The sequence below is a fragment of the Paraburkholderia ferrariae NBRC 106233 genome, from assembly GCF_000685035.1.
In the GTDB taxonomy this organism is placed as follows: Bacteria; Pseudomonadota; Gammaproteobacteria; order Burkholderiales; family Burkholderiaceae; genus Paraburkholderia; species Paraburkholderia ferrariae.
Map to the genome: position 1 here is coordinate 1 of NZ_BAYB01000014.1, position 55778 is coordinate 55778.

Sequence of the window (55778 nt, forward strand, 5' to 3'; positions counted from 1 at the left end):
CCGCGCGCAGGCAGGCGTCAGGCCGCCGGCCGCAGGCACGGCACGCCGACCCGGCTGAGCGCGGCGGGCTGAGCGCGACGGGCTCGCCGGTGCCGGCCGCAGGTGCCGGTTTCGGCCCTGCCGCACGATACGTTGCGCCTCGTCCGGCCCGCGTGCGAGCCTGACGCTGTGCCTCCAGGCCGGCCAGGCAGACCTCGCGCGCTGGCTTTACAATCGTTTTTCCCGCGTGTTTTCCCGCGCATTTGCCCGGCAATCGGGCATTCGCGCGCCGGGCGCGCCGCATCACACAAGACACCATGATGGATATCGACCAGTACATGACCGATCTCGGCCGCCGCGCCCGTCAAGCCTCGCGCGCGATGGCACGGGCCTCCACGGCCGCGAAGAACGCCGCGCTGGAAGCGGTGGCGAAGGCCATCGAGCGCGAGGCGCAGGCGCTCAAGGACGCGAATGCGCGCGACCTCGCCCGCGCGAAGGACAAGGGCCACGACGCCGCCTTCATCGACCGCCTCACGCTTTCGGACAAGGCGCTCAGGACGATGGTGGACGGCCTGCGCCAGGTGGCGGCGCTGCCGGACCCCATCGGCGAAATCAGCAACATGAAGTACCGCCCGACCGGCATCCAGGTGGGCCAGATGCGCGTGCCGCTCGGCGTGATCGGCATCATCTACGAGTCGCGGCCGAACGTGACCATCGACGCCGCGGCGCTGTGCCTGAAGTCGGGCAACGCGACGATCCTGCGCGGCGGTTCCGAAGCGCTCGAATGCAACACGGCGCTCGCGAAGCTGATCGGCGAAGGGCTCGCAGCGGCGGGGCTGCCGCAGGAAGCGGTGCAGGTGGTCGAAACCGCCGACCGCGCGGCGGTGGGCAAGCTCATCACGATGACCGAATACGTGGACGTGATCGTGCCGCGCGGCGGCAAGAGCCTGATCGAGCGCCTGATGGCCGAGGCGCGCGTGCCGATGATCAAGCACCTGGACGGCATCTGCCACGTCTACGTGGACGACCGCGCGGACATCGCCCGGGCTCTGACCGTGTGCGACAACGCCAAGACGCACCGCTACGGCACCTGCAACACGATGGAGACGCTGCTCGTTGCGCGCGGCATTGCGCATGAAGTGCTGCCGCCGCTCGGCCGGCTCTATCGCGACAAGGACGTGGAGCTGCGCGTGGATGCGGCCGCGCGCGCGATCCTGGCCGACGCGGGCGTGAGCCCGCTCGTCGATGCAACCGAAGAAGACTGGCGCACCGAATACCTCGCGCCTGTGCTGGCGATCAAGGTGGTGGACCACCTCGACGACGCCATCGAGCACATCAACACCTACGGCTCGCACCATACCGACGCGATCGTTACGGAAGACCACGACCGCGCCATGCGCTTCCTGCGCGAAGTGGATTCGGCGAGCGTGATGGTGAACGCCTCCACGCGTTTCGCGGACGGCTTCGAATTCGGTCTGGGCGCGGAAATCGGCATTTCGAACGACAAGCTGCACGCACGCGGCCCGGTTGGCCTCGAAGGGCTGACTTCGCTGAAGTACGTCGTGCTCGGCCACGGCGAAGGCCGGCAGTAACGGTCTGCTTCAACGGTCCGCTTCAACAGTTCGTTTAGCGGGGCGGTGCGCGCGCCGCCTCATTGCTCAATCGCTCATCGAGAAGAACAAAGATGTCGATGCTTTGGGTCAAGACGTTTCACATCGTGCTGATCGCCTCGTGGTTCGCGGGCCTGTTCTACCTGCCGCGCATTTTCGTGAATCTGGCGATGGAAACCGAACCCGCCGCGATCAAGCGCCTGCTCATCATGGCGCGCAAGCTGTATCGCTTCATGACGATGATCGCCGTGCCGGCGCTGCTGTGCGGGCTGTGGCTGTGGCTCGTGGTGGGGATCGGCCGCGGCCAGGGCTGGATTCACGCGAAGGTGGGCGTGGTGATCCTGCTCATTGCCTATCACGCGTATTGCGGGCGGCTGCTGCGCACCTTCGAGCGCGGCGAGAACCGCCGCTCGGACAAGTGGTATCGGATGTTCAACGAACTGCCGGTGCTCGGCATGCTGGCGGCGGTGGCGCTCGCCGTCATCAAGCCTTTCTGATTCTTTCTGCCCGATTCGCGACTTAAGCGGCACCTACACGCCGCCCGCCTCTTTGTGGCGCATGCGTGCCGTCACGATACGCCATCCCGCCTCGCGTTTCAGGAACACGTCGGTGAAGCGATATTCGATCGGCGTGTAGCCGGCCGCCGGCGTATACCGATTGATGCCGGTTACGACGGCGACATTGCCGAGGATCTGCACGTGCACGTCTTCGAGCACCTGCGAACCGCCCGCCGGCAGCGGCGGAGCCGTCAGCAGGTCGTGTCGGGTACGCCGGACGTTGCCCGGCAATATTTCGAAGAACTGATCGTCCAGCAGGTCGTCGAGCACCGGGCGGTTAGCCGAGGCGGCGGCCTGGGTCCACTGGTGTTCGAGCCATGCGATCTGAAGCTTTTCGGAGATCGGGTTGGCGATATGGGGTTGAGGGGCGGCGAGTGCCGCCATGGCCAGCATGCCGGCCGCAGCGAGTATCAACAGGCGTTTCATGAGGTTTCCTTCTGCGAGTTCCCCGAGGCCGCGTTTAAGGGCATGGGTGGTCACTGGCAGGTGGGTGCGCGCCGCGCGGATGCACGGCCGGCGCAAAGTGCGCTTCGTGCTGACCCGGCCCGGGAGGGGGCGTGGGCTCGAAAAGCGGCAACTTTAGCGGCTGCGGTACGACGCGCACATAGGAATAGTCTCAATCTGTCAACGGTTTGCCTGAGGTTTGCCTGAGGTTTGCCTGAGGTTTGCCTGAGGTTTGCCTGAGGTTTGCCTGAGGTTTGTCCGAAGGCAGGCGCGATCGAACGGCAAGCGCGGCTGCGTCAGCCGACCGGATCGAGCCGTCGCCGCGCGATGATCTCCTTGGCGTCCGCGAGCTTTTCGGCCAACTCGGGTCCGCGCTGCAACGCCACCCCCACGGCGAGAATGTCGCCGATCGCCAGATGGGAGGTGCGCGAAGTCATCGGCGAAAACACGTCGGTGTCTTCGTCCACGTTCGCGTGCAGGCCGACCGTCGCGATCCGCGCGAGCGGCGAGGTGCCGTGCGTGATCGCAATCACCCTGGCGCCGCGTTCGAGCGCCGTGTGGGCCGCATCGACCACGTCGCGCGTGCGTCCGGTGTTCGAGATGGTGACTACCACATCGCCCGGCCCGAGCAGCGCAGCCGACATCAGGAAGGTTTGCGGGTCCGAATAGGCCACGCTCGGCATGCCGAGGCGAAAGAACTTGTGCTGCATGTCCTGCGCCGCGATGCCCGATCCGCCCGCCCCGTAGAACTCGATGCGCGAGGCATGGGCGAGCAGCGTGATGGCCGCCGCCAGCGCGTCCGTCGAGAGATTGTTGCGCACCTGGAGCAGCGCGCCGATGGTGCGGTCGAGCACCTTGGCGGCCACGCCCGGCACGGGTTCGTCGGGGCGCACGTCGCGATAGACGGCCGGATGCTCCGAGGGCAGGTCGCCGGCCACGGCCTGGGCGAGCCGGATCTTGAACTCCCGGAAACCCGAAAACCCAAGCGCGTGGCAGAAACGCGCAATGGTGGGCTGGCTCACGCCGGCGCGCTGCGCCACCTCGGTCATCGAAAGGTCGAGCACCTCGCGGGGCGCTTCGAGGACGTAATCGGCCAGCTTGCGCTCGGAAGGGCGCAATTGCTCGCGCATGGCTTTCACCTGGGACAACAGCATCGGGAAACTCGCACTATGCTGAAAGATCCGGGCACTATAGCGGATCTGGCGATATGTACAAAAACTACATAACAAATGACGAGGGTGCAAGCGCTCTTTGCGGGATCGGCTGGATATGCCTAGATTTATGAGGAAAATGCACGAAGGGCCGGCAAGCTACCCAGGGCTAACCGGTATTGCGATCGTGTAGTTTTTCTACTAAACTCGGCTCGCACTGACCGGAGCGCCCGGCGGGCCCCCAATGCGGGCCGCCGCGGCCCGAATCCGGCCCCCACCGTCCGTCGAGACAAACAAGGAAGGAGATTCGATAGTGTCCCCGCATTCCCAGTTGATGAAGGTGACGCGGCGCGTCATCGAGCGCAGCAAGCCGACGCGCGAGGCCTATGTGGCCCGCGTCGCCGCGGCCCAGGACCGCTTTCCGGCGCGCGGCGCGCTTTCCTGCGCGAATCTCGCCCACGGCTTCGCCGCCATCGAGGGGCGCGACAAGATCGCCATCAAGTCGATTCGCGAGCCCAATATCGGCATTGTCTCGTCCTACAACGAGATGCTCTCGGCGCACGCGCCCTACAAGAATTATCCGGACCTCATTAAAGAGGCGGCGCGCGAGAACGGCGGCGTGGCCCAGTTCGCGGGCGGCGTGCCGGCGATGTGCGACGGCGTCACCCAGGGCAATGCCGGCATGGAGCTCTCGCTCTTCTCGCGCGAAGTGATCGCGATGAGCACGGCCGTTGCGCTCACGCACAACATGTTCGACGCGGCGCTGTGCCTCGGCATCTGCGACAAGATCGTGCCGGGCCTCGTGATCGGCGCGCTGCAGTTCGGCCACCTGCCCACGATCTTCGTGCCGGCGGGCCCGATGACGAGCGGCATTTCGAACGATGCCAAGGCCAAGGTGCGCCAGCAGTTCGCCACCGGCCAGTGCGGCCGTGACGCGCTGCTCGAATCCGAGGCTGCGGCCTATCACGGCCAGGGCACCTGCACGTTCTACGGCACGGCCAACAGCAACCAGATGCTGATGGAGGTGATGGGCCTGCATCTGCCGGGCGCGGCGTTCATCCATCCGCATACGCCGCTGCGCGACGAGCTCACGGCTGCCGCTGCGCGCCGCGTGCTGGACCTTACCGTCGAGCGCGGCAACTACACGCCGATCGGCCACGTGATCGACGAGAAGGCGATCATCAACGGCATCGTCGCGCTGCTCGCGACGGGCGGCTCCACCAATCACACCATGCACCTCGTCGCCATGGCGCGCGCGGCCGGCGTGATCATCGACTGGGACGACTTCGATACGCTCTCGCAAACGGTGCCGCTGCTCGCGCGCGTTTATCCGAACGGCAAGGCCGACGTGAACCACTTCCACGCCGCGGGCGGCGTGGCGTTCCTCGTGCGCGAGCTGCTGGACGGCGGCCTGCTGCACGAAGACGTGAAGACCGTGGCGGGCGAGGGCCTGCGCCACTACACGAAGGAGCCGAAGCTGCTGGACGGCAAGCTCGCGTGGGTCGATGCGGTCGAACAGAGCGCCGATACCGGCGTGCTGCGCGGCGTGGCCGAGCCGTTCCAGCCGGACGGCGGCCTGCGCCTCATGCAGGGGCGTCTCGGTCGCGGCGTCATCAAGGTTTCGGCGGTCGCGCCGGAGCGCCGCCGTGTGCGCGCGCCTGCCATCGTGTTCGATTCGCAGGAAGCCGTGCAGGAAGCGTTCGATGCCGGCAAGCTGGAGCGCGACTTCGTGGCCGTGGTGCGCTTCCAGGGCGCCCGGGCCAACGGCATGCCGGAGCTGCACCGCCTCACGCCGCTTCTGGGCGTGCTGCAGGACAAGGGCTTCCACGTTGCGCTCGTGACCGACGGGCGCATGTCGGGCGCGTCGGGCAAAGTGCCGGCCGTGATCCACGTTTCGCCCGAGACGCTGCTGCACGGTCCCATCGGCAAGGTGCGCGACGGCGATATGATCGTGATCGATGCCGTGGAAGGCGTGCTCGACGTCGAAGTCGATGCCGCCGGGTGGGAGGCGCGCCCGGTCGCGCAGCCCACGCATCAGGAAAGCAACAAGGTCGGTTTCGGCCGCGAACTCTTCGGCGTGTTCCGCGCCGCCGCAGCGCCCGCGGAGCTGGGCGCCGGCGTTTTCGGGCCGCTCGTGGGCGAAACCGGCCATGCGCCGGCCGCCGCACAAGTCACGCAACATCAAGGAGCATGAACATGGCAACACCAACGGTAGCCGATATCGTCCGTCTGGGCCCGGTCATTCCGGTGCTGGCATTCGAGAGCGGGGAGCAGGGCGAGCACGTTTCGCGCGCGCTGCACGCGGGCGGCGTCAAGGTACTGGAAATCACGCTGCGCACGGCGGCCGGTCTCGAAGCGATCGAGCGGGCTGCGAAGATCGCGCCGGATATCGTCGTGGGTGTGGGCACGATCACGAAGCCCGAGCACTGCGCCCTCGCGAAGAAGGCGGGCGCCCAGTTCGGCGTGTCGCCGGGTCTCACGCGCGAGATGCACGACGCGGCAGTCGAGGCGGGCCTGCCGCTCCTGCCGGGCGTGATGACGCCGAGCGACATCATCGCGGCGCTGGAACTGGGCTACGAGATCGTCAAGTTCTTCCCGGCCGTGCCGGCGGGCGGCATCGCCATGCTGCAGGCGTTCCACGGCCCGTTCCCGGGGCTCAGGTTTTGCCCGACGGGCGGCATCACCCCGGAATCCGCGCCGAACTTCCTCGCGCTGCCGAACGTGGTGTGCGTGGGCGGTTCCTGGCTCACGCCGAAGGCCGCCGTTGCCGCGCAGGACTGGGCGGAAGTGACGCGCCTTGCGCGCGCGGCAAGCGAACTGTCGCGTCCGGCGCGGTAAAGACGGCACGGCGGCGCGCGCGCCAGGAGGCCCGCGGGCGATATCGCATCGCAGCATCGCAGCATCGCAGCATCGCCGCATCCGGTGCATCCGGTGCATCCGGCCGCAGGCCAATGACCCAAGCCGCGCGAGGTTCACGCCTCGCGCGGCTCATTTTTTGCGCACACGCGAGCGAAAGCCGCTATAACCTCATTACAATCACGGCCCCGGCGACTGCCGTCGTCTTCCGCCTGTGCCGCGGCGGATACGTTTCGAACAAAATCATCCGGAGAAAAGCCCCATGGGAGTGGCCCACGGCAGCATGCTGCTGGTTTATGCGCTCATCGCGATCGCCGCGCTGATTCTGCTGATCACGCGCTTCAAGGTTTATCCCTTCCTCGTTCTGATCATCGTTTCGCTGCTGCTCGGCCTCGCCGTCGGCATGCCGATGGATCAGATCGTCAAGTCCTTCGAAACCGGCAACGGCAACACGCTTGGCCACATTGCCATCGTGGTGGGCCTCGGCACCATGCTCGGCAAGATGATGGCCGAGTCGGGCGGCGCCGAGCGCATCGCCACCACGCTGATCCGCTGGTTCGGCGAGAAGAACATCCACTGGGCGATGATGTGCGTCGCGATCATCGTGGGCTTGCCGGTGTTCTTCGAAGTGGGTTTCGTGCTGCTCATTCCGATCGCGTTCAACGTCGCCAAACGCACCGGCAAGTCGCTCCTGCTGATCGGCCTGCCGATGGTGGCGGGCCTGTCCGTCGTGCACGGCCTGATTCCGCCGCACCCGGCCGCGCTGCTGGCGGTGCAGGCGTATCACGCCGACATCGGCAAGACCATCGCCTACGGGCTGATCGTGGGCGTGCCCACGGCGATCGTCGCCGGCCCGCTCTTCGCGCTCTTCATCCATCGCCATGTCAAGCTGCCGGAGAACAACCCGCTCGCCGCGCAGTTCGTGAGCGCCGCCGAGCCGAAGCCCGATAGCGAACTGCCCGGCTTCGGCGTCACGCTCTTCACGATCCTGCTGCCGGTGATCCTGATGCTGATCGGCAGCTGGGCCGATCTCGTGTTCGCGCCGAAGACGCTGCCGAACAGCCTGCTGCACTTTATCGGCAACTCCGACGTCGCGCTCCTGATCGCCGTGCTGGTGAGCTTCTGGACCTTCGGCGCGCAGCGCGGCTACACCCGTGCGCAGATCCAGAAGTTCTGCGGCGACTGCCTCGCGCCCATCGCCGGCATCACGCTGATCGTCGGCGCCGGCGGCGGCTTCGGCCGCGTGCTGATGGACAGCGGCGTGTCGAAGCAGATCGTCGAGCTCGCGCAGACGGCGCATCTTTCGCCGCTCCTGCTCGGCTGGCTGGTCGCCGCGCTGATCCGTCTGGCGACGGGGTCGGCCACGGTGGCGATGACCACGGCCTGCGGCATCGTCGCGCCGATTGCAACGGCGAGCGGCATATCGGTGCAGCCCGAGCTGCTCGTGCTCGCGACGGGTTCGGGCTCGCTGATCTTCTCGCACGTCAACGACGGCGGGTTCTGGCTCATCAAGGAATACTTCGGCATGACGGTCGGTCAGACGTTCAAGACCTGGTCGCTGCTGGAAACCATCATTTCGCTGCTAGGTCTCGGGCTGACGTTCGCCCTGGCGGCAGTGGTGTAGTCGTCGTAGAACAAGAGGAGCGGTAGATGATTCTGATTGCAATGGGCGTCTCGGGTGCGGGCAAGACCCGCATCGGCGAGCTGCTGGCCGAGCGCCTGCGCTGCACCTTCACCGACGGCGACGTTTTCCATAGCGAAGCCAGCAAGAAGAAGATGCACGACGGCATTGCGCTGACCGACGAGGACCGCTGGCCCTGGCTGCGCACGATCCGCGAGGCGATCGAGGCGAAGCAGCGCGCGCACGAGACGGCCGTGTTCACGTGTTCGTCGCTCAAGCGCGCGTATCGCGATGTCCTGCGCGGCAACGACCGCGACGTGTGCTTCGTCTATCTCAAGGGCACCTTCGCGATGCTGCACGAGCGTCTCGCGTCCCGCACCGGGCACTTCTTCGATCCTTCGCTGCTGCAGAGCCAGCTCGATACGCTCGAAGAACCGGGCCCCGACGAGGCGATCGTCGTGAGCATCGAGCTCGCGCCCGAACAGATCGTCGATGAAGTGCTGAAGCAGCTGGAGGCGCGCCGCGCGCCGTGACGCCGTCGCTGTCTGAAACGACAAAGGCGCTCGAAAACCATCGAGCGCCTTTTTTCATGGGTGCGAGCGGCGTATGCAACGGTATGCAACGGCGGCCGCTCGCCGGCTGCGGTAATCCGGTAATCAGGAAATCCGCTTCGCCAGTTCCGCGGCCAGGCCGACATACGACGCGGGCGTCATGTCGAGCAGACGCTGCTTCGCGTCGTCGGGAATCGCGAGACCCGAGACGAACGTCTGCAGCGCTTCGCGCGTGATGCCCTTGCCGCGCGTGAGCTCCTTCAACTGCTCGTACGGGTTTTCGATGCCGTAGCGGCGCATGACCGTCTGCACCGGCTCGGCCAGCACTTCCCACGTGGCGTCGAGGTCTTCGTTCAGGCGCTGCGGGTTCACTTCGAGCTTGTCGAGACCGCGGATCAGCGCGTCGTAGGCGAGCAGCGAATAGCCGAACGCGACGCCGATATTGCGCAGCACCGTCGAGTCGGTCAGGTCGCGCTGCCAGCGCGAGACCGGCAGCTTGTCGGCGAGGTGGCGCAGCGTGGCGTTCGCGAGGCCGAGGTTGCCTTCCGAATTCTCGAAGTCGATCGGGTTGACCTTGTGCGGCATCGTCGACGAACCGATCTCGCCGGCCCGGGTCTTCTGCTTGAAGTACCCGATCGAGATGTAGCCCCACACGTCGCGGTCGAGGTCGAGCAGGATCGTGTTCGCGCGCGCGACGGCGTCGAACAGTTCCGCCATGTAGTCGTGCGGCTCGATCTGGATCGTGTACGGGTTGAAGGTGAGCTTCAGGCGCTTTTCGACGACTTCCTTCGAGAACGCTTCCCAGTCGAATTCCGGGTAGGCCGAGAGGTGCGCGTTGAAGTTGCCGACCGCGCCGTTCATCTTGCCGAGCAGTTCCACCTTCTCGATGCGCTGGATCGCGCGTGCGAGGCGCGCCGCGACGTTGGCGATTTCCTTGCCGAGCGTGGTGGGGCTGGCGGGCTGGCCGTGCGTGCGCGAGAGCATCGGCTGGTCGGCCTGGGCGTGGGCCAGCGCGACGAGGCGCTGATGCACCGAGCGCAGCGCCGGCAGGATCACGTGTTCGCGCGCGCCCGCGAGCATCAGGCCGTGCGAGGTGTTGTTGATGTCTTCCGAGGTGCAGGCGAAGTGGATGAATTCGCTCGCACGCTCCAGTTCGGGCTGCCCCTTCACCGATTCCTTGAGCCAGTACTCCACGGCCTTCACGTCGTGGTTCGTCACGCGCTCGATGTCCTTGATGCGCGCGGCGTCGTGCGCCGTGAAGTTCTCGGCGAGCTTGAGCAGGAACTGCTCCGACGCAGCGGAAAAGCGCGGCACTTCCGCGAAGCCGGCCTGCGAAAGCGCGATCAGCCAGTGGATTTCCACGCTCACGCGGTGGCGCATGAAGGCGGCTTCCGAAAGCCAGTCGCGCAGGGCTTCGGTCTTCGAGGCGTAGCGGCCGTCGAGCGGGGAGAGGGCGGTGAGCGCGAAGAGGGTATCGGGACGGGTGTCGGACATGATGGGGACGTAACGTGCGGCGTTACGCTCGGTTGCGATGCTCGGTTGCGTTGAGGACGGTCTGCATGGAGACGGCGGGAGGCCCATATTTTATCACCTCGCCGGGAGGCGCCCGCCCGGGGCGAAGGGCGCGGGCGCACGGCGGTCCGGGAGGCCGCCGCGGGCGGTTTGCGCGCCGCTTCCCCGCGCGGGCGGCAGCCGCTCTAGAATGCGGACTTCACACGTCACCGCCCGCCGCCCAGCATGGAACTCAAATGGCTCGAAGACTTCGTTTCGCTCGCGGAAACGCATAGTTTCAGCCGCTCCGCCGAATTGCGCCACGTCACGCAGCCGGCGTTCTCGCGTCGCATCCAGGCGCTCGAAGCGTGGCTCGGCACCGAGCTCATCGACCGGTCGGTCTATCCCACCCGCCTCACGGCCGCGGGCCAGGTGTTCTACGAGCAGGCGCTCGCCATGCTTTCGCAGTTTCACGAGGCGCGCACGGTGCTGCGCGGCCATACGGCCACGCCGGCGGCCACCATCGAGTTCGCGGTGCCGCACACGCTCTCGCTCACCTATTTCCCGCGCTGGCTGCAGCGCGTGGAGGCGAAGCTCGGCCGCATCCACACGCGCCTGCGCGCGCTCAACGTGCACGATGCGGTGCTCTCGCTCGTCGAAGGCGGCTGCGATCTGGTGATGGGGTATCACCATCCGAGCCACCCGGTCACGCTCGATCCCGCGCGCTACGACACGCTCACGCTCGGCATCGAATCGATCAGCCCGTATTCGGCGGTGCAGCGCGCCGGCCGGCCCCGCTACACGCTGCCCGGCACGGCCGACGCCCCCACGCCCTACCTCTCCTATACCCCCAACGCCTATCTCGGCCGCATGACCGAGGTGATCATCGGCAATGCGCCGGCGCGTCTTTACCTTGACCGCGTCTATGAAACCGACATGGCCGAGGGGCTCAAGGCGATGGCGCTCGCCGGGCACGGCATTGCGTTCCTGCCGCGCAGCGCGGTGGAGGATGCCGTGGCGCAAGGCCGCCTGATCCGGCTCGACCGCGGCACGCGCGGCGCGCCGGAAGGCCAGTTCACGCTCGACATGGAAATCCGCCTCTATCGCGACAAGCTCGCGGCGCAGGGCGACGACGCGCGCCAGGCGCTCGTGCGCGAGCTGTGGAGCGCGGTGAGCGCGGAGCTTGCCCGGGGCGGCGAGGGGCAGCCGGCGAGCAAGCTGACGAAGCTGTAACCTGGACGCACTATAACGATCGAACGCGAACACTGCGGCCCGGCGCCGTTGCGCCGGGCCGTGTCGTTTCTGCGCGCGGGATTGGCGTTGCTCCTTGCATTTGTGCGTTGCGGCCGCAGGAACAATCGGCGGCAAGGGGCGACAAGCGACGGCAAGCGGCCGTTTTGCCGCCGCAAACCGGCGTTGGCACGGACTCGCGACACGTTTTTTCGGTTTTTGTAACGTTATGCACGAAAAGCATAACGGGATAATCAAACGGCATTGGATTTCAGATGGGCGTTTTCTGACAATTGCACCACTCATTCGATCGCTGGAGCGTTCATGTCTTCCCAACTGCAGTCGGTTCCTTCCTACCTTAACGCCGACAATCTCGGTCCGTGGGGTAACTACCTTCGTCAGGTCGATCGCGTCGCGCCGTACCTCGGCTCGCTGTCGCGCTGGCTCGAGACGCTCAAGCGTCCGAAGCGGATCCTGATCGTCGATGTGCCCATCGAACTCGACAACGGCACCGTCGCGCACTTCGAAGGCTACCGTGTGCAGCACAACGTTTCGCGCGGTCCCGGCAAGGGCGGCGTGCGTTACCACCAGGACGTTACGCTCTCCGAAGTGATGGCGCTCTCCGCGTGGATGTCGGTGAAGAACGCCGCCGTGAACGTGCCGTACGGCGGCGCGAAGGGCGGCATCCGCGTCGATCCGCGCACGCTTTCGCGTGGCGAACTCGAGCGCGTGACGCGCCGCTACACCAGCGAAATCGGCATCATCATCGGACCGAACACCGACATTCCTGCGCCGGACGTCAACACGAACGAGCAGATCATGGCGTGGATGATGGACACCTACTCGATGAACCAGGGCCAGACGGCCACGGGCGTCGTGACGGGCAAGCCCATCACGCTCGGCGGCTCGCTCGGCCGCCGCGAGGCAACGGGCCGCGGCGTGTTCGTGGTCGGCTGCGAAGCCGCGCGCCGCACGGGTCTGCCGATCGAAGGCGCACGCATTGCGGTGCAGGGCTTCGGCAACGTGGGCGGCATCGCCGCGCGTCTGTTCCAGGAAGCCGGCTCGAAAGTCGTGGCCGTGCAGGATCACACCGGCTCGCTCTACAACGCGAACGGCATGGACGCCGCAGCGCTGCTCGAACACGTGGCGAAGACAGGTGGCGTGGCAGGTTTTGCCGGCGCCGACGTGCTCGCGAACGACGAGTTCTGGACGATCGAAACCGACATCCTGATCCCGGCCGCGCTGGAAAACCAGATCACCGAGAAGAACGCCGGCAAGATCCGCACGAAGATCATTGTGGAAGGCGCGAACGGCCCGACCACGACGGCGGCCGACGACATCCTCCACGACAAGGGCATCCTCGTGATTCCCGACGTGGTGGCGAACGCGGGCGGCGTGACCGTTTCGTACTTCGAGTGGGTGCAGGACTTCTCGAGCTTCTTCTGGACCGAAAACGAAATCAACGAACGTCTCGAGCGCGTGATGCGCGAAGCGTTCACGGCGGTCTGGCAGGTGGCGAGCGAAAACAAGGTGTCGATGCGCACCGCGGCCTTCATCGTGGCCTGCAAGCGCATCCTGATGGCGCGCGAAATGCGCGGCCTCTACCCCTGATCGACAGACGGCATGCGGGCGCGGTTGCGCCCGCACCTGGGCAGTAGCAGCAAGCGGACGGGACCTTGGCGGGGCCGTCCGCTTTTTTGCATTTCTCGCGCGGGCGCAACCCGGTGAAACCGCGCGAGGAAAAAGGCGCCGGATGAGTACAACCCCTGGGGCGAATCGTATTCTTTCAAAATAATTACTTTGCTACACTGGCGGCGATTCTTGCCAAGGAGATCACAGATGAATATTAAAAAGGCCGCGCTCGTTCTTGCCACCCTCGGTCTGGTTGCCGCCGGCGCCCACGCGCAGGATGCGGGCACGCTCAAGAAGATCAAGGACACGGGTGTCATCTCGCTCGGCCACCGCGAGTCGTCGATTCCGTTCTCGTACTACGACGACAAGCAGAATGTGATCGGCTACTCGCAGGACTTCGCGCTCAAGATCGTGGAGGCCGTGAAGGAGAAGCTGAACATGCCGAACCTGAAGGTCAAGATGGTGCCCATCACCTCGCAGAACCGCATCCCGCTCGTGCAGAACGGCACGGTGGACATCGAGTGCGGCTCCACCACGAACAATGCCGAGCGTCAGCAGCAGGCCGCCTTCTCGAACACGATCTTCGTGATCGGCACGCGCCTCATGACGAAGAAAGATTCGGGCATCAAGGACTTCGCCGACCTCAAGGGCAAGACCGTCGTGACGACGGCGGGCACGACGTCCGAGCGTCTTCTGCGCAAGATGAACCAGGACAAGAACATGGGCATGAACATCATCAGCGCGAAGGACCACGGCGAGTCGTTCTTGACGCTCTCGACGGGCCGCGCGGCAGCGTTCATGATGGACGACGCGCTGCTGGCGGGCGAGCGCGCGAAGTCGAACAACCCGGGCGATTTCGTGATCGTGGGCACGCCGCAGTCGCATGAAGCGTACGGCTGCATGATGCGCAAGAACGATCCGGAGTTCAAGAAGGTGGTGGACGACGCCATTGCGAAGGTCGAGACCTCGGGCGAAGGCGACACGATCTACAAGAAGTGGTTCGAATCGCCGATTCCGCCGAAGGGCCTCAACCTGAACTTCCCGGAAAGCGACGACATGAAGACGCTGTTCAAGAGCCCGAACGACAAGGCGATCGACTAGGCGTCGGCGCCTGTCGCTTGCGACAGTAGTTCTCAATCGCCCTGACCGGATCGCTGCATGAGATCGCTGCATTGAGATCGACGCAGCGGATCGACGCAGTGGATCAAATCAGGCACGGAACGGAAGAAGCCACGCTTCTTCCGTTCTTTTTGCTGGAGTCTCTTCATGTCCTACCACTGGAACTGGGGCATCCTGTTCAGCCCGGTCTCGACCGGCGAGCCCACCACCTATCTCGGCTGGCTGATCTCCGGCTTCTGGGTGACGATCACGGTCTCGCTCGCCGCGTGGGTGATCGCGTTCGTCGTGGGCTCGTTCTTCGGCGTGCTGCGCACGGTGCCGAACAAGTGGGCCCAGGGAGCGGGCACCGTCTACGTGGCCGTGTTCCGCAACATTCCGCTGATCGTGCAGTTCTTCGTCTGGTATCTGGTGATACCGGAGCTCGTGCCGCCGGCGCTCGGCAACTGGTTCAAGCAGTTGCCGCCGAACGTGCAGTTCTTCTCCTCGTCGATCCTCTGTCTCGGGCTCTTCACCGGCGCGCGCGTGTGCGAGCAGGTGCGCGCGGGCATCAACGCACTGCCGCGCGGCCAGCGCGCCGCCGGTCTCGCAATGGGCTTCACGCAGTGGCAAACCTATCGCTACGTGCTGCTGCCCGTGGCCTACCGCATCATCGTGCCGCCCATCACCTCGGAGTTCCTCAACATCTTCAAGAACTCCGCGGTCGCCTCGACGATCGGCCTGCTCGATCTTTCCGCGCAGGCGCGCCAGCTCGTCGATTACACCGCGCAAACCTATGAGTCGTTCATCGCGGTCACGCTCGCATACGTCATCATCAATCTCGTCGTGATGGCGCTGATGCGATGGGTCGAGGCGAAGTCGCGGCTGCCCGGCTATATCGGAGGCAAGTGATGCATCATTTCGACTGGAGCGGCATTCCGGGCGCACTGCCTACCTTGTGGACCGGCGCGATCGTCACGTTCAAGATCACGCTGTGCGCGGTGGTGGTGGGCATCCTGTGGGGCACGCTGCTCGCGCTCATGCGCCTTTCGGGCGTGAAGCCGCTCGAATGGTTCTCGAAGGCCTACGTCACGGTGTTCCGTTCGATCCCGCTCGTGATGGTCCTGCTGTGGTTCTTCCTGATCGTGCCGCAGCTGCTGCAAAGCCTGCTCGATCTCTCGCCCGACATCGACATCCGCCTCGCCTCCGCGATGGTGGCGTTCTCGCTCTTCGAGGCCGCGTATTATGCGGAGATCATTCGCGCGGGCATCCAGGCGGTGCCGCGCGGGCAGGTGAACGCGTCGTTCGCGCTCGGCATGCGCTATGGCCAGGCCATGCGCCTCGTGGTGCTGCCGCAGGCGTTCCGCGCGATGGTGCCGCTGCTGCTCACGCAGGCCATCGTGCTGTTTCAGGATACGTCGCTCGTGTACGTGATCAGCCTCGCGGACTTCTTCCGCACGGCAACGAACATCGGCGACCGTGACGGCACGACCGTCGAAATGGTACTGTTCGCCGGCGCCTGCTACTTCGTGGTTTGCGTGATTGCGTCGAGCCTCGTGAAAGGTCTTCAGAAAAAGGTCGCAAGATGATTTCAATCAAGAACGTGTCGAAGTGGTACGGCCAGTTCCAGGTGCTGACCGACTGCACGACGGAAGTGAAGAAGGGCGAGGTCGTGGTGGTCTGCGGGCCGTCGGGCTCGGGCAAGTCGACGCTCATCAAGACCGTGAACGGGCTGGAGCCGTTTCAGCAGGGCGAGATTCTCGTGAACGGGCAGTCGGTGGGCGACAAGAAGACCAACCTCTCGAAGCTGCGCTCGAAGGTGGGCATGGTGTTTCAGCACTTCGAACTGTTTCCGCACCTTTCCATTACCGAAAACCTCACGCTCGCGCAGATCAAGGTGCTCGGCCGCAGCAAGGACGAAGCCACCGACAAGGGGCTCAAGCTGCTCGACCGCGTGGGCCTGCGCGCGCACGCGGACAAGTTCCCGGGCCAGCTTTCGGGCGGCCAGCAGCAGCGCGTGGCGATTGCGCGGGCGCTTTCGATGGACCCCATCGCCATGCTGTTCGACGAGCCCACCTCGGCGCTCGACCCCGAGATGATCAACGAGGTGCTCGACGTGATGGTCGAGCTCGCGCAGGAAGGCATGACCATGATGTGCGTGACGCACGAAATGGGCTTCGCGAAGAAGGTCGCGCACCGCGTGGTCTTCATGGACCGCGGTGCCATCGTGGAAGACGACCGCAAGGAAGCGTTCTTTGCGAATCCGAAATCGGACCGCGCGAAGGAGTTTCTCGCGAAGATCCTGCATTGAACTGAATTGCGGGCAGCCGCGGAAGGCAGCCGCAGAAAAGAACGCCGCACGGGCCTTTGAGCCGGTGCGGCGTTTTTTGCGTTCCGGGCGCTGCGTACGCTGCGTGCGGGGCAGCGCCTATTCGCCCCAGCTTTGCAGCGCGGCGGCCGCTTCGGCGTCCACGGTTTCGGCTTCGCGCGGCAACGGGCAGCGCGCGCTCGCCGAGGCATCCGTCGCCGGGTTCTTCAGCTTGTCGAGCACCTTCTGCGGCACCGGCACGCTTGCCTGCGCAATCACTTCGCCGTGCTGGAACATCAGCAGGTCGCCGGGTGCGAAGCGCGTCCAGACCTCGTTGTCGGTGAGCGGCGCGGTGGCGATCACGGCCACGCGATCTTCGGGCGTGGTGTACTTCGCGAAGTCGATGGAGACGTCGGCGTCCACCAGGTGCGCGGTGGAAAACGGCCAGCGGCGCACGAGATAATGGAGATGCGTCGAGCAGTGCGCGAAGAGCGCCTGGCCGTTCGACATCAGGAAATTGAATACGCCGAACTGCGTGATTTCGCGGGTCAGCGATTCGAGCGCGCCGAAGAGTTCCTCGAGCGGCGGCTGGGAACCCGGAAACGCCTTGCGCAGACCCTGCAGCAGCGTGCAGAACGCGAGTTCGCTATCGGTCGTGCCCACCGGCTGATAGACGCCCGACATCACCGGATTGAAGTCCTGCAGGTCGCCGTTATGCGCGAAGATCCAGTGGCGCCCCCACAGCTCGCGCATGAACGGGTGGGAGTTTTCAAGCTGGATGTGCCCCTGCGTAGCCTTGCGGATGTGCGCAATGGTGTTGCGCGACTTGATGGGGTAGCGCTTGACCATCTCGGCAATCGGCGAGCGCGCGGAAGCCTGGTGGTCGATGAAGAGGCGGCAGGCCTTGTCTTCGAAGAACGCGATGCCCCAGCCGTCGGCGTGGTGATCGGTAGCGCCGCCGCGCGCCGCGAATCCGGTGAAGGAGAACGTGACGTCCGTCGGCGCGGCGCAGTTCATTCCGAGAAGTTGGCACATAGTGTTGCGTGTTGCGGCGGGGGCGAGACGGCCCGGTGAACCGGTACAATGATGATTTTCCAAGCATATCACTGGCCCGCGCGTCGCCAATACGAAATTTGTCGGATGCTTTCCATGCGGGCAGCATTGGGCGTGTGCGCTGGGCGTTCATTGTGGCGCCGGCGCGACGCGTGTCGTCGTGTTTGCCCCGCCGGGGCGCCCGCGCAGGCCGCGGCGCGCAGCGCGCCGTGGGCCGCCCACTGTGAAATGCCAGGTTTGCCCGTTTAGCCTCTGCCTTCGATCGCCATGAACGCTTCCTCTCCCACGACTCTCACGCTCACCCGCCCCGACGACTGGCACCTGCACGTGCGCGACGGCGCCATGCTCGCGGCGGTGCTGCCGCACACCGCGCGCCAGTTCGGCCGCGCGATCATCATGCCGAACCTCAAGCCGCCCGTCACGACGACGGAGCAGGCCGCGGCCTACCGCGAGCGCATTCTCGCGGCGCTGCCGGCCGGCGCGAAGTTCGAGCCGCTGATGACGCTCTATCTCACCGACAACACGCCGCCCGAGGAAATCCGCCGCGCGCGCGCAAGCGGCTTCGTGCATGGCGTGAAGCTGTACCCGGCGGGCGCGACGACCAATTCGGACGCGGGCGTGACCGACATCCGCAAGTGCGCGAAGACGCTGGAGGCGATGCAGGAAGTGGGCATGCCGCTCCTCGTGCACGGCGAGGTGACGAATGCCGACATCGACCTGTTCGACCGCGAGAAAGTGTTCATCGACCGTGTGATGACGCCGCTGCGCCGCGACTTCCCGGCGCTCAAGGTGGTGTTCGAGCACATCACGACGAAGGACGCCGTCGATTACATCCGCGCGGACAACGCCGCGCCGGGGCTGCTCGGCGCGACGATCACGGCGCATCACCTGCTCTATAACCGCAACGCGATCTTCCTGGGCGGCATTCGCCCGCATTACTACTGCCTGCCCGTGCTCAAGCGCGAGACCCACCGCGTGGCGCTCGTCGAGGCGGCGACCTCGGGCGACGCGCGCTTTTTCCTCGGCACGGACAGCGCGCCGCATCCGAAGGGTCTGAAGGAGCACGCGTGCGGCTGCGCGGGCTGCTACACGGCGCTGCACGCGCTCGAACTCTATGCGGAAGCATTCGACAATGCCGGCGCGCTCGACAAGCTCGAAGGCTTCGCGAGCTTCTACGGCGCGGACTTCTACGGCCTGCCGCGCAGCGCCGAGCAGGTCACGCTGCGCCGCGAGGAATGGACGCTGCCGGCCGAAGTGACGGCGGGCGACGTGCCGGTGGTGCCGCTGCGCGGCGGCGAGACGATCGGCTGGCGCCTCGTCTGAGGGCGCACGGCCGCGCCATGTCGCGTTCGTTGTCCGGGGCGGATTCGCCGGGCGGTGCGCGCCGGCGCGCCGCCCCGGGTTTTGCCGATATCGACTGGACGCAGCCCTGGTTCGCGCAGGTCGCCGGGCGCGGCATCCGCTGGCAGCAGGCCGCGCTGCGGGGCGCAGCCGGCCCGTTGCGCGAAATGAATGCAGACGCCGCTTTGGCGCAGATCACGACCGGGCGCGGCGAGCGCCTCGCCTTCATCCCGCAGGACGCACTCCCGCCCGACACGGCCTACGAGGCCCACATCGCGGCCACCGGCCAGGTGCCGACGCGCCACAATCTTCACGACTTCTTCAACGCGCTCAGCTGGTTTCAGTTTCCGCGCATCAAGGCGGCGCTGATCGCGCGCGGCTCGGCGCTCGTCGATGCGCTGGGCGTCGGGCCCACGCGCGGCGGCACGCGCGACGCGCTGACCGTGTTCGACGAGAACGCCGTGCTGTTCGCCTGCGGTGACGTCGCGCTCGGCGCCGCCCTGCGCTCGTTCGACTGGAAGACGCTCTTTATTGGGCGCCGCGCGGCCTGGGACGAGCGCTGCGAGGTCTGCTGCTTCGGCCACGCGCTGCTGGAGAAACTCGTCACGCCCTATAAGGCGTGCACCGCGCATGCGTGGATCGTCGATGTGCCGCCCGGCTACTTTTCCTCGAGCCGCGCCGCGCGCGACGCGTTTCTCGACGCAACGGTGAGCCGCGCGCTGCTGGAAGGCACCGAATTCAACGGCCGCATGTTCGCGCCGCTGCCCGTGCTCGGGATTCCCGGCTGGTGGCCCGGGAACGCGGCGCCTTCGTTTTACGACGATGCCGCCGTGTTTCGCGGCGGCCGGCGCGCACGTCCGGCCGGCGATGGTAAAATCGCGGCCAGCAAAGCAGGCCAGGCAGTCGCGGCTTCGGCGGTTTCGGCCGCCGGGGGCGAGGAAAGTCCGGACTCCACAGGGCAGGGTGATGGCTAACGGCCATCCGTGGCGACACGCGGAACAGGGCAACAGAGAACAGACCGCCGATGGCCCGGCTTCGGCCGGGATCAGGTAAGGGTGAAACGGTGCGGTAAGAGCGCACCGCGTCTGCGGCGACGTAGACGGCACGGCAACCTCCACCCGGAGCAATTCCAAGTAGGCAGGCGCGCATCTTCGCGATGCAGGACGGGGCCCCCGTCTCGTCTGCGGGTAGGAAGCTTGAGCGCGTCAGCAATGGCGCGCCTAGAGGAATGGCTGCCACGCGCGGCGCGTGTTCGCACGCGGCGTGTGCACAGAATCCGGCTTATCGGCCTGCTTTGCCGCCTCATGACGCAAAAAAGCCGGCGTGGTCCACGAGGACCGCGCCGGCTTTTTTCTTTCGCACGTCGGCCGCGCCTTGACGGCGCTTTCCCCGGGCGCGGCGCTTTCAGGCCGCGACGATGTCGAACGAGTGCGTGATCTCGGCCGTCTTGCCGATCATGATCGACGCCGAGCAGTACTTGTCGTGCGACAGGTTGATCGCGCGCTCCACCGTGGCCGGGTTCAGGTTCTTGCCCGTCACCGTGAAGTGGAAGTGGATCTTCGTGAAGACCTTCGGGTCTTCGCTCGCGCGCTCGGCCTTGAGCGTCACGCTGCAGCCGCTGACTTCCTGGCGGCTCTTCTTCAGGATCAGGACCACGTCGTAGGCGGTGCAGCCGCCCGTGCCGAGCAGCACCATTTCCATCGGACGCGGCGCGAGATTGTGGCCGCCGCCCTCCGGCGCGCCGTCCATATTGACGAGGTGGCCGCTGCCTGTTTCGGCGGCGAACGCCATGCCGTCCTGGCCCATCCAGCTAACTTTGCATTCCATGTGTGTGCCTTTGCCGGGATTCTTCGGTTCAGACCGCATTGTAGCCCGCCCCTACTGGTATGTCCGGGGGCGACTTGCCTGCCTCGTAGCTTGCGTCTTGCTTGAATGTTGCGGCGCCGCATTCCGGGCGCAAGGGCCATTTCCCTCCCGCAATTAGGGGTTTGGCTCTAGGGGATGTGTGCGTTTCGGCATGGCGTTTCCGGTAGATCATTGATTCAGAGGAATATTTCTCCAACCTCGCGCAGCGGGTGTGATTTCATATTGTGGTTTTTAATTTCGTAATGCAGTTTTCCTTGCGCCGCACCAGGGGGATCCGTATAATTCATCTCGTTGGTTGTCGTGTTTGACGACACCTCAGCATGTCTCCTCCACCCTCCTCCAAAAGGTGGATTAAGCCCGAACAAACGCGTTCGGGCTTTTTTTCGTCCAGCGCTTTGTCCAGCGATCCGCCCTGCGATTCCGGCTGCCCGAAGCGCGCGTTTCCCGTCCTTTGCGCCCCCGCTCGCGCCAAACTTTGACGCGCGAGTAATTTTCCCTTTATAATCCGAGGTTTCCTGCGTCATGCCCACAGGAAGAAACAGGGAGAGCCTGCGCCGGCGCCAACGAGCGTCACCATACAAGCAGGACCAAAACAGGGCACAAGTTATTTTTTGGATCGATCATGAAGACTTTTTCCGCCAAGGCACATGAAGTGCAGCGCGAATGGTACGTGATTGACGCGACGGATAAGGTTCTCGGCCGTGTCGCCAGCGAAGTGGCACGCCGTCTTCGCGGCAAGCACAAGCCTGAGTTCACCCCGCACGTCGACACGGGTGATTTCATCATCATCATCAACGCCGGCAAGCTGAAGGTCACGGGCAACAAGACCACGGACAAGAAGTACTACCGTCACTCGGGCTACCCGGGCGGTATCTACGAAACCACGTTCGGCAAGATGCAAGAGCGCTTCCCGGGCCGCGCGCTCGAGAAGGCCGTCAAGGGCATGCTGCCCAAGGGCCCGCTCGGCTACGCGATGATCAAGAAGCTGAAGGTCTACGCAGACGCAACGCACCCGCACTCGGCACAACAGCCGAAGGCGCTCGAGATCTAAGGGGAGCCCACATGATCGGTAACTGGAATTACGGTACGGGCCGCCGCAAGAGCGCAGTCGCTCGTGTGTTCATCAAGTCGGGCAAGGGCGAGATCATCGTCAACGGCAAGCCCATCGCCGACTACTTCTCGCGCGAAACGTCGCTGATGATCGTGCGTCAACCGCTGGAACTCACGAACCACGGCCAGACGTTCGACATCAAGGTGAACGTGACGGGCGGCGGCGAAACCGGCCAGGCCGGCGCCGTTCGCCACGGCATCACGCGCGCGCTGATGGACTACGACGCAACGCTCAAGCCGCAACTGTCGCACGCCGGCTTCGTGACCCGCGACGCACGTGAAGTGGAACGTAAGAAGGTCGGTTTCCACAAGGCACGCCGCCGCAAGCAGTTCTCGAAGCGTTAATCGCGCGTATTTACGCGTATTTGCGCTCCGGTCCGTGCGCTCCTCGCGGAAGTGCACGGCTGCTGCAAAAAAACCGCCTCGCGCAGGAATGCGCCGGGCGGTTTTTTCGTTTTACGACATCAGGTCCGTGCAGGAAAAGCGACGAGAAACCCTTGATTTCGTGGGCTTAAGCACGATCTTGGGAAGAGCCCTACAATAGCGGCTAGAAGCTTATTTGGAGAGTTCGAATGAACGCTGTCACCGAAACCACCGTGACCGAAATGCCCGGTCCCTTCGTGTTCACCGAAGCAGCGGCTGACAAGGTCAAGCAACTGATCGACGAGGAAGGCAATCCGGAGCTGAAGCTGCGCGTGTTCGTGCAGGGCGGCGGCTGCTCGGGCTTCCAGTACGGATTCACGTTCGACGAGACGGTCAACGAAGACGACACCGTGATGAACAAGAACGGCGTCCAGCTTCTGATCGACTCGATGAGCTACCAGTACCTCGTCGGCGCCGAGATCGACTACAAGGACGATCTGAACGGCGCGCAATTCGTCATCAAGAACCCGAACGCCACCACCACCTGCGGTTGCGGCTCGTCGTTCTCGGTTTGAGCGAAAGAAAGTATTGCGGTGCAAAAAAACGGGGCGCGATGCCCCGTTTTTTTATTGCGCGTCGATTTCGTTTGCCGCGGGCTCAGCGCGGATAAATCGCGCCCAGCACGCGTTCTCCCGCCGCGCCCGTCACCGTGGCGAGATTGCCCGGCTCGCGCGCCACGCATTGCATCGCAAGCCAGGCGAAGGCGAGCGGCTCCACCTGATGGGGCGGCACGCCCAGCGCATCGGTCGTGCTGACCGGCACGCCCGCCACGCCGCCCGTTTCCAGCGCCTTCTCGAGCGCCTGCATCAGCACGGGATTGCGGGCGCCGCCGCCGCACACGTAAACGGCGCGGCAGTCCGGCGCGTGGCGCTCGATTTCGCGCGCGATGCTCACGGCGGTCAGCGCGACGAGCGTCGCCTGTACGTCGGCCGGGGCGAGCGATTCGAAGCCCTTGAGTTTTGCGTCCAGCCATTGCGCGTTGAAGAGGTCGCGCCCCGTGCTTTTGGGCGGCTGCTGCGCGAAGAACGGCTCGTCGAGCAGGACGTTCAGGAGCGGCTGGTGCAGCGTGCCGCGCGCCGCGAACTGGCCGTTCTCGTCGTAGGGCTTGCCGAGATAGCGCTCGGCCCAGAGGTCGAGCAGCGCATTGGCCGGGCCGCAGTCGAAGCCGCGCACCGCGCCCGTGTTCCACAGGATCGTGATGTTGCTGATCCCGCCCAGATTGCAGACGACGCGCGTCTCCTGCCTCGACCCGAACACGGTGGCATGAAACGCGGGCACGAGCGGCGCGCCCTGGCCGCCGGAGGCGACGTCGCGGCTGCGGAAGTCGGCGATCACGTCGATGCGGGTGAGTTCGGCGAGGAGCGCCGGGTTCTGGATCTGCACCGTGTAGCCCTTTTCGGGGCGATGCCGCACGGTTTGCCCATGCGCGCCGATTGCGCGGACCTCTTCGGGAGACACGTTGCCCGCGCGCAGCAATTCATGGCAGCACACCGCGTAGCGTGCCGCGAGCGCATTGCCGGCCAGCGAGGCGCGCTCGATCTCGTTCTCGCCGGGCTGCTGCAGCGAGAACAGCGCTTCGCGCAGCCCTGCGGCGAAGCCGACGAACGCCTCGGCGAGCACCACCGGCTTCTGTCCCTTCTCGAAGCGCACGGAGATGCCGTCCACGCCGTCCATGCTCGTGCCCGACATCAGGCCGAAGTACACGCCATCGGCGGCGTGCTCGCTATCCCTTTGTGTTTGGCGTGGCGCCACGTCGTGCTCCTCCCGTGAGTGCGAGCGAGTTTGCCCTGCCGCAGATTATCGGTGCAATGGCGCCTGCGCGTAAGCCGGCGGGAAATTTCGCGCGCCGCGGCCGGCTGCATTTGAGGCGCTGCGCTTCGCAAACTTCGGTGCGGCCGGTCGAATCACGTAAAATCGCGTTCTAAACCGAACTTTACGATCCGATCGAAGCATGAGCACCGAGTCCACCCAACCCAGCAGCGCCCCGAGCGCCTTTCCGGTCACCGACGAGGTTCGTCACGCGCTCGCCGTCACGAAGCGCGGCGTGGACGAACTGCTGATCGAAGAAGAATTCCAGCAGAAGCTCGCGAAGAGCGCGGCCACCGGCAAGCCGCTGCGCATCAAGCTCGGCCTCGATCCCACGGCGCCCGACATCCACATCGGCCATACGGTCGTGCTCAACAAGATGCGCCAGTTGCAGGATCTCGGCCACACCGTGATCTTCCTGATCGGCGACTTCACCTCGCTGATCGGCGACCCGTCGGGCCGCAACGCCACGCGCCCGCCGCTCACGCGCGAGCAGATCGAGTCGAATGCGAAGACCTATTTCGACCAGGCCGCGCTCGTGCTCGACCGCGAAAAGACCGAGATCCGCTACAACAGCGAATGGTCGATGCCGCTCGGCGCCGACGGCATGATCAAGCTCGCCTCGCGCTACACGGTCGCGCGCATTCTGGAGCGCGAAGACTTCACGAAGCGCTTCCAGGGCGGCGTGCCGATCTCGATCCACGAATTGCTCTACCCGCTCATGCAGGGCTACGACTCGGTCGCCCTGAACGCCGACCTCGAACTGGGCGGCACCGACCAGAAGTTCAACCTGCTCGTGGGCCGCGAACTGCAGAAGCAGTATGGCCAGGAGCAGCAGTGCATTCTCACGATGCCGCTGCTGGAGGGGCTCGACGGCGTCGAGAAGATGTCGAAGTCGAAGCACAACTACGTCGGCATCAGCGAGAAGCCCACCGACATGTTCGGCAAGCTGATGAGCATTTCCGACGTGCTCATGTGGCGTTACTTCGAACTGCTCTCGTTCCGTCCGATGACGGAGATCGAGGGCTTCAGGCGCGAAATCGAGGCGGGCCGCAATCCGCGCGACTTCAAGGTGCTGCTCGCCCAGGAGATCGTCGCGCGCTTTCACTCGCAGGCCGACGCCGAGCGTGCGCTCGAAGACTTCAACCACCGCGCGAAGGGCGGCGTGCCCGACGATATCCCGTCGGTTACGCTGGCGGGCGCGCCGCTCGCCATCGGCCAGTTGCTCAAGCAGGCCGGCCTCGTGCCTTCCACGAGCGAGGCGCTGCGCAACATCGAGCAGGGCGGCGTGAAGATCGACGGCGCGACCGTGTCCGACAAGGGGCTCAAGGTCGAAGCCGGCGAGTTCGTCATTCAGGTCGGCAAGCGCCGCTTCGCGCGCGTGACGCTGACGGCGTGAGGACGCCACACGTGCCTGGCATTTCGGCGGCGCTTTCGCCGGTGCGCGCGCCATGATCGCGCTGATCCAGCGCGTGCGTCGCGCCGAAGTGCGCGTGGACGACCGGGTGACCGGCGCGATCGGCCAGGGGTTGCTCGCGCTCGTCTGCGCCGAGCGCGGCGACAGCGATGCCAATGCCGACAAGCTGCTCGCGAAGCTGCTGGGCTATCGCGTGTTCAGCGACGCGGCGGGCAAGATGAACCTGCCGGTGCAGAACATCGACGGCAACGGCACGGCGGGCGGCCTTCTGCTCGTCTCGCAATTCACGCTGGCCGCCGATACCAACAGCGGCCTGCGCCCGAGCTTCACGCCCGCGGCGCCCCCCGACGAGGGCCGGCGCCTTTTCGACTACTTCGTCGCGGCCGCGCGCGCGAAGCATCCGCTTGTCGAGACCGGCGAGTTCGGCGCGGACATGCAGGTATCGCTCGTCAACGACGGCCCGGTGACTTTCTGGCTGCAAGTGCGCAACTGATCGCCATGACCACGCAAATCCTCTTCATCCGCCACGGCGAAACCGCCTGGAACCGCGTCAAGCGCATCCAGGGGCACATCGATATTCCGCTTGCCGGGAGCGGCATTGCACAGGCCCGGCAGCTTGGCCAGCGGCTCGCCGCGGCTCGCCTGGCCGGCGCCCGCCTCGACGCGATCTGGTCGAGCGACCTGTTGCGCGCGCAACAGACGGCGCAGCCGGTGGCCGAGGCGCTGGGTCTGCCGGTGCTGCTCGCCGAAGGGCTGCGCGAGCGTCACTATGGCCTGTTCCAGGGGCACGACAGCGAGCAGATCGCCGAACGCTTTCCCGACGAATATGCCCACTGGCAAACGCGCGACCCCGGTTTCGCGCCGCCCGAAGGCGAATCGCAGCGCGCGTTCTACCATCGCGTTCTGCATGCGCTCGAACCGCTGCTGGCGGCGCATCCGGACGGCCGCATCGCCGTCGTCGCGCACGGCGGCGTGCTCGACTGCGTGTACCGCTTCGCGAACGGGCTGACGCTCGACGCGCCCCGCAACTGGCCGCTCCTCAATACGAGCGTGAACGTGGTCGATTTCGAAACCGACGGCTACGTGACGCAGGCCCGCGTGGCGCAGTGGGGCGATGTCGTGCATCTGGACGGCGTGAGCGCCGACGACGGCTTCAAGCGCACGCCCGAACCGGGCCGCTGACCGGGGGGGCGGCGGGGCGAGAGCCTATCCGGGCTATCCGGGTTGCTTGCGTCGCTTGGGCTGCGTAGTCGGGCCACATTACTTTTTTCTTACGTTTCCTTTCTAAACGCCAACCCGAAATCCGGGCTGGCTGTTACCATTCATCCGACCTTTGCGCCGCGCGGCGCCGTGGCGCTTCGCCGTCGTTTCCCCTGCGGCGTCGGAGACCGGCCGCGCGTTGAAGAGGACGCGTGCGTGTCGCGCTCGCGCGGGCAAAGGCCGCTTGTAAAAGGTTGTTTCCAGAAAAACGCAGCAGGAGATTTCAATGAGGTTCAAGCTTCACATGCTGGCGGCCAGCGCCGCAGCCGTGGCGTTCGCAGCGATGTCCGCCAACGCATCCGCCGACCAGACCGTCAAGATCGGCCACGTCGGCCCGCTCACCGGCGGCTCGGCGCACCTCGGCAAGGACAACGAAAACGGCGCGCGCCTCGCCATCGAGGAAATCAACGCGAAGGGCCTCGTGATCAACGGCCAGAAGGTCACGCTCGTGCTCGACGGCCAGGACGACGCCGCCGACCCGCGCCAGGCCACCCAGGTCGCCCAGAAGCTGGTGGACGACAAAGTGGTCGCCGTGATCGGCCATCTGAACTCGGGCGCCTCGATCCCGGCTTCGAAGATCTATAGCGACGCGGGCATCGTGCAGATTTCGCCGTCGTCCACGAACCCGGCCTACACGCAGCAGGGCTTCAAGACCACCTTCCGCGTCGTCGCGACGGATGCCCAGCAGGGCCCCGCGCTCGCCGACTATGCAGCGAAGTCGCTGAACGTGAAGACGGTCGCCGTGGTGGACGACTCGACGGCCTACGGCCAGGGTCTCGCCAACGAATTCGAGAAGACCGCGAAGTCGCTCGGCCTGAAGGTGCTCTCGCACGACGCGACGAACGACAAGGCCGTCGATTTCCGCGCGATTCTCACCAAGATCAAGGGCGAGAACCCGGACGCGATCATGTACGGCGGCATGGACGCCACGGGCGGCCCGTTCGCCAAGCAGGCGCGGCAGCTCGGCCTGCGCGCCAAGGTGCTTTCGGGCGACGGCGTCTGCACGGAAAGCCTCGCACAGCTCGCGGGTCCGGCGGCCGACAATATCGTGTGCTCGCAGGCGGGCATGGCGGTGGAGCGCATGAACGGCGGCGCGGCGTTCGCGGCGAAGTACCAGAAGCGCTTCGGCCATCCGATCGAATTCGACGCGCCGTTCACGTATGACGCCGTGTACATCGTTGTCGATGCGATGAAGCGCGCGAACTCGACCGATCCGGCGAAGATCCTCGCCGAAATCCCGAGCACGGACTACAAGGGCGTGATTGGCGAGACGACCTTCGATTCGAAGGGCGACCTCAAGCATGGCGTGATCTCGCTCTACAGCTACAAGTCGGGCAAGAAGACGCTGCTCGACGTGGTGAAGATGTAAGACGCTGCGCGCTCGACGGCGCGCAGGAAACGGCCAGCCCGCATTCGCAGGCTGGCCGTTTTGCTTTGGGGAAGCCGTGAGACTAGCGCGGCTGCGCTGCCGCGCGCCGCCGCGCGCGCTTCGAGACGCCGTTGACGAGCGCCCAGCGCAGCACGGGCGCGACCGTCCGCATGCCGGGCTGCACGATCGCGCGGCGAACGCGTGCAAAGTTGTCGAAGCCGAGCATCTGCTGCGCGAAGGGCGGCAGCAGGTCGATGCCGGCCTGGCGCATCAGCGCGCCCGCCGGGCGCATGGCAGGGCGCGGCGCGGGCGCGTTCATGAGCACCCGCACGACTTCGCGCGTGCGCTCGCTCGCGACGAGTTCGGGCTGCATGGCCGCCAGGTAGGCCGCGACTTCGGCGCGCGAACGCGGCACCTCGGTTGCGCCCAGCAGGCGGGCGATGGTCGAGGTCTCGGCGTAATACTGGTCCTGGGCGGCGCCGGGGAGCAGCGGATTCACGTAGCGCAGATAGGCCGCGAGGAAGCTGGAGACTTCCGCGACATGCACCCACGTGAGCAGCGCGGGATCGCTCGCACGGTAGGGGCGGCCGTCGGGCGCGGCGCCGGTTACGCTTTCGTGGATCGTCTTCACGCGCTCGATCAGTGCGAGCGCATCGGCGCGGCTGCCGTAGGTCGTGCCCGCGATGAAGGTGGCCGTGCGGCGCAGGCGCCCGAGAATATCGCTGCGAAAGGTCGAGTGATCCCACACGCCGGCGAGCGCGAGCGGATGCAAGGCCTGCATGAGCAGCGCGCTGATGCCGCCCGCCATCATCGCGGCGAAGTCGGCGTGCACCTTCCAGCAGACGGCGTCGGGGCCGAACAGCCCGGGGTCGCCCGGCGGCGAGGAGTAGTCGAGTTTCGGGCCGCTGCCCGTGGTGAGATGCGTGACGCTTTCGGCCAGCGCCATGCGCAGGCGTTGCGCGAGCTGCGCGCCGAGCCCCGTGGGCTCGGGGGCGTCGTGGCGGCGGCCTGCATGCTGTTCGGACATCGTTTCTGCTCGCGCTTGTTACACGGTCGTTGCGCCGTTGTTGTGCCGTCGTTACGCCGTCGCGCCATTACGACGCGTTCGGGTCCCAGACGCCGCTGGAGGCCGCCGAATCGGGCGCGGCGAGCCCGAAGTGGCGGTAGGTGAGCAGCGTCGCCACGCGGCCGCGCGGCGTGCGCTGCAGATAGCCCTGCTGGATCAGATACGGTTCGAGCACGTCTTCGATCGTGTCGCGTTCCTCGCCAATGGCGGCGGCGAGATTGTCGACACCCACCGGTCCGCCGTCGAACTTGTGCAGGATCGCTTCGAGCAGCTTGCGGTCCATGAGGTCGAAGCCCACGGGATCGACGTCGAGCATTTTGAGCGCCGCGTCGGCGACGGGGGCGGTGATCGCTCCGTCCGCCTTCACTTCGGCGTAGTCGCGCACGCGCCGCAGCAGGCGGTTGGCGATACGCGGCGTGCCGCGCGAGCGCTTCGCGATTTCGAGCGCGCCGTCGGGATGGATGTGCGCGCCGAGGAGCGACGCCGAGCGCTGCACGATGCGCGAGAGTTCGCTCGCGTTGTAGAACTCGAGCCGCGAGACGATGCCGAACCGGTCGCGCAGCGGGTTCGTGAGCATGCCCGCGCGCGTGGTCGCGCCGACGAGCGTGAACGGCTGCAGGTCGAGCTTCACGCTGCGCGCGGCCGGCCCTTCGCCGATCATGATGTCGATCTGGTAGTCCTCGAGCGCCGGATACAGGATTTCCTCGACGACCGGCGAGAGCCGGTGGATTTCGTCGATGAAGAGCACGTCGTTGGGTTCGAGGTTGGTGAGCAGCGCGGCGAGGTCGCCCGCGCGCTCCAGCACGGGCCCCGACGTCTGCCGCAGATTGACCCCCATTTCGCGCGCGATGATGTGCGCGAGCGTGGTCTTGCCGAGGCCCGGCGGCCCGAACAGCAGCACGTGGTCGAGCGGCTCGGAGCGGCGCTTTGCCGCCTCGATGAAGATTTCGAGCTGGCCGCGCACCTTTTCCTGGCCGACATATTCGTCGAGCTGGCGCGGACGCAGCGCGCGCTCGAACGCCTCCTCGTGGGGCGAGGCCGGCGTCGCGGCGATCACGCGTGCACTGCCGGCGCCGGTGCGGTCTGCGGCGAGTTTGTCGGTTTCGATCATGCAGCGATTGTACCGCGCAAGGGGCGCAAGGGCAGGGCTGGCGGGGCCACCAGGGCCGCCTGCCTGCAAGTGCAACTAACCGCCCTGCGCCGACGGTCCGGGGCTTTCGGGCAGCACGCGTCAGGCCTTCGACAAGACCTTCAGCGAGAGCTTGATGCCCTCGGAAACGCCGGTGCCGGCCGGCACGTTCTTGATGGCCGCGAGCGCTTCCTTCTCCGAGTAGCCGAGCGCGAGCAGCGCGTTGAGGATGTCGTTGGCGTGGTCGGACGGCGAAGCGGCCGCGGCCATCGCCCCCAGATCGGCGCCGAGCTTCCCCTTGAGTTCGAGCAGCAGCCGCTCGGCGGTCTTCTTGCCGATGCCGGGCACGCGCGTGAGCCGCGCGGCGTCCTGCAGCGTGACCGCCTGCGAGAGTTCGTGAACGCTCATGCCCGAGAGCACGGCCAGCGCCATGCGCGCGCCGATGCCGCTGATCTTGAGCAGTTCGCGGAAGGTGGCCCGCTCCTGCTGGGTGCCGAAGCCGTATAGCAGATGGGCGTCCTCGCGCACGATCAGCTGCGTGAGCAGCACGACTTTCTCGCCGGTGCCGGGCAGGTTGTAGAACGTGCTCATGGGCACGTCGATTTCGTAGCCGACGCCGTTGCAATCGACGAGCAGGTGCGGCGGGTTCTTTTCCAGCAGGACGCCGGCGATGCGACCGATCATGGCGGATTCAGTGATGAGGTAAAGCGTGAGTGTAGCGGAGCGGGTGAGCGCCGGCGCGGCGCAATCGTGCGAGCCGTTAAGCGTTAGCCGATCAGCCGGCCGCGCCGCACCCGCATGCCCTTCTTCGCGAGCGCGGGCGCGAGCGAGCCGAGCGCCGAAAGCGTGTCGCCGCCATGGGCGTGGCAGATCGCCATGCCGAGCGCGTCGGCCGCGTCGGTGCCGGGCATGCCCGTGAGGCTCAAGAGCCGCACGACCATCTGCTGCATCTGCTCCTTGGTGGCGCGGCCGTAGCCCACCACGGCCTGCTTGAGTTGCAGCGCGGTGTACTCGGCCACCGGCACGCCGCCCGAGACGAGCCCGCAGATCGCGGCGCCGCGCGCCTGGCCGAGCAGCAGTGTGGACTGCGGATTGACGTTGACGAACACCTTTTCGATCGCGGCCTGATCGGGCGCGTGCTGGCGGATCAGCGTGGCGACGCCCTCGTAGATCGTGCCGAGGCGCGTGGGCAGATCGGCGTCGCCGGTGCGGATCACGCCGCTCGCGATATACGTGAGGTGATGGCCGTGACGCTCGATCACGCCGAAGCCGGTCACGCGCAGGCCGGGGTCGATGCCGATGATTCTCATGAATGCCGTAAAAAGCCGGTGTGCCTGCGATGGTACAACGAACGGCCCGCCTGCCGCGAGCCGGCCCGTGCTGCGAAAGAGATGAACAGCGGGTGAAAAACGGGCCGCAAAAAAAGCCCGCGGGACCTCGTCCGGCGGGCTTTCGGGCTTTCGCGCTTTTTGCGCCTGCGGGCCGCGGCGCGGCCCGGCGCTCAGGCAGCTCAGTGACGGAAGTGGCGGATGCCCGTCATCACCATGGCGATGTTGTGCTCGTCGGCGGCGGCGATCACCTCGTCGTCGCGCATCGAGCCGCCCGGCTGGATCACGCAGGTCGCGCCCGCGTTCACCACCACGTCGAGGCCGTCGCGGAACGGGAAGAACGCGTCCGAGGCGACTGCCGTGCCCGCAAGCTTGAGGCCCGCGTTTTCCGCCTTGATGCTGGCAATGCGCGCCGAGTCCACGCGGCTCATCTGGCCCGCGCCCACGCCCATCGTCATGCCGTTCGCGCAGAACACGATGGCGTTCGACTTCACGAACTTCGCCACGCGCCAGGCGAACAGCAGGTCGTCCATTTCCCTGGGCGTCGGGTGGCGCTTCGTCACCACGCGCAGTTCGTGCGGCTGCACGTTCTTCGCGTCGAGCGACTGCACGAGCAGGCCGCCGCCCACGCGCTTGAGGTCGAAGGCGTTATGGCCGTCGCCCAAGGCGATTTCGAGCAGGCGCACGTTCTGCTTGGCGGCGAACACGGCCTTTGCGGCTTGCGAGAACGACGGCGCGATCAGCACTTCGACGAACTGCTTCGAAACGGCCTGTGCCGCCGCTTCGTCGACTTCACGGTTGAACGCGATGATGCCGCCGAAGGCCGAGGTCGGGTCGGTCTGGAACGCCTTCGCATACGCTTCGTGCGCGTCGGCGCCCACGGCCACGCCGCACGGGTTCGCATGCTTGACGATCACGCAGGCGGGCGCGTCGAAGGTCTTCACGCATTCCCAGGCCGCGTCCGAGTCGGCGATGTTGTTGTACGAGAGCTCCTTGCCCTGCAACTGCTTATAGTTCGCGAGCGCGCCGGCCGGCGTGGCGAGGTCGCGGTAGAACGCGGCGCTCTGGTGCGGGTTCTCGCCGTAGCGCAGGTCCTGCACCTTGTCGAACGCGAGGTTCAGCACGGCCGGGTACGCGTTGCGCGACTTGTGGTCGAGTTCGGCGGTGAGGCTCGTGAGGTAGTTCGTGATCGCGCCGTCGTACTGCGCCGTGTGCGAGAACACCTTGGTCGCGAGGCGGAAGTTCGTCGCGTAGCCCACGGTGTTGCCGTTCGCGCGCATTTCCTCGAGCACGGTGGCGTAGTCGGCCGGATCGACCACCACGGTCACGTCGCGGTGGTTCTTCGCCGCCGAGCGCAGCATGGTCGGGCCGCCGATGTCGATGTTCTCGATCGCATCCTCCAGCGTGCACTCGTCCTTCGCCACGGTCTGCACGAACGGGTACAGGTTCACCACCAGCAGGTCGATGGTGGGGATGTCGTGCTTTTGCAGCGCGGCCATGTGCTCGGGCAGGTCGCGGCGGGCGAGGATGCCGCCGTGCACCTTCGGGTGCAGCGTCTTCACGCGCCCGTCGAGCATTTCCGGAAAGCCGGTGTAGTCGGCCACTTCGGTGACGGGAAGGCCCGCGTCGGCGAGCAGTCTGGCGGTGCCGCCGGTCGACAGGATCTTGACGCCGAGTGCGGAAAGCGACTTCGCGAAGTCGACGATGCCCGACTTGTCGGAAACGGAGATGAGCGCTTGCTGGATCATGATGGAGGAAGGAGCCGAAGAGATCGAGGATGCCGCGCCAGAGGCCCGAAGCCGGCCGTTACAGCAGGCCGTGCTGCTGGAGCTTCTTGCGCAGCGTGTTGCGGTTGATGCCGAGATACTCGGCGGCCAGCGACTGGTTGCCGCCGGCCTGCTCGAGCACCACCTCGAGCATCGGTTTTTCGACGATCGAAATCACCATTTCATAAACGTCGTGCGGATTGGAGCCGTCGAGATCCTGGAAATACATGCCGAGGCTCTCGCGGACGCATTGTTCGATGTTGTGCTTGCTCATGCTGCCAGTCGATCGTTTGTTTCGCCTTCGCCGCTTTCGGGGGTATCGAGCGTTTCGTCCTCATAGACGAGGCGCTCGGAACGCGTCTTCTGTTCGTCGAAGAACGCGTTGACGGCGAGGAGCTGTTCGCGCGTGGTGTCCAGCGTATTCATGCGATGCCGGAACGCATTGGCGCCGCAAAGGCCGCGAGTGTACCAGCCGATATGCTTGCGCGCAGTACGGACGCCCGTAAATTCGCCATAAAACGCGTAATGGTCTTCAAGGTGCTCGTTCATGATCGACTGGATTTCGTCCACGCGCGGCGGCGGCAGCAGCTCGCCCGTGGCGATGAAATGTTCGATCTCCCGAAAGAGCCACGGCCGCCCCTGCGCGGCGCGGCCGATCATGATCGCGTCGGCGCCGGTCGCGGCGAGCACCGCGCGCGCCTTCTGCGGCGTGGTGACATCGCCGTTGGCGACTACCGGAATGCGCGCGGCGGCCTTCACCGCGGCAATCGTTTCGTACTCCGCTTCGCCGTGATAGAGGTCCGCGCGCGTGCGGCCGTGCACGGTCAGCATGGCGATGCCGCTGTCCTCGGCGATGCGCGCGACCGTCAGCGCATTGCGGTGCTGGCGGTCCCAGCCGGTGCGGATCTTGAGCGTGACGGGCACCGCGTCCGGGCCCACGCCCACGGCATCGACCACGGCCTTCACGATGCGCGCGACGAGCGGCTCGTTCTGCAGCAGCGCCGAGCCCGCCGCGACGTTGCAGACCTTCTTGGCGGGGCAGCCCATGTTGATGTCGATGATCTGCGCGCCGTTGGCCACGTTGTAGCGCGCGGCTTCGGCCATCATCGCCGGATCGGCGCCGGCGATCTGCACGGCAATGGGCTCGACCTCGCCCGCGTGATTCGCGCGGCGCATGGTCTTCTCGCTCTTCCAGAGCTGCGCGTTCGACGCGACCATCTCCGAGACCGCGTAGCCCGCGCCAAGGCGTTTGCACAACTGGCGGAACGGCCGGTCCGTCACGCCCGCCATGGGGGCGACGAACAGGTTGTTGCGCAGGGTGTGACGGCCGATGGTGAGCATGACGCGGTGAGCAGAAGCCGCCGCGCCTGTTTCGCGCCGGCGTCGAAGACGCCCGGAAACGTGCAGGCACGGTTGCGGCCGGAAAAGGGGAAACGCGTATTTTAGCGTTAACGGCATGGGCGGTCGCGCTGCGCAGGGTGCAACGTTGTCGCGCAAGGCTGCTTTTTGCCGCTTCGGACACCACTTCGGTGGCGGCGCGCGACGCTTTCTTAAAAGCGATTCGACCCCACGATACGGCCGGCGTACCGAAGACGCCGGCTGAGTCCGTAGCGTCAGGTCCGCTGGCCGAACATCATCTGCCGGGCAAGCGCTGTCTTGACGGGCGGCGCGAATTCGAGCGCGGTGAGCGCGAGCCCGCGCAGCGTCGCGAGCGGCGCGAAATCGACGGTGAACAGGCGTGCGAGCGTGTCCGTGGCGCCAATCGTCATGCGTCGGTCGAATGCGCGCCGGCGCGCGAAATCGGCGAGCGCGAGCGGCGAGGCGCCGTGTTGCGCGAAGGCGTCGGCGAGCGCGTGCGCGTCGCGCAGCCCCAGATTCAGCCCTTGGCCCGCCACCGGATGCAGCGTCTGCGCCGCGTTGCCCACCGCGGCGATGCGGCCGTGGCCGCTCACGAGCGTATCGAGCGCCGAAAGGCCGAGCGGGAACGCGGCGCGGCCGTGAACCTGGGTGAAACGGCCCATGCGCGAGCCGAATGCGGCGTCGAGTTCTGCGAGGAATGCGCTATCGGAGAGTTGCGCGCGCCGTTCGGCCTGGTCGGGCGAACTGCACCAGACGAGCGCGTAATCGGCGCCGCACACGCCGCCCATCGGCAGGAGCGCGATCGGACCTTCGCGCGTGAAGCGCTCCCAGGCGACGTGCGGCTGCGGAGCCGACACCGTCACCACGCCCACCAGCGCCGTCTGGCCGTAGTCGCGCGTGCGCCGGGTTTCGCCGTTTTCCTCTGCGGCCGCTTCTCGTGCGGCGTGGGCGCCCGCATCGGGGTCGCCGTGCGCGGCGCGGTCCGAGCGGGGCCGGTAGAGGCCGCCTTCGGCATTGACGAGAATGCGCGTGCGCAAGCGGCGCTCGATGCCCGCGGTGATGACGGGCAGCGTCACGCCATCGTCTTCGACCACGGGGTCGAGCGCCTCGGTGCGATGCAGCCAGTGGACGGGCGTGCCGCGCACGGCCTGCGCGAGCGACTGCACGATCGCGCCGTAGCGCGCGACGTAGCCGAGCGCGGGCAGATCGTAGTCGTGGCGGTCGATCAGCGTGCGGCCGAAGTGGCCGCGCTGCGAAACGTGAATGCGTTCGATGGCGGTGGCGTCGTGCGGCCACGCCAGCGCTTCGAGCAGCGTGCGGCTGCCTTGCGAGACGGCGATGGCGCGCGGGTCGCCGGCGCTGTCCTCGGGCTCGCGCGCGTCGATCAGCGCGACCGATAGCGTGGAGGTCGCGCTGCGGCGCGTGAGCCAGCCGGCGAGCGCCATGCCCACCGGCCCGGCGCCGACGATTGCGATGTCGTAATCGAACGGCGCGGCCGGGGCCGGGGCCGGGGCCTCGGGCGTATCGGCTGCTGCGTTCATGACTTGCGCGCGTCCTGCATCAGCTTTTCGATTTCGGCGGCCTCGACGGGCACGTCGCGCGTGATCAGCTCGCAGCCGGTCTCCGTCACGATGGCGTTGTCCTCGATGCGGATGCCGATGTCCCAGTAGCGCTCGGGCACGTCTTCGGCGGCGCGCACGTACAGGCCCGGCTCGATCGTGAGCGTCATGCCCGGGCGCAAGATGCGCCACGGCGGCGCGTCGCCTGCGCTCGCATTGTGCTGCGTGCCGCGCTCGCGGTAGTCGCCCGCATCGTGCACGTCCATGCCGAGCCAGTGGCCTGTGCGATGCATGTAGAAACGCGCGTAGGCGCGTTGCTCGATCACCTCGTCCACGCTGGCGAACTGCTGGCGGTTCAGGATGCCGGTGTCCAGCAGGCCCTGCGCGAGCACGCGCACGGCGGCGTCGTGCGGCGCCTCGAAGTTCACGCCCGCACGCGTGGCGTCGATGGCCGCCTGCTGCGCCGCGAGCACGATGTCGTAAAGCTCGCGCTGTGCCGCGGTGAAGCGGCCGCTGGCCGGGAAGGTGCGCGTGATGTCCGAGGCATAGCCGTTCAGCTCGCACGCGGCGTCGATCAGGATCAGGTCGCCTTCGCGCGCCACGGCGTTGCCGGCGGGGTAGTGCAGCACGCACGCGTTCGCGCCCGCGGCAACGATCGAACCGTAAGCCGGGCCTTGCGCGCCGTGCTTGCGGAACGTGTAGAGCAGCTCGGCTTCGAGCTCGTATTCGTGGATGCCCGGGTGGCACGCGGCCATGGCGCGGCGGTGCGCGATGGCCGAGATCTTCGCCGCGCGGCGCATCGTGTCGAGTTCGTGGGCGTCCTTGATGAGGCGCATGTCGTCGAGCAGCGGCAGCAGGTCGCTGACGGTGGCGGGCGCCGTCACGCCGCTGCGCCCCTGGGCGCGCACCGCGTCGATCCAGCCTCTCACCTGGTTGTCGAAGCGCTCCGACGCGGCCAGCGCATAGTGCAGCGCGGGCCGGTTGGCGATGATCTGCGGCACGCGCGCATCGCGTTCGTCCCACGGGTAGGCGGCGTCCATGCCGAATGCTTCGCGCGCGCCGTCCGGGCCGAAGCGAAAGCCTTCCCACGTTTCGCGCTCCACGTTCTTCGCGCGGCAGAAGAGGATCGAGGCGGGCTGGTTGTCGTTCGCGCTGGCATCGAGCACGAGCAGCGCTTCCGGCTCCGTGAAGCCGGTCAGGTAGTAGAAGTAGCTGTCGTGCCGGTAGGGGTAATCGGCGTCGCGGTTGCGCAGCGCCTCGGGTGCCGTGGGCACGAGCGCCACGCCGCCGCCTCGCTCGCGCAACGCGGCGAGCACGCGTTCTCGGCGTGCGCGGTAGAGCGCGGCGCCGCCATCGGGGCCATGCGGCGCGTCGGCGGTGGGATGGGGGGCGTGCGGGGCGGGCGTGAGGGTCGTGTCCATCGTGCGATTGTAGCGCCGTGTCCGGCTCCCTCGCTCGACTCTCCGCTTACGGCGCCTCACGGGTCGCGCGGCGCCGGGGCAGAGACCTCGCATTGCCGGCTGACCGCCGGGTTGCACCGATGCGGGGTTCTCTCCCCGGCATGCGGGCGCAACCGTTGCCGATGTTGCATCCAGCCCACATCGGGCCGCGTTTCTCCTCTCCTGAATGGCGTTGGGCGGCGGGTGCGGCGTCGGAACCGTGTCAATCCAACGTATACTTCGGCCGGATTACAGAAAAGGCAGGTGCGATGAAACTTATCGGTTCGCTCGGCAGCCCGTATGTCCGCAAGGCGCGGATCATGCTCGCCGAAAAGAAAATCGACTACAAGCTGGTGCTCGAAAACGTGTGGTCCGACGACACGGCGATCCACGACTACAACCCGATCGGCAAGGTGCCGTGCCTCGTGATGGAGGACGGCGAGGCGGTGTTCGACTCGCGCGTGATCTGCGAATACGTGGACACGCTCTCGCCGGTGGGCAAGCTGATTCCGCCTTCGGGGCGCGAGCGCGTGGAAGTGCGTTGCTGGGAGGCGCTCGCCGACGGCATTCTCGACGCGCTCGTGGCGATCCGCCTCGAAAGCACGCTGCGCACGCCCGAGCAGCGCAGCGACGCGTGGATCGCGCGCCAGCGGCGCAAGGTCGACGAAGGCCTGAACGCGATGGCCAAGGGTCTCGCGGGCAACCCCTGGTGCGCGGGCAACCGCTACACGCTCGCCGATATCGCGATGGGCTGTGCGCTCGGCTACCTCGACTTCCGCTCGCCGGAGCTGAACTGGCGCGATCCGCATCCGAATCTCGCGCGCCACTTCGAGAAGCTCTCGCAGCGGCCGTCCTTCTTGGATACTTTCCCGCAGGGCTGACCATCCGGTCGTTCGGGCACCTCGCGGATGACTGGCGGATACCTGCGGATACTCGGGGAATACCCGGCGGTCATCCGTCAGGCGCGCTGAAAGCAAAACGGCGGCCACGGCCGCCGTTCTGCTTTTCCCACCCGGCTTGCGGTGCGATCAGACGATCTTTTCCGCCTCCGGCGCGAACGAGTCGCTGCGCGCGACCGGCCACCACTTCTCGTACAACTGGTAGCGATAGCGGCCCTCGAGCAGGTCGCCCGGCTTCAGGTACTTGAGCAGGTCGGACATCAGCTTCACCTCGTACGAGGAAATGCGCCGCACGATGTGATGCGCGCGCAGATCCTGCGGACCCGCGAGACCCGCGGCCTGGAGGATTTCCTGCAGCGCGTGCAGCGTGTTGCGATGGAAGTTGAACACGCGCTCGCCCTTGTCGGGCACGTTCAGCGCGCGCTGGCGCACCGGGTCCTGGGTCGCGACGCCGGTCGGGCAGCGGTCCGAATGGCACTTCTGCGCCTGGATGCAGCCCACGGCGAACATGAAGCCGCGCGCCGAATTCACCCAGTCCGCGCCGATGGCGAGCGTCTTCGCGATATCGAACGCCGTGATGATCTTGCCGCTCGCGCCAATCCTGATCTTGTCGCGCAGCCCGATGCCCACGAGCGTGTTGTGCACGAGCAGCAGGCCCTCCTGCAGCGGCGTGCCGATGTGATCGGTGAATTCGAGCGGGGCCGCGCCCGTGCCGCCCTCGGCGCCGTCCACCACGATGAAGTCCGGCAGGATGCCGGTTTCGAGCATGGCCTTGGCAATGCCGAAGAATTCCCACGGATGCCCGATGCACAGCTTGAAGCCGGTGGGCTTGCCGCCCGAGAGCGTGCGCAGGCGATCGACGAATTCGAGCAGCCCGCGCGGCGTGGAGAACTCCGAATGGCGGGCCGGCGAGACGCAGTCCTGGCCGATCGGAATGCCGCGCGTTTCGGCAATCTCAGGCGTGACCTTGGCGGCCAGCAGCATGCCGCCGTGGCCGGGCTTCGCGCCCTGCGAAAGCTTCACCTCGATCATCTTCACCTGGGGTTCGTTCGCGAGGCGCTGGAACTTCGCGGCGCTGAAGGTGCCGTCGTCGTTGCGGCAGCCGAAGTAGCCCGAGGCGATTTCCCAGATGATGTCGCCGCCGTTCTCGCGGTGATACTTCGAAAGCGAGCCTTCGCCCGTGTCGTGCGCGAAGCCGCCTTTCTTCGCGCCCAGGTTGAGCGCACGGATCGCGTTCGCGGAGAGCGCGCCGAAGCTCATGGCCGAGACGTTGAAGATCGACATCGAGTAGGGCTGCGCGCGGTTCGCGCCCACCAGCACGCGGAAGTCGCAGCCGGCGATCTTCGTGGGCGCGAGCGAGTGGCTGATCCACTCGTGGCCGACCGCTTTCACGTCGAGTTCGGTGCCGTACGGGCGGCTATCGACGGCGTTCTTCGCGCGCTGGTACACGAGGCTGCGCTGCGTGAGCGAGAACGGCTTTTCGTCGGTGTCGTCCTCGACGAAGTACTGGCGGATTTCGGGCCGCACGAACTCGAAGAAGAACCGCAGATGACCCCAGATCGGATAGTTGCGCAGGATGGCGTGGCGCTCCTGCGTCATGTCGTAGAGGCCGAGCAGGACGAAGAGCGCGGGCACGATGGCGCACAGCCACGAGAGATGATGCAGCGCCGCGGCGGCGACGCAGACGGCCGTCAGCAGCACGGCAATCCACATCGCCAGATAACGTCGGGAAAACATGGGGGACTCCTGTGTCGGCCGGATTGGGCGCCTCGGCGCTGGCTCCGGTCTCGTGCAGCATGGTTGCGGTTCTGGATCGTACGCGCGCGTTTTACCCGTTGTTTGACCCGTTCGGGCGGGCGTCACGCGCTGCCGCCGCGCCGCCCGGCGGCGCGGATGGCGCAAATGATGCCGCAAGTTTGTGAAACTGGCCGGGAAGCCGGCAGAAGAAGTGCGTCGCGCGTACCAGGCGCTGGGGGCGGCGCGGGGCCGGAGCCGGCGCGCCATGGCCGGTGCCCGGCGACCCAGCGCAGGGGGGGCTTACGCCTCGCTTGCCGGGCTGCCTTGCAGCGCGGGCTTTTTACCGGCAGCGCGCTTCGTGCGCTTTGCGCGCACCGGCGCGGGCGGCGGCACGGCCGGCACATGCGCTTCGAGCGTCTGCACGGCTTCGATGATCCCGCCGCCCAGGCACACGTCGCCGTCGTAGAGCACCGCCGACTGGCCGGGCGTCACGGCCCACTGCGCATCGGGGAAGTGCAGGGCGAACTGTCCGTCGCCGAATTCGTTCGCGGCACCCAGGCCGGCCGCACCTGAGCCGGCCACACCTGAGCCGGCCACACCGAACACGCAGCGCGCATCGGCTTGCCGGTAGCGCGTTTTCGCGCCGCACGCGTGGCCCTCGGCCGGCGGTTCGCCCGCCACCCAGCTCACGTTGCCCGCGCGCAGGTCGTGCGCGAGCAGCCACGGATGATCGTGGCCCTGCACGACGTAAAGCGTGTTCGAGGCCATGTCCTTGCCCGCGACGAACCACGGTTCGCCGCTGCCGTCCTTGCTGCCGCCGAGGCCAATGCCCTTTCTCTGGCCGAACGTGTAGAACGCGAGGCCGATATGCTCGCCCACCACCTTGCCCTCGGGCGTCATCATCGGTCCCGGCTGGGTGGGCAGGTAGCGGTTCAGGAAGTCGCGGAAGGGCCGTTCGCCGATGAAGCAGATGCCTGTCGAATCCTTCTTCTTCGCGTTCGGCAGTCCGATCTTTTCGGCAATCTCGCGCACCTTCGTCTTGGGGATTTCGCCGAGCGGGAACATCGTCTTCGAAAGCTGCGCCTGGTTCAGGCGATGCAGGAAGTACGACTGATCTTTCGTGTGGTCGAGGGCCTTCAGCAGTTCGAAACGACCGTCGCGTTCGGGGTTCTGGCGCACGCGCGCATAGTGGCCCGTGGCGATGGTTTGCGCGCCCAGCGACATCGCGTGGTCGAGGAACGCCTTGAACTTGATTTCGGCGTTGCACAGCACGTCGGGGTTCGGCGTGCGGCCGGCCGAGTACTCGCGCAGGAACTCCGCGAACACGCGGTCCTTGTACTCGGCGGCGAAGTTCACCGCCTCGACGTCGATGCCGATCAGGTCCGCCACCGACACCACGTCGATCCAGTCTTCGCGCGTCGAGCAGTATTCGCTGTCGTCGTCGTCTTCCCAGTTCTTCATGAAGAGACCGACCACGTCGAATCCCTGCTCCTTGAGCAGCCATGCGGTGACCGACGAATCGACGCCGCCCGACATGCCTACCACCACTTTACGTTTGCTCATTGCTCTGCTGCCTTCAACCTTGAGGACTCGCCTTGGGTTTTGCCTGGGGCTTCCGCCCTGGATGCCGCTTTCGGCCCGACCGCGTGCACGTGCACGAATTCGACCGGCACGCGCACCCCCGCGAGGTAATCGTCGATGCACTTCATCACGAGCGGCGTGCGGTGCCGCTGCGGCGCCGCGCGCAACTCCTCCGCGCTCATCCACACCGTGCGGACGATATCGGGATCGAGCGCGCGGTCTTCCGGTGTATCGGCCGCGCGGCCGCAATACGTGAAGCGCAGGTAGGTCGCGCCGCTTTCGCCCGGCTTGCCGAAGTGCGTCATGTACACGCCCACCAGCGCTTCGGGCGTGAAGGCGTAAGCGCTCTCTTCGAGTGTTTCGCGCACCACGGCCTCGGTGAGCGTTTCGCCGGCCTCGAGATGGCCGGCGGGCTGGTTCAGGCGCAGGCCGGCCGGCGTGTGCTCTTCGACGAGCAGGAATTGCCCGTCGCGCTCGATGATCGCCGCCACGGTGACGTGCGGGGCCCAGGTGTCCTCGTTCATGGTCCACCATTTTACCGGGACACGCCCCGCAATGCTGACGGCGGCGTGGCCGGCGCGCGGGCACCCTGCACAGGCCCAGCCGGCAAGGGTTGCCCTACCGGACGGCCGGTCAGGCCGGGCGCCCGTTCCCGTGCCTGCCGCAGCGCGCAAGCCCGGCTTTTCGCGGGGTCGATCCGCCCCCGGCTTTCGGTTAAAGTGGTGCGTCCTTATGCCGTTGCACTAAACAAGAATACTTGCCGGCGTACCTCGCCGGCCCCCCGAATCTTTAAAGCGCTGGAAGGTCGAGGAGGATTCAACGATGCATATCGGAGTACCCGCAGAAACGCGGGCGAACGAAAGCCGCGTGGCCGCGACGCCGGAGACAGTCAAGAAATACGTCGCGCAGGGCCACACCGTGACGCTCCAGAGCGGGGCGGGCACGGGAGCGAGCTTTCCCGACGAGGCGTACAGCGCCGTCGGCGCCCAGATCGCCGACGCGGCCGCCGCTTTCGGCGCCGACCTCGTGCTCAAGGTCCAGTCTCCTTCGGTCAGCGAACTGCCGTTCATGAAGCGCGGCGCCGTGCTCGTGGGCATGCTCGATCCCTTTAATGCTGAAAACGCCGCGAAGCTCGCCGAGGCGGGCGTGACTGCCTTCGCGCTCGAAGCCGCGCCGCGCACCACGCGCGCGCAGAGTCTCGACGTGCTGTCGTCGCAGGCCAACATCGCCGGCTACAAGGCGGTGCTGGTGGCGGCGAACCTCTATCCGCGCTTCATGCCCATGCTGATGACGGCCGCGGGCACCGTGAAAGCGGCGCGCGTGCTGATCCTCGGCGCGGGCGTGGCGGGCCTGCAGGCGATCGCCACGGCGCGGCGCCTCGGCGCCGTGATCGAGGCCTCCGACGTGCGGCCGGCCGTGAAGGAGCAGATCGAGTCGCTGGGCGGGAAATTCCTCGACGTGCCTTTCGAGACCGACGAGGAGCGCGAGGCCGCGCAGGGCGTGGGCGGCTATGCGCGGCCCATGCCGCCGTCGTGGCTCGCGCGCCAGTCGGCTTTGGTCCACGAACGCGCGAAGCAGGCCGACATCGTGATCTCCACGGCGCTGATTCCGGGACGCGACGCGCCCACGCTGCTGCCGGCCGACACCGTGCAGGCGATGAAACCGGGCTCGGTGGTGATCGATCTCGCGGCAGGACGCGGCCCCATTGCCGATCAGGCGAGCGGCCGGCGCGGCGGCAACTGCCCGCTGACCGTCGCGGACGAGGTGGTCACGCAGCACGGCGTGCGCATCTGCGGCTACACGAACCTCGCTTCGATGGTCGCCGCCGATGCTTCCGCGCTCTACGCGCGCAACCTGCTGGACTTCCTGAAGCTGATCGTCACGAAGGAAGGCACGCTCAACATCGACCTTGCGGACGACATCGTCGCGGCCACGCTGCTGGCCCGTGACGGCGCCGTGACGAAGAAGGCATGACGAGGAGGAGAACGAAGACATGGAAGTCATCAACCACACCGTCATCAACCTGATCATCTTCGTGCTGGCCGTGTACGTGGGCTATCACGTGGTCTGGAACGTCACGCCCGCGCTGCATACGCCGCTCATGGCCGTGACCAATGCGATCTCGGCAATCGTGATCGTGGGCGCCATGCTGGCCACGGGGCTGACCGTGGGCGGCGCGGGCAAGTTCTTCGGCACGCTGGCCGTGCTGCTTGCGGCCGTCAACGTGTTCGGGGGCTTTCTCGTGACAAGGCGCATGCTCGAGATGTTCCGCAAGAAGGAACCGAAGAAGCTCGCCGGCAAGGAGGGCGCACGATGAGCATGAACGTCGTTACGCTGCTCTACCTGGTGGCGTCGGTCTGCTTCATCCAGGCGCTCAAGGGGCTTTCGAACCCGAAGAGCGCGCGCGCCGGCAACGTGTTCGGCATGACCGGCATGGCCATCGCGATCCTCACCACGCTTGCGCTGATCGTGAAGGAGTCCGCGCAATTCGGCTCGAACCTCGGGCTCGGCCTCGGGCTGCTGCTCGGGGCGCTGGTGGTCGGCGGGGGGCTGGGGGCCTACGTGGCCGGGCGCGTCGAGATGACGAAGATGCCCGAACTCGTCGCCGCCATGCACTCGCTGATCGGTCTCGCGGCGGTGTGCATCGCCTATGCGGTGGTGTCCGAGCCGGCCGCGTTCGGGCTCGTGGCCGAGGACGCCCCCTATCCGGGCTTCCTGCCGTACGGCAACCGCATCGAGCTCTTCATCGGCACGTTCGTCGGGGCGATTACCTTCAGCGGCTCGGTGATCGCGTTCGGCAAGCTCTCGGGCAAGTACCGGTTCCGCCTGTTCCAGGGCGCGCCGGTGGTCTACGCGGGGCAGCACCTCATCAACCTGATGCTCGCGCTCGGCATGGTCGGCTTCGGGATTCTGTTCTTCCTCACGCAGTCGTGGCTGCCCTTCATCGTCATGACGCTGATCGCGTTCGCGCTGGGCGTGCTCATCATCATTCCGATCGGCGGGGCGGACATGCCCGTCGTGGTGTCGATGCTGAATTCGTACTCGGGGTGGGCGGCGGCCGGTATCGGCTTCTCGCTGAACAACGCGATGCTGATCATCGCCGGTTCGCTGGTGGGGTCTTCGGGGGCGATCCTCTCGTACATCATGTGCCACGCGATGAACCGCTCGTTCTTCAACGTGCTGCTGGGCGGCTTCGGCGGCGAGGTGGGCGAAGCGGCGGCGGGCGGCGCGAAGGAGCAGCGGCCGGTGAAGTCGGGCTCGGCCGACGATGCCGCGTTCATGCTCGGCAATGCGGAGAGCGTCGTGATCGTGCCGGGCTATGGTCTTGCCGTCGCGCGCGCGCAGCATGCGCTCAAGGAACTCACCGATAAACTCGTGGAGAAGGGCGTGGACGTGCGCTACGCCATTCACCCCGTGGCGGGCCGCATGCCGGGCCACATGAACGTGCTGCTCGCGGAAGCCGAGGTGCCCTACGACATGGTGTTCGAGATGGAGGACATCAACAACGAGTTCGGCCAGACCGACGTGGTGCTGGTGCTGGGCGCGAACGACGTGGTGAACCCGGCGGCGAAGAACGACCCGAAGTCGCCGATTGCGGGCATGCCGATCATCGAGGCGTACAAGGCGCGCACGGTGATCGTGAACAAGCGCTCGATGGCGGCGGGCTATGCCGGGCTCGACAACGAACTGTTCTACATGGACAAGACCATGATGGTGTTCGGCGATGCGAAGAAGGTGATCGAGGACATGGTGAAATCGGTGGAGTGATTGCCGATCTTGTCCGTTGCGGGCAGGGAAGGGAAAAGCGCGCAGCGATGCGCGCTTTTTCTTTTGATGCCTGAACCGGCCCTAGCGCGAAGGCGTTTTCACGCGCCGCATGTAGTCGGCGAGCCGGCGCCCGCTGACGTCGGGGAACGGCTCCAGCACTTCGACCTCGCCCATGCGCGCGATGTCGAAATTGCGGAAGTCCTCGCGCAGTTCGCACCATGCGCCCACGGTCCAGCGCGCGCCCCAGTACACGAGGCCGAGCGGCCACACGCGCCGCCGCGTGTGCGCGCCGAGCCGGTCGCAATAGGCGAAGTGCACGACGAGGCGCGTATCGACGGCCCGGTGCAGCGCGTCCACTTTTTCCGAAAACGCCCGGTCGACGTGAAACGACGGCACGAATACGGCGAGGCGTTCGAGCACCACGCGCTTGTCGGCCGGCATGGTGGCCGCGATCTTGGCGAGCGCGCTGCGCGCGCCGCCGGCCAGCGCGGCGCCGCCCCACGATTCGGCCATGCGCGCGCCGACTGCGAGGGCCGTAAGTTCGTCGGCGGTGAAGGCGAGCGGCGGCAGGCTCGCGCTGCGTGCGAGGCGGTAGCCGATGCCCGCCTCGCCCTCGATCGGCACGCCCGAGAGTTGCAGATCCCGCACGTCCCGGTAGACGGTGCGCGGCGAGACCTCGAGCCATTCGGCAAGCTGCTGTGCGGTGGTGAGACGGCGGCCGCGCAACAACTCGGCAATGCGAAAGAGACGGTCTGCGCGACGGGACATGGGCGCTGGCGTGTGGAGTCGGCGAAGGAGCGGACGGGGCCGTGGAGCGGCCGCTGCCGCGATGATAGCGCCGCTTGCGCTGACGCAGGCGCACGGGTGGCGGGCGTACTCGAACGTCACGCCCCCGCGCGTTTCAGGCTGGCATCATGGAAACCTCAGGGCTGCATCGATGCGACATCAAACGAGCTTGGACGCATGCAGCCCGACGCGATTGCCCTCGGTGTCGATGAAGAAGCCGATATAGCCATAGTTGTTCGGCAGCTCCACCGCAGGGCCCTGCTTCTTGCCACCGGCCTTCACCACCCGATCGAGCACGGCCGTCACCGAAGGCTGTGCGTTCAGGTACACGAGCACGCCTTTCGGATCGGGCTTCGAGTCCTGCGGATTGAAGACGATGCAGCCGCCGGTATCGGCTTCGGTATGCGCGAAGAGGGCCATGGGCACCCCGCCGACCACGTCGCGCTGCAGCGACGTGTCGAGCGCCGCTTCATAGAAGCTGGCGGCGCGCTCCAGATCGTGCGCGGGGATTTCGAACCACGAGATGACACGGGACACTTCGGACGACATGATGCGCTCCTCGAATGCGGACTGCTGACGGTGGAAACAGCGGGATCGCCAGATGGCGTAGAAGGAGTGTGCCGGGGGGCTGCTGACAACGTACTGTCAGCAGGGCCAGATGGCCAGCAGCAGTCTGGAGGAGCGGGGAAGAGGCGGGAGGAGAAAACAGCCGCGCCGACGAAGCGCGGCACGGCGCCGGTACGTGCGCCGCGCACGCCGTGCTTCGTTCGCTGCCCGCTCGTGGCGAGCGGGCACGCGGACTATTACGTCAGTGGGCTCAGGCGTTCTCGTTCGCCGGCGTGCTGCCGCCATTGGCGGGGCGCTGGCGCACGCTGCCCGCGATCAGGTCGAAGCGGAACAAACGGCATTCGAGCGCGCCGTTGTAGAGCGGCGTCTTCGCCGATTCGCGCAGGCGCAACTGGCCCGGCAGCTTGCGGTCCGAAGTCAGCACGAACGCGCGCCAGCCCGTGAAGCGCTGCTTGAGCGCGTCGCCGAGCGCCTGGAAGAACTCGCTGTCCGGCGCATCGTCCTGCGTCTGCGCGCGGCGAAAGCCTTCGTCGCCGTTGTCCTCGCCGCGCAACTCGCGGGCCGTCGGGCGCGCCTCGCCGCGCGCGTTGCGGCCGCGCACCTCGATCCGCTCGCCATACGGCGGGTTGGCCACGAGGATGCCCGGCGCGTCGGCGGGCGGCGTCATGTTGCGCGCGTCGAGCTGCTTGAGCGGCACGTTGCCGAGCCCCGCGCGCTTGAAGTTGGCGCGCGCCTTTTCGAGCATCACGTCGGAAATGTCGCTGCCGAAAATCAGCAGGTCGTGATGCGAGCGGCTTTGCGCCGTGTTGCGCGCCGTGTTCGCCTCGCTCTTCAGGTGGCGCCATGCCGCCGAATCGAATTGCTTCAGGCGCTCGAAGCCGAAGCTGCGGTCGAGCCCCGGCGCGATGTCGAGCGCTACCTGGGCCGCTTCGGCGAGGAACGTGCCGCTGCCGCACATCGGGTCGTAGAGCGGCGTGCCGGGCGTCCAGCCGGTGATGCGCAGGATGCCGGCCGCAAGGTTCTCGCGCAGCGGCGCCGCGCCCTTGTCGAGGCGCCAGCCGCGCTTGAAGAGCGGCTCGCCGGACGTGTCGAGATAGAGCGTGCAGTCGCCGGCCGTGAGGAACGCGAAGACGCGCACGTCGGGATACGCGGTGTCGATGCTCGGGCGCGCGCCGGCTTTCGAGCGCATGCGGTCGCAGATGCCGTCCTTCACGCGCAGCGTCGCGAATTCGAGGCTGCGCAGCGGCGACTTGATCGCCGTGATATCGACGCGCAGCGTTTCGTTGGCCGTGAACCACTGCTCCCAGCGCTGGCCCGCGGCGAGCGTGTAGATGTCCTGCTCGCTGCGGTATGGGCCCTGGGCGATTTTCAGGAGCACGCGGCTCGCGATGCGCGAGTGCAGGTTCGCGGCCATGCCGCCGGCCCAGTTGCCGCGCAGATGCACGCCGCCGGGCACCTCGGCGCCGACCGCGAGTGCGCCGGGCGGCAGGCGCCGCGAGGCGATTTCGGCCAGTTCGGCGGCGAGCGCGGCTTCGAGGCCGCGCGGGCAGGGGGCAAAAAATTCGAAAGACATGAGGGAGGAGGGACGCTGCGGGGAAGGCGCTATTGTACGCGGGTTGCGGCCCCGGCCCGCGCGGGATGCTGCGTGCAGGGCGCGAGGGGCGCCCGCGCCGTGCCCGCCGGCGCCCGGCCGGTGTCAGTGCGGGGCCGCCTCGTTGGCGTTGGCGGCCTTGCGGCGCGGCCACACGAGATCCACGGGATGCCGCGAAATGCGCCGCCAGATCGCGCGCATGAGCGGGCGGACGTCCTTGCGGCCGAGGTCGCGCGAGCGCAGCGCCATCTGCAGGGCGAGCGCGAAGCTCACCGTCACGTTGAGGATCGCCATGCTCGCCACGCCCGCCACGGCCCACCAGAGCTCGCCGGAGCCGAGCGTGGACGTGCCGAGCACCCCCATCGCCACGCCGATCGATCCTGCCGAAAGGGTCACGTGCCGCACCTCGAAGTGAAACGAGATGGCCGAGACCAGCGCCGGCACGACGCCGAGCATCAGCCCGAGCACGACGTTGCCCCAGACGCCCGCCGCGTTGGCGCGGCAGAAGCGGGCGAGGCGCGCGGCGCCCGCCGGCCCGAGCGTCATGCGCAGACGCCGGTTCCAGGCGAGGGCGTCTTCCACGCGATGCAGGACGAACCAGTTGTCGGCCCAGCCGGCGAAGAGGCTCGACGCCCACAGCAGCACGCCCGTGAGCGCCGCGTAGAGCGGCGTCGGCCCGGCGAGCGAGAACGACTGGAGCGTGGCGTGCGCCTTGGCGGGCGAGATCAGGTTGACGTGAAAGAGCCAGCCGCACACGAGCTGGATCGCGAGGCAGGCGGGAAACACGAGCAGCACGTTGCCGAGCACGGCCGCCGCCTGGGTGCGGATGAGCGCCACCACCGACGAGACGAAGCGCGCCCGCCCGGCCGGCTCGTTGGCGCCGTCGAGTTCGCGGGCAAGGGTGGGCGCCGTCATCGCGGGCTGCTTGGTGGCGAGCGAGAGGTGGCAGAAGTGCATGACGAGGAAGCTCACCGCGTAGTTCAGCCCCGCGAACACGCCCTCGATCATCGACGGGAGATGTGCGCCCGTGACGCCGAACTTCACGTATACCGTGACCGCCGTCACGAGCCCGCCGCCGGCGGCCATGCGCAGCATGGTCAGGTATTCGGCGCGGTCGCGGGCGATGTAGTGCTCGCCGGTGTCGGCGGACAGTTCGACCACCTTGCGCGAGAGCAGCGCGAAGTTGCTGCGCACGAGGTGCAGCACGCTCTGGCTCGCCTGGTTCGCCTTCACGAGATCCGCGACGAGGCGCGCCTGCATGCTCAGGTCGTCGCTGGCCATCCAGGCGTCGAGCAGTTGCTCCGCGCGCTGGATCCGCATGCGCATGCGCTCCACCTGGAACACCGTATCGACGCGCACGCCGTTGCGGTAGAGGTGGGCGAACACGTCGTCGGTGGCTTTGCGGCAGCCGTCCAGCAGCAGGCGCAGCCACGTCACCTCCTGCAGCAGCCGGTCGGGCTCGCCCGCGTCGCGGGCGTTCTCCACGGCCAGCATCGCGCGCGTGAGGCGGAAGAACGGCAGGCGCTCGACGGCCACGCGGGCTTCGTCGCCCGACAGGCGGCTGCGCACCGTCGGCGAAAGGCCCGTGGAGCTGATCTGGCAGGTGAGGTTGTGCAGCGCCGTCAGCAGATCCACGGAAAGGTCGCTGCGGCCGGGTTCGGCGGCAACCGGCGCGCCGGGTTCGGCTTCGCCATCCGCGGCGGGAGGCGTCTCGCCGCTGGCGGGCGCCCCGGCCAGGGTTTGCCGCTCCGGTTCGACGATCAGGTCCTTCAGGCGGCCCAGCAGGTCCGGCGGCAGCGTCGCGATCCATTCGGGGTCGTGGGCGGCCGGAAACATCAGCGTAAAGAGCGCCGCGAGGTCGCGGCGGCTCGGCGCGGGCGGAATCAACTGCGCCTGGATGCGCTCGGAGAGCGCGCCGAGGAGACCCGAATGGACGGGCATGCCCGCGTCGCAGAGGAGCGAGATGCTGTCGGCCTCGCGCACCAGCTTGCGCACCATCGCGCCGACGTTGGCCTTCCAGGCCGGATTGCGGTCGAGCACATGCAGCAGATAGCGCACGCGCGCGTGTTCCGGCGGCCCGCGGCGCGGCGCCTCGGCGGTCGGGCCGGAGGAGGAGCCAGCGGAGGCGGAGGCGGGAGGCGCGGCGTCCAGCTTGCCGCCGCGGTGAATCCAGTGCGCGAGTTCGATCAGCCAGTCGCTGCGCTCGGCATAGGGGGCGTCGGCATCGGCGACGGCCAGCAGCGCGTCGAGCTGCTGCCCGGCGCTGCGCGAGGCGCGCCATTTCTTCCAGAGGGTCTTGACGGTACGGAACATAAGGAGAACGGAGGTGCCGGCCCGGCCTGTAAGGGCGGCGGGCCGGCACGGGAATCAGCCGGCGCCCGATTCGGCGGGCGCCGCCGCCGGGCACGCGACGGGAGGCATCGGCTTCGGACGGCTGGCGGTCTTGCTGCCCGGCGTCATGACGGGCTGCGGCGCCGCGGCGAGCGCACGCACGCCGCTTGCGATCGCCGTCGAGAGCGCTTCGACCGCGTGCCGGTGTCCTTCGACGAGCGCGTCGTAACCGGTGCCGACCTTCTCGTCGAGCACGCTGCGGCAGGTCATGACCTGCTGCGAGGCGAGCGAACGCACGCTCCAGACCGCATCGATGAGCGCATGCGAGTCGGGCCACGACTCGAAGCGCTGAACCCGCACGCTCACGCGGTACACGGGCACGCCCTCGGGCCGCGGCGAGCCATACACGTCGATGGTGCCGAGCTGCTGGGTGAGGTCGCCCGAGAGCGCGCGGCGGATCTCGTCGCCGGGCAGCGAGGCCCAGCGCCGCTGCTCGAGCACATCGACGCGGCTCGCATCCGTCTGCACGACGAACTGTGCCTTGGCCACCTGCGGCGGCACGTCGATCGGCGCGAGTTCGATCAGGAGGGCCGGGTTCGCGCTCGCCACGGTGGGCGCGCCGCGCGCCGCGTCGTCGGCCGGGCTCAGCGTGTAGAAGTGGCTGGGCGGCGACGCGCAGCCGGCCAGCACGGCCGCGGCCGCCGCCGCAGCAGCGGCTGCCAGAGCGGAAGTCCGCGTGAAGAGCCGGTCGAACGTCATGGGTTGTCTCCTGATTTGCCGCGCAGCAGCGACTCGGGGTGGCGTTCCAGATAGTCGGACAGCGAGTTGAGCGACTGCAGCGTGCGGGTAAGCTGCTGCATCGCCTCGTGCACGTCCGACTGCAGCGGCGAATCCTGCTGCAGCGTGGACTGCGCCGCGGCGAAGGTCTTCTGCGCTTCGTCGAGCGTGCCGCGCAGTTGCGGGAGCAACTGGCCGTTCACCTGGGTGAAGAGCTGGTTGGCGTTCTTCAGCGAATCGTTCAGATTCGTGCCGATCTGGTCGAACGGAATCTTGTCGAGCTTCTTCGCGATGTCGGCCACCTGCAGTTGCAGTTCCTCCAGCGAGTTCGGGATGGTGGGCAGCTGGATCGGGTCGTGGTCGAGATCCACCTTGGCCGAAGGCGCCTTCGGGAAGATGTCGAGCGCGACGTAGAGCTGGCCCGTCAGCAGGTTGCCCGTGCGCAACTGGCCGCGCAGCCCGCGGTCCACGAGGCGCCGCAGCAGCTCGCGGCTTTGCGGCGTGTACGGCGCCGGCGCTTCGCCATGCGCGCGGCGCGACAGGCGCAGCGGGTACAGGTCCACGGTGACGGGCATCGCGAAGTTGTGCTCCTTCGGGTCGTACTCGATGCCGATGTCCGTGACCTGACCGAGCACGATGCCGCGGAAGTCCACGGGCGCGCCCACCGACAGCCCGCGCAGCGACTGGTTGAAGTACATGACCACGCGCACCGGCGCGCCGTCCGGCTCGCGCATGGCGTCGGTTTCGTTGTCGGCGAGGTTGAAGGTGGCGTTCTCGGGCGCCTGCGGGCCGAGCGGCTTGCCGGGGGGCGACTGGAACGCGAGGCCGCCTACCACGATGGTGGCGAGCGACTGGGTATCGACCTTGATGCCGCTCGAATCGAGCTGCACGTTCACGCCGCTCGCGTGCCACCAGCGCGTGTTGGTGCCCACGTACTGGTCGTACGGCGCGCTCACGAACACCTGCACGGTCACGCCGGTGCCGTCCTTGTCGAGCGAGTAGCCCGTCACCTGGCCCACCTGGATGCGCCGGAAGAAGATCGGCGTGCCGATGTCGAGCGAGCCGAGCGTGTCGCTGTGCAAGGTGTAGCGGTGGCCCTTCTCGTCGATCGTGACGGCGGGCGGCGCTTCGAGCCCGATGAAGTCGGTGGCCGAATCCTTCGAGCGGCCGGCGTCGGCGCCGATATAGGAGCCGGAAAGCAGCGTGGAGAGGCCCGAAACGCCGCTTGCGCCTATGCGCGGGCGCACCACCCAGAAGCGGCTGTCCTTCACGGCAAACGCTTCGGCGTCCTTGGTCAGCTCGACGGTGACGAGCACGTGCGAGAGGTTGGGCGAGAGCTTGATCGCGCGCACCGAACCGATATCGACGTCCTTGTATTTCACCTTGGTCTTGCCCGGCTCGAGGCCCTCGGCGTTCGCGAAGCTGATGGTGACCGTGGGGCCGCGATCGACCACGGACTTCACCACCAGCGCAATGCCGATCAGCGCCGCGACGAGCGGCACGATCCAGACGAGCGACGGCAGCCAGCGCTTCGGCCTGACGATCTCCGGCTCGGGCAGCTCGGGCGGGAGCGGGCCGCCCGCGGAAGGCGGAGTCGGTCCTTTCGGGTTATTCATGGGCGCGATCCTGATTGTGCTGCGTGGGGTTCTGTTTGTCGTCGTCCACGGGGTCCCAGATGAGGCGCGGGTCGAACTGCATCGACGCCATCATGGTCAGGATCACGACGCAGCCGAACGCGATGGCGCCCGGGCGCGCGGTGATCACGGCCAGCGACTGGAAGCGTACCAGCGCCACCGTGAGCGTCACGACGAAGATGTCCAGCATCGACCAGCGGCCGATGAATTCGACGATCCGGTAGAGCTTCGTGCGCTCGACGGGGCGCCACGTCGAGCGCCGGCCCGACGTGAAGGCGAGCAGCGCGAGGACGATGAGCTTGAGCATCGGCACGAGAATGCTCGCGATGAACACGATGATCGCGAGCGGCCACGAACCCGAGGTCCAGAAGTACACGATGCCGCTCATGATCGTGTCGTCCTGGTCGCCGACGAGCGAGGCCGTGTGCATGACGGGCAGCAGGTTGGCCGGGATGTAGAGGAGGGCCGCCGCGATGAGGAGCGCCCACGTGCGCGTGAGGCTGTCGGGGCGGCGCTCGTGCAGCGTGGCGTGGCAGCGGCCGCAGCGCGGGTGCGGGTTCGCGCGCTCGTGCGGCTGCACGTGCCCGCAGGCGTGGCACGAGACGAGGCCGGCTTCGGTTGCGGTGACGTATTTCATGGGGGCGCCTTCAGTGCGGGGACGAACCCGAGGGCTTCGGATTGCCGCGCGGCGGCCTGAGCGCGGTGGGGTCGTGGATGTCCGGGGCGCCGAGCGGGCCGGGCGTGGCGGGGGTGCCGGGCGTACCCGACGTATCGGATGCATCGGGCGTATCGGATGTCTTGCGGCCGGACGCGGTGGTCCCCGCTGTGCCCGCGCGCCGGCTGGCCTCGCGGTCGCGCAGCGCGTCGGCGATGTCCCAGAGCGTGCGGGAATCGAACGTCAGCACCACGGTGAACATGAGCGTGAGCGCGCCGAACGCGAAGAGCGCCGTTTCGGGAATCACGCGCGCGAGGCTCACCATCTTCACGACGGTGATGAGCACGCCGAGCATGAACACTTCGAGCATGCCCCAAGGCCGGACGAACTCGATGGCGCGCAGCACCTGGTTGAAGCCCGGCGGGATGACGCCGCGCCGGATCGGCAGCAGGACGTAAAGCAGGGCGACGAGCTCGGTGAGCGGAAAGAGGATCGTCGCGCAGAACACCATGACGGCGACGATCTCCATGTTCTCGCCCCACAGGATCACGAGCGCGCCGAACAGGCTCGACTCCGAGGTGATGCCGTTTGCATCCAGCTCGATGATCGGGAACGACTGGGCGATGATGAAGGTGATGAGGGCGGCGACGGTCATCGCGCAGATGCGGTCGATCTGCGCCGACCCGCTGCTGTACAGGGTCGCGCCGCAGCGCGAGCAGCGGGCGGTTTGCCGGCCGAGCAACTGGGGCTTGCGGTAGAGCGCGTCGCATTCGTGACACGCGATCAGTGGGTCCTGGGCCATGCGGGCAGATGACGCAAAACGACGTGAACGGGAACGGGCAACGCCGCCGCCTGCGACCTGGGTTCGCAGCGGCCGTGCGCCATGTTACCAAAGGCCGGCCCGGGCGCGACGAATGGCGGCGGCCGGCGCCTGCCTTCGAGCGGGCACAAAAAAAGCCGGTTCGCGAGAACCGGCTTTGCGTACTGCTTCCCGAAGCGTTCCGAAGCAGGCGAGGGCGCGCTTAAACCTGCGCCCCGGCGTTCGGATCGTTCGGATCGTACTTGTCCTTCTTCTCTTTCATGAGGTCCTCGCGCTTCACGCCGAGCCACATGGCCAGCGCCGCCGCGACGAACACCGACGAGTAGATGCCGAACAGGATACCCACCGTCAGCGCAAGCGCGAAGTAGTGCAGGGTCGGGCCGCCGAGGAAGAACATCGAGAGCACCATCATTTCCGTACAGCCGTGGGTAATGATGGTTCGCGACATCGTGCTGGTGATGGCGTGGTTGATCACTTCCGTCACGGTCATCTTGCGCTCGCGCCGGAAGGTTTCGCGGATCCGGTCGAAGATCACGACCGATTCGTTCACCGAATAGCCGAGCACCGCGAGCACCGCCGCGAGCACGGAGAGCGAGAACTCCCACTGGAAGAACGCGAAGAAGCCGAGAATGATCACCACGTCGTGCAGGTTGGCGATCACGCCGGCCACGGCGTACTTCCACTCGAAGCGGAACGACAGGTAGATGACGATGCCCGCCACCACGCACGCGAGCGCGAGCAGGCCGTCGGTGGCGAGTTCCTTGCCCACCTGCGGGCCGACGAACTCCACGCGCTGCAACTGCACCTGCGGGTTGT

At 67.0% G+C, this 55778-nt stretch carries 52 protein-coding genes, 1 other RNA gene and 1 pseudogene (1 of these 54 running past the window's edge); 26 read left to right on the forward strand and 28 right to left on the reverse strand.

Features of this window, described 5'->3' with window-relative positions:
• The first annotated feature begins 299 nt into the window (after positions 1-299).
• Both BFE01S_RS16730 and BFE01S_RS16735 read left to right on the forward strand, forming a co-directional pair.
• Complete coding sequence (locus BFE01S_RS16730) at positions 300-1571, forward strand: glutamate-5-semialdehyde dehydrogenase (RefSeq protein WP_028226502.1); 1272 nt, start codon at positions 300-302, stop codon at positions 1569-1571.
• Between the two features lie 92 nt (positions 1572-1663).
• Positions 1664-2086, forward strand: coding sequence for a CopD family protein (locus BFE01S_RS16735; protein WP_028226503.1), 423 nt, complete (start codon positions 1664-1666; stop codon positions 2084-2086).
• A gap of 33 nt (positions 2087-2119) precedes the next feature.
• Here BFE01S_RS16735 and BFE01S_RS16740 read toward each other — a convergent pair whose 3' ends face one another.
• Together BFE01S_RS16740 and BFE01S_RS16745 are read right to left on the reverse strand one after the other, a co-directional pair.
• Positions 2120-2572 (reverse strand): nuclear transport factor 2 family protein, encoded by a 453-nt coding sequence (locus tag BFE01S_RS16740; RefSeq protein ID WP_028226504.1) that lies wholly within the window; start codon positions 2570-2572, stop codon positions 2120-2122.
• A gap of 314 nt (positions 2573-2886) precedes the next feature.
• On the reverse strand, positions 2887-3744 hold the full coding sequence (locus BFE01S_RS16745) for a MurR/RpiR family transcriptional regulator (RefSeq protein WP_028226505.1): 858 nt from the start codon (positions 3742-3744) through the stop codon (positions 2887-2889).
• A 307-nt stretch (positions 3745-4051) separates the two neighbouring features.
• Here BFE01S_RS16745 and edd point away from each other — a divergent pair, with 307 nt between their 5' ends.
• The 4 genes from edd (at position 4052) to BFE01S_RS16765 (ending at position 8751) form a co-directional block, all read left to right on the forward strand.
• Positions 4052-5935, forward strand: coding sequence for a phosphogluconate dehydratase (gene edd, locus BFE01S_RS16750; RefSeq protein WP_028226506.1), 1884 nt, complete (start codon positions 4052-4054; stop codon positions 5933-5935).
• 2 nt (positions 5936-5937) lie between these two features.
• Positions 5938-6579 carry a bifunctional 4-hydroxy-2-oxoglutarate aldolase/2-dehydro-3-deoxy-phosphogluconate aldolase gene (gene eda, locus BFE01S_RS16755; protein ID WP_028226507.1) on the forward strand — a complete coding sequence of 214 codons (642 nt, stop codon included), beginning with the start codon at positions 5938-5940 and terminating at the stop codon, positions 6577-6579.
• 280 nt (positions 6580-6859) lie between these two features.
• Positions 6860-8221 (forward strand): GntP family permease, encoded by a 1362-nt coding sequence (locus tag BFE01S_RS16760; RefSeq protein ID WP_028226508.1) that lies wholly within the window; start codon positions 6860-6862, stop codon positions 8219-8221.
• Positions 8222-8247: 26 nt separating this feature from the next.
• The gene (locus BFE01S_RS16765) at positions 8248-8751 is read left to right on the forward strand and encodes a gluconokinase (RefSeq protein WP_028226509.1); all 504 of its coding nucleotides are present in this window, start codon (positions 8248-8250) and stop codon (positions 8749-8751) included.
• 123 nt (positions 8752-8874) lie between these two features.
• On the opposite strand, the gene purB is transcribed toward BFE01S_RS16765, so the two are convergent.
• Positions 8875-10263, reverse strand: a complete 1389-nt coding sequence (gene purB, locus BFE01S_RS16770) for an adenylosuccinate lyase (protein ID WP_028226510.1) — start codon at positions 10261-10263, stop codon at positions 8875-8877.
• Between the two features lie 243 nt (positions 10264-10506).
• Between purB and BFE01S_RS38985 the strand changes: the two genes are divergently transcribed.
• The 6 genes from BFE01S_RS38985 to BFE01S_RS16805 all read left to right on the forward strand — a co-directional run bounded on the left by BFE01S_RS38985 (position 10507) and on the right by BFE01S_RS16805 (position 16528).
• Entirely contained in the window at positions 10507-11493 is a 987-nt protein-coding gene (locus BFE01S_RS38985; protein ID WP_042337838.1) for a LysR family transcriptional regulator, read from the forward strand.
• A 321-nt stretch (positions 11494-11814) separates the two neighbouring features.
• Entirely contained in the window at positions 11815-13101 is a 1287-nt protein-coding gene (locus BFE01S_RS16785; protein WP_028226511.1) for a Glu/Leu/Phe/Val family dehydrogenase, read from the forward strand.
• A gap of 228 nt (positions 13102-13329) precedes the next feature.
• Positions 13330-14223 carry a glutamate/aspartate ABC transporter substrate-binding protein gene (locus BFE01S_RS16790; RefSeq protein ID WP_028226512.1) on the forward strand — a complete coding sequence of 298 codons (894 nt, stop codon included), beginning with the start codon at positions 13330-13332 and terminating at the stop codon, positions 14221-14223.
• Positions 14224-14388: 165 nt separating this feature from the next.
• Positions 14389-15129, forward strand: a complete 741-nt coding sequence (locus tag BFE01S_RS16795) for an amino acid ABC transporter permease (protein ID WP_028226513.1) — start codon at positions 14389-14391, stop codon at positions 15127-15129.
• Positions 15129-15806 carry a glutamate/aspartate ABC transporter permease GltK gene (gene gltK / locus BFE01S_RS16800; RefSeq protein ID WP_028226514.1) on the forward strand — a complete coding sequence of 226 codons (678 nt, stop codon included), beginning with the start codon at positions 15129-15131 and terminating at the stop codon, positions 15804-15806. Before BFE01S_RS16795 ends, gltK begins: the two co-directional genes overlap by 1 nt.
• The gene (locus tag BFE01S_RS16805; RefSeq protein WP_028226515.1) at positions 15803-16528 is read left to right on the forward strand and encodes an amino acid ABC transporter ATP-binding protein; all 726 of its coding nucleotides are present in this window, start codon (positions 15803-15805) and stop codon (positions 16526-16528) included. The genes gltK and BFE01S_RS16805 overlap by 4 nt, the downstream gene beginning before the upstream one ends.
• Before the next feature lie 117 nt (positions 16529-16645).
• On the opposite strand, the gene BFE01S_RS16810 is transcribed toward BFE01S_RS16805, so the two are convergent.
• The gene (locus BFE01S_RS16810; protein WP_028226516.1) at positions 16646-17560 is read right to left on the reverse strand and encodes a class II glutamine amidotransferase; all 915 of its coding nucleotides are present in this window, start codon (positions 17558-17560) and stop codon (positions 16646-16648) included.
• 285 nt (positions 17561-17845) lie between these two features.
• Here BFE01S_RS16810 and pyrC point away from each other — a divergent pair, with 285 nt between their 5' ends.
• The 3 genes and pseudogenes from pyrC to rnpB all read left to right on the forward strand — a co-directional run bounded on the left by pyrC (position 17846) and on the right by rnpB (position 20219).
• The gene (gene pyrC / locus BFE01S_RS16815; protein WP_028226517.1) at positions 17846-18901 is read left to right on the forward strand and encodes a dihydroorotase; all 1056 of its coding nucleotides are present in this window, start codon (positions 17846-17848) and stop codon (positions 18899-18901) included.
• 185 nt (positions 18902-19086) lie between these two features.
• Positions 19087-19707 (forward strand): annotated as a pseudogene (locus tag BFE01S_RS16820) (DUF3025 domain-containing protein); the annotation flags it as partial.
• A gap of 99 nt (positions 19708-19806) precedes the next feature.
• Positions 19807-20219, forward strand: an RNA gene (rnpB, locus tag BFE01S_RS41950) — RNase P RNA component class A.
• Between the two features lie 104 nt (positions 20220-20323).
• Here rnpB and BFE01S_RS16825 read toward each other — a convergent pair.
• Entirely contained in the window at positions 20324-20746 is a 423-nt protein-coding gene (locus BFE01S_RS16825; protein WP_028226519.1) for an OsmC family protein, read from the reverse strand.
• Positions 20747-20961: 215 nt separating this feature from the next.
• Positions 20962-21309, reverse strand: coding sequence for a hypothetical protein (locus BFE01S_RS44355; protein ID WP_156967045.1), 348 nt, complete (start codon positions 21307-21309; stop codon positions 20962-20964).
• A 98-nt stretch (positions 21310-21407) separates the two neighbouring features.
• Between BFE01S_RS44355 and rplM the strand changes: the two genes are divergently transcribed.
• The 3 genes from rplM to erpA all read left to right on the forward strand — a co-directional run bounded on the left by rplM (position 21408) and on the right by erpA (position 22833).
• Entirely contained in the window at positions 21408-21836 is a 429-nt protein-coding gene (gene rplM, locus BFE01S_RS16830; RefSeq protein WP_027795838.1) for a 50S ribosomal protein L13, read from the forward strand.
• 11 nt (positions 21837-21847) lie between these two features.
• On the forward strand, positions 21848-22240 hold the full coding sequence (gene rpsI / locus BFE01S_RS16835) for a 30S ribosomal protein S9 (protein ID WP_028226520.1): 393 nt from the start codon (positions 21848-21850) through the stop codon (positions 22238-22240).
• 227 nt (positions 22241-22467) lie between these two features.
• Positions 22468-22833, forward strand: coding sequence for an iron-sulfur cluster insertion protein ErpA (erpA, locus tag BFE01S_RS16840; protein ID WP_028226521.1), 366 nt, complete (start codon positions 22468-22470; stop codon positions 22831-22833).
• 82 nt (positions 22834-22915) lie between these two features.
• On the opposite strand, the gene BFE01S_RS16845 is transcribed toward erpA, so the two are convergent.
• Positions 22916-24070, reverse strand: coding sequence for an anhydro-N-acetylmuramic acid kinase (locus BFE01S_RS16845; RefSeq protein WP_028226522.1), 1155 nt, complete (start codon positions 24068-24070; stop codon positions 22916-22918).
• Positions 24071-24269: 199 nt separating this feature from the next.
• On the opposite strand from BFE01S_RS16845, the gene tyrS reads away from it, so the two are divergent.
• The 4 genes from tyrS to BFE01S_RS16865 all read left to right on the forward strand — a co-directional run bounded on the left by tyrS (position 24270) and on the right by BFE01S_RS16865 (position 28170).
• Complete coding sequence (gene tyrS / locus BFE01S_RS16850) at positions 24270-25523, forward strand: tyrosine--tRNA ligase (protein ID WP_028226523.1); 1254 nt, start codon at positions 24270-24272, stop codon at positions 25521-25523.
• Between the two features lie 52 nt (positions 25524-25575).
• Positions 25576-26034 (forward strand): D-aminoacyl-tRNA deacylase, encoded by a 459-nt coding sequence (gene dtd, locus BFE01S_RS16855; RefSeq protein ID WP_028226524.1) that lies wholly within the window; start codon positions 25576-25578, stop codon positions 26032-26034.
• Positions 26035-26039: 5 nt separating this feature from the next.
• Positions 26040-26723, forward strand: coding sequence for a histidine phosphatase family protein (locus BFE01S_RS16860; RefSeq protein ID WP_028226525.1), 684 nt, complete (start codon positions 26040-26042; stop codon positions 26721-26723).
• A gap of 304 nt (positions 26724-27027) precedes the next feature.
• Positions 27028-28170 (forward strand): branched-chain amino acid ABC transporter substrate-binding protein, encoded by a 1143-nt coding sequence (locus tag BFE01S_RS16865; RefSeq protein WP_028226526.1) that lies wholly within the window; start codon positions 27028-27030, stop codon positions 28168-28170.
• 82 nt (positions 28171-28252) lie between these two features.
• Here BFE01S_RS16865 and BFE01S_RS16870 read toward each other — a convergent pair whose 3' ends face one another.
• From BFE01S_RS16870 to BFE01S_RS16910, 9 genes are all read right to left on the reverse strand, one after another.
• Positions 28253-29197, reverse strand: coding sequence for an oxygenase MpaB family protein (locus tag BFE01S_RS16870; RefSeq protein WP_028226527.1), 945 nt, complete (start codon positions 29195-29197; stop codon positions 28253-28255).
• A gap of 67 nt (positions 29198-29264) precedes the next feature.
• A complete protein-coding gene (gene ruvB / locus BFE01S_RS16875) occupies positions 29265-30347 on the reverse strand; it encodes a Holliday junction branch migration DNA helicase RuvB (RefSeq protein WP_028226528.1) in 1083 nt (360 codons plus the stop codon).
• A gap of 120 nt (positions 30348-30467) precedes the next feature.
• Positions 30468-31049: a Holliday junction branch migration protein RuvA gene (gene ruvA / locus BFE01S_RS16880; RefSeq protein WP_028226529.1), complete on the reverse strand. Its 582-nt coding sequence runs from the start codon at positions 31047-31049 to the stop codon at positions 30468-30470.
• 83 nt (positions 31050-31132) lie between these two features.
• The gene (ruvC, locus tag BFE01S_RS16885; protein ID WP_028226530.1) at positions 31133-31675 is read right to left on the reverse strand and encodes a crossover junction endodeoxyribonuclease RuvC; all 543 of its coding nucleotides are present in this window, start codon (positions 31673-31675) and stop codon (positions 31133-31135) included.
• 200 nt (positions 31676-31875) lie between these two features.
• Positions 31876-33441 (reverse strand): bifunctional phosphoribosylaminoimidazolecarboxamide formyltransferase/IMP cyclohydrolase, encoded by a 1566-nt coding sequence (purH, locus tag BFE01S_RS16890; RefSeq protein ID WP_028226531.1) that lies wholly within the window; start codon positions 33439-33441, stop codon positions 31876-31878.
• Positions 33442-33499: 58 nt separating this feature from the next.
• Positions 33500-33733, reverse strand: coding sequence for a Fis family transcriptional regulator (locus BFE01S_RS16895; RefSeq protein WP_028226532.1), 234 nt, complete (start codon positions 33731-33733; stop codon positions 33500-33502).
• A complete protein-coding gene (gene dusB, locus BFE01S_RS16900; protein WP_028226533.1) occupies positions 33730-34800 on the reverse strand; it encodes a tRNA dihydrouridine synthase DusB in 1071 nt (356 codons plus the stop codon). Before dusB ends, BFE01S_RS16895 begins: the two co-directional genes overlap by 4 nt.
• A gap of 272 nt (positions 34801-35072) precedes the next feature.
• On the reverse strand, positions 35073-36359 hold the full coding sequence (locus tag BFE01S_RS16905; protein WP_028226534.1) for a UbiH/UbiF/VisC/COQ6 family ubiquinone biosynthesis hydroxylase: 1287 nt from the start codon (positions 36357-36359) through the stop codon (positions 35073-35075).
• Positions 36356-37915 carry an aminopeptidase P N-terminal domain-containing protein gene (locus BFE01S_RS16910; RefSeq protein WP_407668219.1) on the reverse strand — a complete coding sequence of 520 codons (1560 nt, stop codon included), beginning with the start codon at positions 37913-37915 and terminating at the stop codon, positions 36356-36358. Before BFE01S_RS16910 ends, BFE01S_RS16905 begins: the two co-directional genes overlap by 4 nt.
• A gap of 170 nt (positions 37916-38085) precedes the next feature.
• Between BFE01S_RS16910 and BFE01S_RS16915 the strand changes: the two genes are divergently transcribed.
• Positions 38086-38697, forward strand: a complete 612-nt coding sequence (locus tag BFE01S_RS16915; protein ID WP_028226536.1) for a glutathione S-transferase C-terminal domain-containing protein — start codon at positions 38086-38088, stop codon at positions 38695-38697.
• 147 nt (positions 38698-38844) lie between these two features.
• On the opposite strand, the gene BFE01S_RS16920 is transcribed toward BFE01S_RS16915, so the two are convergent.
• The 3 genes from BFE01S_RS16920 to BFE01S_RS38990 all read right to left on the reverse strand — a co-directional run bounded on the left by BFE01S_RS16920 (position 38845) and on the right by BFE01S_RS38990 (position 42557).
• A complete protein-coding gene (locus BFE01S_RS16920) occupies positions 38845-40452 on the reverse strand; it encodes an FMN-binding glutamate synthase family protein (protein WP_028226537.1) in 1608 nt (535 codons plus the stop codon).
• A 300-nt stretch (positions 40453-40752) separates the two neighbouring features.
• Complete coding sequence (gene mnmA / locus BFE01S_RS16925) at positions 40753-42015, reverse strand: tRNA 2-thiouridine(34) synthase MnmA (RefSeq protein ID WP_028226538.1); 1263 nt, start codon at positions 42013-42015, stop codon at positions 40753-40755.
• Positions 42012-42557: an NUDIX hydrolase gene (locus BFE01S_RS38990; protein ID WP_042337844.1), complete on the reverse strand. Its 546-nt coding sequence runs from the start codon at positions 42555-42557 to the stop codon at positions 42012-42014. The genes mnmA and BFE01S_RS38990 overlap by 4 nt, the downstream gene beginning before the upstream one ends.
• Positions 42558-42855: 298 nt before the next feature.
• Between BFE01S_RS38990 and BFE01S_RS16935 the strand changes: the two genes are divergently transcribed.
• Genes BFE01S_RS16935 through BFE01S_RS16945 form a run of 3 tightly spaced genes read left to right on the forward strand, consistent with a single transcriptional unit; the run spans position 42856 to position 45801 of the window.
• Positions 42856-44007, forward strand: a complete 1152-nt coding sequence (locus BFE01S_RS16935; protein WP_028226539.1) for a Re/Si-specific NAD(P)(+) transhydrogenase subunit alpha — start codon at positions 42856-42858, stop codon at positions 44005-44007.
• Between the two features lie 19 nt (positions 44008-44026).
• Complete coding sequence (locus BFE01S_RS16940; RefSeq protein ID WP_028226540.1) at positions 44027-44350, forward strand: NAD(P) transhydrogenase subunit alpha; 324 nt, start codon at positions 44027-44029, stop codon at positions 44348-44350.
• Positions 44347-45801, forward strand: coding sequence for an NAD(P)(+) transhydrogenase (Re/Si-specific) subunit beta (locus tag BFE01S_RS16945; protein WP_028226541.1), 1455 nt, complete (start codon positions 44347-44349; stop codon positions 45799-45801). Before BFE01S_RS16940 ends, BFE01S_RS16945 begins: the two co-directional genes overlap by 4 nt.
• A gap of 81 nt (positions 45802-45882) precedes the next feature.
• Here the strand turns inward: BFE01S_RS16945 and BFE01S_RS16950 are convergent, their stop codons facing one another.
• The 9 genes from BFE01S_RS16950 to secF all read right to left on the reverse strand — a co-directional run.
• Positions 45883-46569 carry a helix-turn-helix transcriptional regulator gene (locus BFE01S_RS16950; protein ID WP_028226542.1) on the reverse strand — a complete coding sequence of 229 codons (687 nt, stop codon included), beginning with the start codon at positions 46567-46569 and terminating at the stop codon, positions 45883-45885.
• Between the two features lie 177 nt (positions 46570-46746).
• Entirely contained in the window at positions 46747-47136 is a 390-nt protein-coding gene (locus BFE01S_RS16955) for a VOC family protein (protein ID WP_042337845.1), read from the reverse strand.
• Between the two features lie 268 nt (positions 47137-47404).
• Positions 47405-48727 carry a THUMP domain-containing class I SAM-dependent RNA methyltransferase gene (locus tag BFE01S_RS16960; protein WP_028226544.1) on the reverse strand — a complete coding sequence of 441 codons (1323 nt, stop codon included), beginning with the start codon at positions 48725-48727 and terminating at the stop codon, positions 47405-47407.
• A 123-nt stretch (positions 48728-48850) separates the two neighbouring features.
• The gene (locus BFE01S_RS16965) at positions 48851-51058 is read right to left on the reverse strand and encodes a site-specific recombinase (protein WP_028226545.1); all 2208 of its coding nucleotides are present in this window, start codon (positions 51056-51058) and stop codon (positions 48851-48853) included.
• 54 nt (positions 51059-51112) lie between these two features.
• A complete protein-coding gene (locus tag BFE01S_RS38995; protein WP_042337846.1) occupies positions 51113-51835 on the reverse strand; it encodes a PqiC family protein in 723 nt (240 codons plus the stop codon).
• Positions 51832-53469, reverse strand: a complete 1638-nt coding sequence (locus BFE01S_RS16975; protein ID WP_028226546.1) for a PqiB family protein — start codon at positions 53467-53469, stop codon at positions 51832-51834. The genes BFE01S_RS38995 and BFE01S_RS16975 overlap by 4 nt, the downstream gene beginning before the upstream one ends.
• Positions 53462-54124: a paraquat-inducible protein A gene (locus BFE01S_RS16980; protein WP_028226547.1), complete on the reverse strand. Its 663-nt coding sequence runs from the start codon at positions 54122-54124 to the stop codon at positions 53462-53464. The genes BFE01S_RS16975 and BFE01S_RS16980 overlap by 8 nt, the downstream gene beginning before the upstream one ends.
• A gap of 10 nt (positions 54125-54134) precedes the next feature.
• Positions 54135-54944 carry a paraquat-inducible protein A gene (locus BFE01S_RS39000; RefSeq protein WP_042337848.1) on the reverse strand — a complete coding sequence of 270 codons (810 nt, stop codon included), beginning with the start codon at positions 54942-54944 and terminating at the stop codon, positions 54135-54137.
• 220 nt (positions 54945-55164) lie between these two features.
• Positions 55165-55778 carry the 3' portion of a protein translocase subunit SecF gene (secF, locus tag BFE01S_RS16990; RefSeq protein ID WP_028226548.1) on the reverse strand. Its footprint extends 337 nt past the window's final position, so the window shows 614 of its 951 coding nt (coding positions 338-951); its start codon lies off the right edge, out of view; its stop codon occupies positions 55165-55167.

Bases quoted from the DNA above. Each gene is read 5' to 3' on its own strand.
- BFE01S_RS16730 (WP_028226502.1), top strand. From the start codon at position 300: ATGGATATCGACCAGTACATGACCGATCTCGGCCGCCGCGCCCGTCAA.
- BFE01S_RS16735 (WP_028226503.1), top strand. From the start codon at position 1,664: ATGTCGATGCTTTGGGTCAAGACGTTTCACATCGTGCTGATCGCCTCG.
- BFE01S_RS16740 (WP_028226504.1), bottom strand. From the start codon at position 2,572: ATGAAACGCCTGTTGATACTCGCTGCGGCCGGCATGCTGGCCATGGCG.
- BFE01S_RS16745 (WP_028226505.1), bottom strand. From the start codon at position 3,744: ATGCTGTTGTCCCAGGTGAAAGCCATGCGCGAGCAATTGCGCCCTTCC.
- eda (WP_028226507.1), top strand. From the start codon at position 5,938: ATGGCAACACCAACGGTAGCCGATATCGTCCGTCTGGGCCCGGTCATT.
- BFE01S_RS16760 (WP_028226508.1), top strand. From the start codon at position 6,860: ATGGGAGTGGCCCACGGCAGCATGCTGCTGGTTTATGCGCTCATCGCG.
- BFE01S_RS16765 (WP_028226509.1), top strand. From the start codon at position 8,248: ATGATTCTGATTGCAATGGGCGTCTCGGGTGCGGGCAAGACCCGCATC.
- purB (WP_028226510.1), bottom strand. From the start codon at position 10,263: ATGTCCGACACCCGTCCCGATACCCTCTTCGCGCTCACCGCCCTCTCC.
- BFE01S_RS38985 (WP_042337838.1), top strand. From the start codon at position 10,507: ATGGAACTCAAATGGCTCGAAGACTTCGTTTCGCTCGCGGAAACGCAT.
- BFE01S_RS16785 (WP_028226511.1), top strand. From the start codon at position 11,815: ATGTCTTCCCAACTGCAGTCGGTTCCTTCCTACCTTAACGCCGACAAT.
- BFE01S_RS16790 (WP_028226512.1), top strand. From the start codon at position 13,330: ATGAATATTAAAAAGGCCGCGCTCGTTCTTGCCACCCTCGGTCTGGTT.
- BFE01S_RS16795 (WP_028226513.1), top strand. From the start codon at position 14,389: ATGTCCTACCACTGGAACTGGGGCATCCTGTTCAGCCCGGTCTCGACC.
- gltK (WP_028226514.1), top strand. From the start codon at position 15,129: ATGCATCATTTCGACTGGAGCGGCATTCCGGGCGCACTGCCTACCTTG.
- BFE01S_RS16805 (WP_028226515.1), top strand. From the start codon at position 15,803: ATGATTTCAATCAAGAACGTGTCGAAGTGGTACGGCCAGTTCCAGGTG.
- BFE01S_RS16810 (WP_028226516.1), bottom strand. From the start codon at position 17,560: ATGTGCCAACTTCTCGGAATGAACTGCGCCGCGCCGACGGACGTCACG.
- pyrC (WP_028226517.1), top strand. From the start codon at position 17,846: ATGAACGCTTCCTCTCCCACGACTCTCACGCTCACCCGCCCCGACGAC.
- BFE01S_RS16825 (WP_028226519.1), bottom strand. From the start codon at position 20,746: ATGGAATGCAAAGTTAGCTGGATGGGCCAGGACGGCATGGCGTTCGCC.
- BFE01S_RS44355 (WP_156967045.1), bottom strand. From the start codon at position 21,309: ATGACGCAGGAAACCTCGGATTATAAAGGGAAAATTACTCGCGCGTCA.
- rplM (WP_027795838.1), top strand. From the start codon at position 21,408: ATGAAGACTTTTTCCGCCAAGGCACATGAAGTGCAGCGCGAATGGTAC.
- rpsI (WP_028226520.1), top strand. From the start codon at position 21,848: ATGATCGGTAACTGGAATTACGGTACGGGCCGCCGCAAGAGCGCAGTC.
- erpA (WP_028226521.1), top strand. From the start codon at position 22,468: ATGAACGCTGTCACCGAAACCACCGTGACCGAAATGCCCGGTCCCTTC.
- tyrS (WP_028226523.1), top strand. From the start codon at position 24,270: ATGAGCACCGAGTCCACCCAACCCAGCAGCGCCCCGAGCGCCTTTCCG.
- dtd (WP_028226524.1), top strand. From the start codon at position 25,576: ATGATCGCGCTGATCCAGCGCGTGCGTCGCGCCGAAGTGCGCGTGGAC.
- BFE01S_RS16860 (WP_028226525.1), top strand. From the start codon at position 26,040: ATGACCACGCAAATCCTCTTCATCCGCCACGGCGAAACCGCCTGGAAC.
- BFE01S_RS16865 (WP_028226526.1), top strand. From the start codon at position 27,028: ATGAGGTTCAAGCTTCACATGCTGGCGGCCAGCGCCGCAGCCGTGGCG.
- BFE01S_RS16870 (WP_028226527.1), bottom strand. From the start codon at position 29,197: ATGTCCGAACAGCATGCAGGCCGCCGCCACGACGCCCCCGAGCCCACG.
- ruvB (WP_028226528.1), bottom strand. From the start codon at position 30,347: ATGATCGAAACCGACAAACTCGCCGCAGACCGCACCGGCGCCGGCAGT.
- ruvA (WP_028226529.1), bottom strand. From the start codon at position 31,049: ATGATCGGTCGCATCGCCGGCGTCCTGCTGGAAAAGAACCCGCCGCAC.
- ruvC (WP_028226530.1), bottom strand. From the start codon at position 31,675: ATGAGAATCATCGGCATCGACCCCGGCCTGCGCGTGACCGGCTTCGGC.
- purH (WP_028226531.1), bottom strand. From the start codon at position 33,441: ATGATCCAGCAAGCGCTCATCTCCGTTTCCGACAAGTCGGGCATCGTC.
- BFE01S_RS16895 (WP_028226532.1), bottom strand. From the start codon at position 33,733: ATGAGCAAGCACAACATCGAACAATGCGTCCGCGAGAGCCTCGGCATG.
- dusB (WP_028226533.1), bottom strand. From the start codon at position 34,800: ATGCTCACCATCGGCCGTCACACCCTGCGCAACAACCTGTTCGTCGCC.
- BFE01S_RS16905 (WP_028226534.1), bottom strand. From the start codon at position 36,359: ATGAACGCAGCAGCCGATACGCCCGAGGCCCCGGCCCCGGCCCCGGCC.
- BFE01S_RS16915 (WP_028226536.1), top strand. From the start codon at position 38,086: ATGAAACTTATCGGTTCGCTCGGCAGCCCGTATGTCCGCAAGGCGCGG.
- BFE01S_RS16920 (WP_028226537.1), bottom strand. From the start codon at position 40,452: ATGTTTTCCCGACGTTATCTGGCGATGTGGATTGCCGTGCTGCTGACG.
- mnmA (WP_028226538.1), bottom strand. From the start codon at position 42,015: ATGAGCAAACGTAAAGTGGTGGTAGGCATGTCGGGCGGCGTCGATTCG.
- BFE01S_RS38990 (WP_042337844.1), bottom strand. From the start codon at position 42,557: ATGAACGAGGACACCTGGGCCCCGCACGTCACCGTGGCGGCGATCATC.
- BFE01S_RS16935 (WP_028226539.1), top strand. From the start codon at position 42,856: ATGCATATCGGAGTACCCGCAGAAACGCGGGCGAACGAAAGCCGCGTG.
- BFE01S_RS16940 (WP_028226540.1), top strand. From the start codon at position 44,027: ATGGAAGTCATCAACCACACCGTCATCAACCTGATCATCTTCGTGCTG.
- BFE01S_RS16945 (WP_028226541.1), top strand. From the start codon at position 44,347: ATGAGCATGAACGTCGTTACGCTGCTCTACCTGGTGGCGTCGGTCTGC.
- BFE01S_RS16950 (WP_028226542.1), bottom strand. From the start codon at position 46,569: ATGTCCCGTCGCGCAGACCGTCTCTTTCGCATTGCCGAGTTGTTGCGC.
- BFE01S_RS16955 (WP_042337845.1), bottom strand. From the start codon at position 47,136: ATGTCGTCCGAAGTGTCCCGTGTCATCTCGTGGTTCGAAATCCCCGCG.
- BFE01S_RS16960 (WP_028226544.1), bottom strand. From the start codon at position 48,727: ATGTCTTTCGAATTTTTTGCCCCCTGCCCGCGCGGCCTCGAAGCCGCG.
- BFE01S_RS16965 (WP_028226545.1), bottom strand. From the start codon at position 51,058: ATGTTCCGTACCGTCAAGACCCTCTGGAAGAAATGGCGCGCCTCGCGC.
- BFE01S_RS38995 (WP_042337846.1), bottom strand. From the start codon at position 51,835: ATGACGTTCGACCGGCTCTTCACGCGGACTTCCGCTCTGGCAGCCGCT.
- BFE01S_RS16975 (WP_028226546.1), bottom strand. From the start codon at position 53,469: ATGAATAACCCGAAAGGACCGACTCCGCCTTCCGCGGGCGGCCCGCTC.
- BFE01S_RS16980 (WP_028226547.1), bottom strand. From the start codon at position 54,124: ATGAAATACGTCACCGCAACCGAAGCCGGCCTCGTCTCGTGCCACGCC.
- BFE01S_RS39000 (WP_042337848.1), bottom strand. From the start codon at position 54,944: ATGGCCCAGGACCCACTGATCGCGTGTCACGAATGCGACGCGCTCTAC.